This is a genomic window from Nocardia sp. NPDC004573 (assembly GCF_053602135.1).
The window spans coordinates 57482-103085 of record NZ_JBSGDA010000026.1; the positions used below are offsets into that span (position 1 = coordinate 57482).

42 protein-coding genes and 1 pseudogene (1 of these 43 only partly in view) are annotated in these 45604 nt (G+C 68.8%); 20 read left to right on the plus strand and 23 right to left on the minus strand.

Annotated elements, in window-relative coordinates:
- The 3 genes in view from ACWEKR_RS29720 to ACWEKR_RS29730 are tightly spaced (each overlapping or abutting the next) and all read left to right on the plus strand, a layout consistent with a single transcriptional unit that may run on beyond the window.
- Positions 1-250 carry the 3' end of an energy-coupling factor ABC transporter ATP-binding protein gene (locus ACWEKR_RS29720; RefSeq protein WP_452357262.1) on the plus strand. It extends 431 nt beyond the left edge of the window, so 250 of the gene's 681 nt are visible here — the last part of the coding sequence; its start codon lies off the left edge, out of view; it ends in the stop codon at positions 248-250.
- Positions 247-849, plus strand: a complete 603-nt coding sequence (locus ACWEKR_RS29725) for an energy-coupling factor transporter transmembrane component T family protein (RefSeq protein ID WP_195091093.1) — start codon at positions 247-249, stop codon at positions 847-849. The genes ACWEKR_RS29720 and ACWEKR_RS29725 overlap by 4 nt, the downstream gene beginning before the upstream one ends.
- The gene (locus ACWEKR_RS29730) at positions 842-2239 is read left to right on the plus strand and encodes an AMP-binding protein (RefSeq protein WP_452357263.1); all 1398 of its coding nucleotides are present in this window, start codon (positions 842-844) and stop codon (positions 2237-2239) included. Before ACWEKR_RS29725 ends, ACWEKR_RS29730 begins: the two co-directional genes overlap by 8 nt.
- Before the next feature lie 79 nt (positions 2240-2318).
- On the opposite strand, the gene ACWEKR_RS29735 is transcribed toward ACWEKR_RS29730, so the two are convergent.
- The 3 genes from ACWEKR_RS29735 to ACWEKR_RS29745 all read right to left on the minus strand — a co-directional run bounded on the left by ACWEKR_RS29735 (position 2319) and on the right by ACWEKR_RS29745 (position 6734).
- Positions 2319-3770 (minus strand): DUF5933 domain-containing protein, encoded by a 1452-nt coding sequence (locus ACWEKR_RS29735; RefSeq protein ID WP_452357264.1) that lies wholly within the window; start codon positions 3768-3770, stop codon positions 2319-2321.
- A gap of 180 nt (positions 3771-3950) precedes the next feature.
- Entirely contained in the window at positions 3951-5321 is a 1371-nt protein-coding gene (locus tag ACWEKR_RS29740; RefSeq protein ID WP_452357265.1) for an amidase, read from the minus strand.
- Positions 5322-5513: 192 nt separating this feature from the next.
- Positions 5514-6734, minus strand: a complete 1221-nt coding sequence (locus ACWEKR_RS29745) for a PucR family transcriptional regulator (protein WP_452357266.1) — start codon at positions 6732-6734, stop codon at positions 5514-5516.
- A gap of 383 nt (positions 6735-7117) precedes the next feature.
- On the opposite strand from ACWEKR_RS29745, the gene ACWEKR_RS29750 reads away from it, so the two are divergent.
- The gene (locus ACWEKR_RS29750; RefSeq protein WP_452357267.1) at positions 7118-7594 is read left to right on the plus strand and encodes an HAD-IIIC family phosphatase; all 477 of its coding nucleotides are present in this window, start codon (positions 7118-7120) and stop codon (positions 7592-7594) included.
- A gap of 174 nt (positions 7595-7768) precedes the next feature.
- Positions 7769-8713, plus strand: coding sequence for an AraC family transcriptional regulator (locus tag ACWEKR_RS29755; RefSeq protein WP_452357268.1), 945 nt, complete (start codon positions 7769-7771; stop codon positions 8711-8713).
- Positions 8714-9357: 644 nt separating this feature from the next.
- Here the strand turns inward: ACWEKR_RS29755 and ACWEKR_RS29760 are convergent.
- The 7 genes from ACWEKR_RS29760 to ACWEKR_RS29790 form a co-directional block, all read right to left on the minus strand.
- Positions 9358-10944: a GMC family oxidoreductase gene (locus tag ACWEKR_RS29760; protein ID WP_452357269.1), complete on the minus strand. Its 1587-nt coding sequence runs from the start codon at positions 10942-10944 to the stop codon at positions 9358-9360.
- Positions 10945-11049: 105 nt separating this feature from the next.
- Positions 11050-11628, minus strand: a complete 579-nt coding sequence (locus ACWEKR_RS29765; protein WP_159849259.1) for a TetR/AcrR family transcriptional regulator — start codon at positions 11626-11628, stop codon at positions 11050-11052.
- Positions 11629-11661: 33 nt separating this feature from the next.
- Positions 11662-13131, minus strand: coding sequence for an FAD-dependent oxidoreductase (locus ACWEKR_RS29770; protein WP_452357270.1), 1470 nt, complete (start codon positions 13129-13131; stop codon positions 11662-11664).
- A 13-nt stretch (positions 13132-13144) separates the two neighbouring features.
- Positions 13145-13549 (minus strand): carboxymuconolactone decarboxylase family protein, encoded by a 405-nt coding sequence (locus tag ACWEKR_RS29775; RefSeq protein WP_195091074.1) that lies wholly within the window; start codon positions 13547-13549, stop codon positions 13145-13147.
- Complete coding sequence (locus ACWEKR_RS29780) at positions 13546-14424, minus strand: NAD(P)-dependent oxidoreductase (protein WP_452357271.1); 879 nt, start codon at positions 14422-14424, stop codon at positions 13546-13548. The genes ACWEKR_RS29775 and ACWEKR_RS29780 overlap by 4 nt, the downstream gene beginning before the upstream one ends.
- Positions 14421-15173 carry an SDR family oxidoreductase gene (locus ACWEKR_RS29785; protein WP_452357272.1) on the minus strand — a complete coding sequence of 251 codons (753 nt, stop codon included), beginning with the start codon at positions 15171-15173 and terminating at the stop codon, positions 14421-14423. Before ACWEKR_RS29785 ends, ACWEKR_RS29780 begins: the two co-directional genes overlap by 4 nt.
- 33 nt (positions 15174-15206) lie before the next feature.
- On the minus strand, positions 15207-16673 hold the full coding sequence (locus ACWEKR_RS29790; protein WP_452357273.1) for an aldehyde dehydrogenase: 1467 nt from the start codon (positions 16671-16673) through the stop codon (positions 15207-15209).
- A gap of 324 nt (positions 16674-16997) precedes the next feature.
- Here ACWEKR_RS29790 and ACWEKR_RS29795 point away from each other — a divergent pair, with 324 nt between their 5' ends.
- The 4 genes from ACWEKR_RS29795 to ACWEKR_RS29810 all read left to right on the plus strand — a co-directional run bounded on the left by ACWEKR_RS29795 (position 16998) and on the right by ACWEKR_RS29810 (position 20322).
- Positions 16998-17804 (plus strand): SDR family oxidoreductase, encoded by an 807-nt coding sequence (locus ACWEKR_RS29795; RefSeq protein ID WP_452357274.1) that lies wholly within the window; start codon positions 16998-17000, stop codon positions 17802-17804.
- A gap of 9 nt (positions 17805-17813) precedes the next feature.
- Entirely contained in the window at positions 17814-18011 is a 198-nt protein-coding gene (locus tag ACWEKR_RS29800) for a ferredoxin (RefSeq protein ID WP_452357275.1), read from the plus strand.
- A gap of 135 nt (positions 18012-18146) precedes the next feature.
- Complete coding sequence (locus tag ACWEKR_RS29805; RefSeq protein ID WP_452357276.1) at positions 18147-19739, plus strand: succinic semialdehyde dehydrogenase; 1593 nt, start codon at positions 18147-18149, stop codon at positions 19737-19739.
- A gap of 97 nt (positions 19740-19836) precedes the next feature.
- Positions 19837-20322: a glutathione peroxidase gene (locus ACWEKR_RS29810; protein ID WP_452357277.1), complete on the plus strand. Its 486-nt coding sequence runs from the start codon at positions 19837-19839 to the stop codon at positions 20320-20322.
- A gap of 170 nt (positions 20323-20492) precedes the next feature.
- On the opposite strand, the gene ACWEKR_RS29815 is transcribed toward ACWEKR_RS29810, so the two are convergent.
- From ACWEKR_RS29815 to ACWEKR_RS29835, 5 genes are all read right to left on the minus strand, one after another.
- A complete protein-coding gene (locus ACWEKR_RS29815; protein WP_452357278.1) occupies positions 20493-21857 on the minus strand; it encodes an NtaA/DmoA family FMN-dependent monooxygenase in 1365 nt (454 codons plus the stop codon).
- Positions 21858-21876: 19 nt separating this feature from the next.
- Complete coding sequence (locus ACWEKR_RS29820) at positions 21877-22923, minus strand: LLM class flavin-dependent oxidoreductase (RefSeq protein WP_452357279.1); 1047 nt, start codon at positions 22921-22923, stop codon at positions 21877-21879.
- 169 nt (positions 22924-23092) lie between these two features.
- Positions 23093-24544, minus strand: a complete 1452-nt coding sequence (locus tag ACWEKR_RS29825; RefSeq protein ID WP_452357280.1) for an MFS transporter — start codon at positions 24542-24544, stop codon at positions 23093-23095.
- Positions 24545-24811: 267 nt separating this feature from the next.
- Entirely contained in the window at positions 24812-26476 is a 1665-nt protein-coding gene (locus tag ACWEKR_RS29830) for a sulfatase-like hydrolase/transferase (protein WP_452357281.1), read from the minus strand.
- Positions 26477-26642: 166 nt separating this feature from the next.
- Positions 26643-27329 (minus strand): TetR/AcrR family transcriptional regulator, encoded by a 687-nt coding sequence (locus ACWEKR_RS29835; protein ID WP_452357282.1) that lies wholly within the window; start codon positions 27327-27329, stop codon positions 26643-26645.
- Positions 27330-27481: 152 nt separating this feature from the next.
- On the opposite strand from ACWEKR_RS29835, the gene ACWEKR_RS29840 reads away from it, so the two are divergent.
- Entirely contained in the window at positions 27482-28426 is a 945-nt protein-coding gene (locus ACWEKR_RS29840) for an NAD-dependent epimerase/dehydratase family protein (RefSeq protein WP_452357283.1), read from the plus strand.
- 282 nt (positions 28427-28708) lie between these two features.
- Here the strand turns inward: ACWEKR_RS29840 and ACWEKR_RS29845 are convergent, their stop codons facing one another.
- From ACWEKR_RS29845 to ACWEKR_RS29855, 3 genes and pseudogenes are all read right to left on the minus strand, one after another.
- The gene (locus tag ACWEKR_RS29845; protein ID WP_452357284.1) at positions 28709-29014 is read right to left on the minus strand and encodes a hypothetical protein; all 306 of its coding nucleotides are present in this window, start codon (positions 29012-29014) and stop codon (positions 28709-28711) included.
- A 290-nt stretch (positions 29015-29304) separates the two neighbouring features.
- Positions 29305-30069, minus strand: coding sequence for a potassium channel family protein (locus tag ACWEKR_RS29850; RefSeq protein WP_452357285.1), 765 nt, complete (start codon positions 30067-30069; stop codon positions 29305-29307).
- Positions 30070-30530: 461 nt separating this feature from the next.
- Positions 30531-31965 (minus strand): annotated as a pseudogene (locus ACWEKR_RS29855) (cytochrome b).
- A gap of 279 nt (positions 31966-32244) precedes the next feature.
- On the opposite strand from ACWEKR_RS29855, the gene ACWEKR_RS29860 reads away from it, so the two are divergent.
- Positions 32245-33441 carry an Ig-like domain-containing protein gene (locus tag ACWEKR_RS29860; protein ID WP_452357286.1) on the plus strand — a complete coding sequence of 399 codons (1197 nt, stop codon included), beginning with the start codon at positions 32245-32247 and terminating at the stop codon, positions 33439-33441.
- Here ACWEKR_RS29860 and sigJ read toward each other — a convergent pair.
- Positions 33418-34314: an RNA polymerase sigma factor SigJ gene (gene sigJ, locus ACWEKR_RS29865; protein WP_452357287.1), complete on the minus strand. Its 897-nt coding sequence runs from the start codon at positions 34312-34314 to the stop codon at positions 33418-33420. The genes ACWEKR_RS29860 and sigJ overlap by 24 nt on opposite strands.
- Positions 34315-34448: 134 nt before the next feature.
- On the opposite strand from sigJ, the gene ACWEKR_RS29870 reads away from it, so the two are divergent.
- The 5 genes from ACWEKR_RS29870 (at position 34449) to ACWEKR_RS29890 (ending at position 37542) form a co-directional block, all read left to right on the plus strand.
- Positions 34449-35033, plus strand: a complete 585-nt coding sequence (locus ACWEKR_RS29870) for an NADPH-dependent FMN reductase (RefSeq protein ID WP_452357288.1) — start codon at positions 34449-34451, stop codon at positions 35031-35033.
- Between the two features lie 10 nt (positions 35034-35043).
- On the plus strand, positions 35044-35511 hold the full coding sequence (locus ACWEKR_RS29875; RefSeq protein WP_195091034.1) for a YybH family protein: 468 nt from the start codon (positions 35044-35046) through the stop codon (positions 35509-35511).
- Between the two features lie 61 nt (positions 35512-35572).
- Positions 35573-35740: a hypothetical protein gene (locus ACWEKR_RS29880; protein ID WP_452357289.1), complete on the plus strand. Its 168-nt coding sequence runs from the start codon at positions 35573-35575 to the stop codon at positions 35738-35740.
- A 196-nt stretch (positions 35741-35936) separates the two neighbouring features.
- The gene (locus ACWEKR_RS29885; protein WP_452357290.1) at positions 35937-36374 is read left to right on the plus strand and encodes a Zn-ribbon domain-containing OB-fold protein; all 438 of its coding nucleotides are present in this window, start codon (positions 35937-35939) and stop codon (positions 36372-36374) included.
- 259 nt (positions 36375-36633) lie between these two features.
- Positions 36634-37542, plus strand: a complete 909-nt coding sequence (locus tag ACWEKR_RS29890) for a phosphotransferase family protein (RefSeq protein WP_452357291.1) — start codon at positions 36634-36636, stop codon at positions 37540-37542.
- A gap of 244 nt (positions 37543-37786) precedes the next feature.
- On the opposite strand, the gene ACWEKR_RS29895 is transcribed toward ACWEKR_RS29890, so the two are convergent.
- Complete coding sequence (locus ACWEKR_RS29895) at positions 37787-38275, minus strand: hypothetical protein (protein WP_452357292.1); 489 nt, start codon at positions 38273-38275, stop codon at positions 37787-37789.
- 636 nt (positions 38276-38911) lie between these two features.
- Between ACWEKR_RS29895 and ACWEKR_RS29900 the strand changes: the two genes are divergently transcribed.
- The 3 genes from ACWEKR_RS29900 (at position 38912) to ACWEKR_RS29910 (ending at position 41523) form a co-directional block, all read left to right on the plus strand.
- Entirely contained in the window at positions 38912-39826 is a 915-nt protein-coding gene (locus tag ACWEKR_RS29900) for a D-alanyl-D-alanine carboxypeptidase family protein (RefSeq protein WP_452357293.1), read from the plus strand.
- A gap of 540 nt (positions 39827-40366) precedes the next feature.
- The gene (locus ACWEKR_RS29905) at positions 40367-40594 is read left to right on the plus strand and encodes a hypothetical protein (protein ID WP_452357294.1); all 228 of its coding nucleotides are present in this window, start codon (positions 40367-40369) and stop codon (positions 40592-40594) included.
- A 113-nt stretch (positions 40595-40707) separates the two neighbouring features.
- Positions 40708-41523, plus strand: a complete 816-nt coding sequence (locus ACWEKR_RS29910) for an NAD(P)H-binding protein (RefSeq protein WP_452357295.1) — start codon at positions 40708-40710, stop codon at positions 41521-41523.
- A gap of 109 nt (positions 41524-41632) precedes the next feature.
- On the opposite strand, the gene ACWEKR_RS29915 is transcribed toward ACWEKR_RS29910, so the two are convergent.
- Positions 41633-42439 (minus strand): hypothetical protein, encoded by an 807-nt coding sequence (locus ACWEKR_RS29915; RefSeq protein ID WP_452357296.1) that lies wholly within the window; start codon positions 42437-42439, stop codon positions 41633-41635.
- A gap of 33 nt (positions 42440-42472) precedes the next feature.
- Entirely contained in the window at positions 42473-43147 is a 675-nt protein-coding gene (locus ACWEKR_RS29920) for a PAS and ANTAR domain-containing protein (RefSeq protein WP_452357301.1), read from the minus strand.
- Positions 43148-43367: 220 nt separating this feature from the next.
- Between ACWEKR_RS29920 and ACWEKR_RS29925 the strand changes: the two genes are divergently transcribed.
- A complete protein-coding gene (locus ACWEKR_RS29925; RefSeq protein WP_452357297.1) occupies positions 43368-44063 on the plus strand; it encodes a type 1 glutamine amidotransferase domain-containing protein in 696 nt (231 codons plus the stop codon).
- Between the two features lie 94 nt (positions 44064-44157).
- Here the strand turns inward: ACWEKR_RS29925 and ACWEKR_RS29930 are convergent, their stop codons facing one another.
- Positions 44158-45228: a glycerophosphodiester phosphodiesterase family protein gene (locus ACWEKR_RS29930; RefSeq protein ID WP_452357298.1), complete on the minus strand. Its 1071-nt coding sequence runs from the start codon at positions 45226-45228 to the stop codon at positions 44158-44160.
- Positions 45229-45604: the final 376 nt, after the last annotated feature.

Here is a 45604-nt window from a genome sequence, read left to right on the forward strand (position 1 = left end):
CCTCGGCGCGGTCCTGATCCGGCGGCCGGAGGTGATCGTCGCCGACGAGCCGACCACACTGCTGGACCTGCGCAACGCCAGGATCGTCGCGGGCGCGCTGGACGCCGTCGGCCAGCAAGTGATCGTCGTGACGCACCAGCTGTCGCTGCTGGAGAGCTTCGAACGCGTCATCGTGATCGATGACGGTGCGGTGGCGTTCGACGGAACGCCCGGCGACGCCGTCGCGGCCTACCGGGCGGCGGTCGAATGATCGGGCTCTACCGTCCGGGCGATTCCCCGCTGCACCGGCTGCCCGCCGGGGTGAAGCTGGTGCTGCTGCTGGTGTCGATCGTGGCCGCCACGGTGTTCGTGCGGACTCCGCCGCAGGTGGCGGGCGCCGCCGGTGCGGTGGCGGGGCTGTTCGCGGTGGCCGGGATCCCGTGGCGAGTCGCGCTGGCGCAACTGCGCCCGCTGGTGTGGATGCTGTTGCTCATCGGCGTGTTCCAGGTGCTGTTGACGTCGCCGGCGCGGGCCGCGGTGGTGTGCGGCGTGCTGGTGATCTCGGTGGCGCTCGCGGCGCTGTTCACCCTCACCACGCGAGTGAGCGACATGCTGGACGCGGTGACCCGATGGCTGCGGCCGCTGCGCGGGGTGGGTGTCGACCCCGAGCGGATCGGATTGCTGCTGGCGCTGGCCATCCGATGTGTCCCGTTGCTGGCCGGGATCGTGCACGACGTCGCCGAGGCGCGGCGCGCTCGCGGCCTGCAGTGGTCGATGACGGCACTGGTCACGCCGGTGCTGGTGCGGGCGCTGCGGACCGCCGACGCGATGGGCGATGCCCTCGCCGCGCGGGGAGTGGACGATGCCTGAACTGCTCGCCGCGCGGATCGCCCGGCAGGCCGCGGCGAATCCGGCCGCGACCGCGGTGATTTCGGGACGCGAACGGGTCGGCTACGAGCGTTTCTGGTCGAAGGTCCTCCGCGTCGCCGCCGGGCTCGACGGCATGCGGCGGGTGGCCGTACTCCCCACCTCCGATGTCGAATCGCTGGTCGCGGTGACGGCGGCGATGCACGCCGGGGTGAGCGTCGTGCTGCTGCATCGTCATCTGCTGCCCGCCCAGCTGAGCCGGGTGCTCGCGCTGGCCCAGCCTGCGGTCGTCGTGGCCGCGCCGCACCAGCATCGGCGGTTGCGGCGCCTGGGATTCGACGCGACCGTACGGACCGCCGCGACACTGGAATCCGCGGGCTCGGTGCGGCCGGTGGACCCGGGCGCCGAGCTGCTGGTCGGGATCACCTCCGGCACTACCGGCGAGCCGAAGCTGTTCGTGCGCGACCACCGGTCGTGGGCCGCCACGCTCGATCGCTCCGACCGCACCTTCGACATCGGCGCCGGTGATCGGGTGTCGGTACCCGGCGTGCTGGACCACACGCATTTCCTGTACGGCGCGTTGCACGCCCTGACCCGGGGCGCGACCGTCGACCTGCGGCCGGTGGCCGATGCGCTCAACGACGGCGCGACGCAGCTGTATTCGGTGCCGACGATCGCGTGGGACGTGGTGCGTGCGGGGATCGGCCCGGTCGGCAGCGTCCGGGAAGTGCTGTCCTCGGCGGCCCGGTGGCCGCGCACGGGGCGGCGAGCGCTGCACGAGGTGCTGCCCAACGCCTCGCTCGTGCACTTCTACGGTGCGTCCGAGTTGAGCTTCGTGTCCTTCGACCGCGGGCTCGGTAGCGCCGACGAGAAGGCGGCGGGCGAACTCTTCGACGGTGTCGATGCCGACGTGCGCGACGGACTGGTGTACGTGCGCAGTGACATGCTGTTCGACGGTTACCTCACCGCCGAGGGTGTGGTCGGCGGGCCGGTCGACGGCTGGATGACCGTCGGCGATCGCGGCGAGGTGACCGGCAGGCGTCTCCGGTTGCTCGGCCGGGAGAGCGAGATGTTGATCCGGGCGGGTCTCAACGTGGAACCCGCCGCGGTCGAAGCGGCGCTCACGGCGATACCGGGTGTCGCCGAGGCCGCCTGCATCGGCGTGCCCGACGCGCGGATGGGGGAGGCGCCCGCGGCGGCGATCGTAGTAGACGCGAGCGCGCCGGGTGCCGAGGAGATCTGGCGGCGGCTGCGCGCGAGTCTGCCGAGCCCGAGTATGCCGGTGCAGGTTTCGATCGTGGACAGCCTGCCGCGCACGCCGCGGGGCAAGCTCGACCGTTCGGCGTTGGCCGCGACGCTGGCGGCGCAGCGCCGTGGCGGGGCCGGGCGCTGACCACAAGAGGCCGGTGATCGTCAGCCGATGCCGGCGGCGCACGCGGGATTCGTCGCGGCGTGCGCCGGCCGACTCGGTGCTATGGCATCGTGCGCAGGGAACTGTTCTGCCCGCTGTCGTCAGTGTGGTCCCCCGGCACGGAGCGGATCAGCGGCTCCGGCTGGACGTCGTCACCTTCTCGCTGGACCGCCGAGTCCGCGGTCGCCGCTGGGGGCTGCACCGGCGACGAGCCGAACCATGTGGCGTAGAACGTGATCGCCAGCGCACCGAGAGCGCCGAGGATCAGGATGCCGGACGGGAGGGGGTGCGCGGCCATCTCGAGGGCGAAGAACCGAATGCACAGCAGGACCCCGGTGCAGACGGCGACGCCCATGGCCACGAGGCGGACGCGCCCGCGATCCCAGCCGCGGTCCGGATCGCGCAGCGCGGATTCGACCGTCAGGCACAACGCCGCGCCCACGACCAGGTCGACGCCGTAATGGGCGCCGAGGCCGAGCGTCGCGACAAGGGTGCACACCAGCCAGAACGCGCCGCCCCAGCGCAGCCACAGCGGGCCGCGCCGCGAGTGGATGAACAGCGACAGCGCCCAGGCGGTGTGCAGGGAAGGCATGCAGTTGCGCGGGGTGATGCCGTCGAAGCGCAGCGCCTCGATGGAGGGGGGCACCGCAGGAACGACATTCGGCCAGACGTCGTCGATCTCGAAGCCAAGCCCCTGCGGTCCGTACGCGAGCACCGGCCCCACCACCGGGAAGACCACATACCAGATCGGCCCGACCACGCCGAGCGTGAGGAACGTCCGCACCAGGTAGTGCCGTGGCCACGCGCCGGTCGTCACGCCGCGCAACTGCCAGGCCGCGACGAGGACGGCCGCGAGCGGGAGTTCGAAGTAGACCCAGCGCACCACGCCCGACGCCAGCGGTCCCGCCGCGTCCAGTGCCTGCCCGGCCAGCCATGACGGATTGCCGAGGACGTGATCGGCGACTTGCACGTACGGATCGAGCACCATCGGGCGCGCCCACGCGGTGATGTCCAACCAGATCTCGCTGATCTTGGTCGCGCAGATCAGCAGCGCGCCGAAGGCGATGGTGCGTAACGCCGTTCGGCGGCGCTGCCCGTCCCACCGCACGAACGCCAGCACCGCCAGTGCGGTCAGCACGATGGTCGGACCGTTGCCCACGGTGAACGGCCGTCCTTCGGCCGCCCTGATCACCACGAACAGCAGGTCGATGGCGATCGCCGCGGCGACGGCGCCGACACGGGCGCGCACCGTGATCCCGACCAAGGCCAGCAGGAATCCGGCCCACGGTGTGGTCGCCGACTTCGGCGTACCGGCATAGTCCCGAAGCAGGCTGGTCAACGGACCCAGCGCCCCGATATGCGCGGCCATGAGCTCGCCGCCGACCAGCGCGAGCACGATGGCCGCGACGCCGCACCACACGGTCACCGGCCGGAACCGACGCTCCCGAAGTTCTTCGATACCCACTCGCTCGCCCTGTGGGGTCGAGGTTCCTCGCACGTCGTTCACAAGCACCGAGACATCGTAAACACGACATTAACGGCGCATGTACGGGGAGATGGGCGAGCGAGCGCCGCCGCGGCGGATGGCACGGAACATGCCACCGGATAAGCCGAACTCGCTCGAGGCCGATACCTTCTCGCGGGTCGGTGCGCGCGCCGCGCCCGGTCGCCGTCTGCCCGGTGGAGCGGTCTGTTACCGCAGTGCCGCGTCGTCGAGGGGAGCGCGCCGTCGCCAGGGACGGATCCGCTCCAGTTGCGCGGCGACCGCCAGCAGCGTGGTCTCGCCGCCGGGCGCCGCGGCGAGTTGTACGCCGATGGGCAGGCCGGTGTCGGACTGCCCGGCGGGAACGGAGATCGCCGGATAGCGGACGGTGTTGAACGGCGGGGTGAACGGGATGAAGCGCGGCACGTCGAGCAGGGTCCGCAGAAATCCTTGCCCGGCAAAGGCTCCGACCTGCACCGGCGGTGTGGCCAGCGTGGGTGTGAGCAGAAGATCGTGCTCGGTGAACCAGGCGGCGAATCGCTCGGCCTGCCGTGCCGGGGGAGCATCCGGCACTCGGCGCACCCTGGTGATCACCCGTCCGGCCCTGGCCACTTTGCGGGTCAGCGGTTCCAGCAGATCCGTGCTCAGATTCGTGGTGTCCTCGGCGACGCCGGCGAAGTAGCGCGCCAGGAAGCCGAGCGCGTCCTGCGGCCGCCACGGCGGCGGCGCCTCGGTGACGGTATGGCCCGCTTCGCGCAGCGCCTCGGCCGCGGCCTGCATCGCCGAACGCACCTGAGGGTCGACAGTCGCGCCGAGCACCGGTGGCCGGGTGGTCATGCCGATCCGCAGCGGCCGCTCGGGTGTGGCCGGGGCGCGGTAACGGTCGTCGGTCGCTAGCACAGCGAGGAGCAGGGCCGCGTCGGACACCGTGGTCGCCAGCGGGCCGAAGGTGGAGATGCCCAGCCAATTCGAGCCGAGTTCGGCCGGGCGTGGCAGTACGCCGTCACCCGGTTTCAGGCCGACGAGCCCGCAGCAGGACGACGGGATGCGGATCGACCCGCCGCCGTCGGAACCGACTGCCAGCGCGGCCATTCCGGCGGCCACCGCCGCGGCGCCGCCCCCGGTGGATCCGCCGGGGGTGTGCGCGAGGTGCCACGGATTCCGGGTGACGCCGTGCGCGGCGCTCTCGGTGACCGGCCATTGGCACAGCTCCGGCACATTCGTCTTGCCGATCAGCAGCGCGCCCGCGGCGCGCAACCGGCCGACCAGCTCGCTGTCGGAGTGGGCGGCGGTCTGCCGCGCCGCGCGCGATCCGTTGCCGGTCACGCAACCGGCGAGGTCGAGATTGTCCTTCACCGCCACCGGAACTCCGGCCAGCGGGAGGTCGCGAAGATCGCCGCGGGTGGCCAGCGCACGAGCTTCGTGCCGGACCTGCTCGTGCCGCACGATGCGAAAGGCGTTGATCCGGGGGTCGAGGGCCGCGATGCGGGCCAGATGCTCATCGGCCACCTCGAGCGGGGACACCGTCCGGCTCTGGACTCCCGCCGCGATCTCGGCCGCAGGCGCGCCCGCCCATGTCATCGCTGTCTCCTCGGTACTTCAGGTCGCGACGACCGACGCTGCACGCTGACCGGCCTTCGGGACTCGCCGCTCACGGTAATCGTCGGCGTGGGCGGCCACAATGACCAGCCGCCGTTCCCGGGCATGGGAACGAGCGGCACGCGGCACCGCCGCGCTGTCGGCCGAGGGGACGGGGACCTGCTCGACGAGCGGTCAGCTCGTGCGATACGTGCGGGCCACCAGTGCCGAGCGCAGATACCACAAGCCCGACGGCTGGGACGGGTCGAATCCGGTGAGCTGTCCGATCCGCTTGAGCCGGTAGTCCACGGTGTTGGTGTGCACGTGCAGCACGCGCGCCGTGCGCTGCCGGTTGAGGTTGTTGGCGATGTGCCGTTGCAGTGTCTCCAGCAGTTCGGGGTGCGCGTCCAGCGGGTCCAGCAGCGAGCCGAGATACTCGCGGCCCGGCCCCGGTCTGGTGAGCTGGTATTCCAGCGCCAGCTCGTCGAAGCGGTAGAGGCCGGCGACGGCCTGCAATCGCTGCACCATGTCGAGCAGTTCGTGGGCTTGGTCGGCGGCGGTGGGGATCTTCTCGGGCGTCGCCTCGACCAAGGTCGCGGTGACACCCACCTGCGCGGCGTGCGACAGCTGGGTGACCAGCACGTCCAGCTGCTCGTTGTCCAGGTGGCCGGACGGGATGAGGACCGTGCCGCCGTCCACGCTCAGCAGCGACAGCGCGGCCTCGCCGCAGCGCGTGGCGAGCTCGGCCTGGACCCGGCGCAGTTTCCTGCGGGCGACGACCTTGCCGTCCACCATCGGATTGCGTTCCTCGCGGTGCGGCGGAATCGCTACGGCCAGAACAACATACGAGGACGCGATGGCGATGCCGCATTCGCGGGCCATGGTGGAGGTGCTGTGGCCGCCCAGCAGCGCGGAGGTCAGCGTGTGCACGGCGGTGTGGTGCTCGCTGACCACCGCGCGCAATTCCCGGACGTAGGCCATCGAGACCGCCGAGTTGATCATGTCGAGCATCTCGACGACCATCTTGGCGCCGTCGACGAGGTCGTCGTAGTCCTTCATCGTCGCGTCGGACACCACCAGTTCGAGGCCCATCTTGAAGCCTTCGTGGATCGAGTGGTGGATGGTGTCGATCGGCACCCCCTCGCGCGCCCATCCCGCGGCGGCGTCGCCGAGCCGCTGGAGTTTCTCCGGGAGGTCCTTTCCGTCGAGCATGCTCACCGCCAGTTCCAGGCAGACCCGGGTGATGGTGGTGACGTCTCCGGCGATCGCGTCACCCGGTAGGGTGCCGCACGGGATGACGTTCTCGACGAAGTGCCCGACCATCTGACGCGATAGCCCGCGAACGTCCTTCAGCGGGGACGACATCGGCTTCCCCGACAGGCTCAGGCTCTGCCGGGCCGAACTGTCGACGGACATTGGCGACTCCCTTCCGCCCACGATTGCTGTGCAGCGCATTCACACTAATCGGTCGATCTCTTTCGCGGACCCGATCGACGGGTTCTGTGAGAGCAGGTGAGAGCGGTCGAGACGCGCTTGTGAGCGCTCACAGCAGCTGGACATGTGACCGGTTTCGGGGCGGTCGGCACACCGCGATGTCGAGGTCACCGGCCTGGCCTTCCGGGGCCGGTTGGTTGTTGCCGCGAGGCGCGGGCGACATGCCGGTAGGATCACCCGCGCCGGCCATGGCCATGTAACCAGGGTCTCGTCCGGCACGTGTCGTGTCCCGGATGGTGTGCAGTGCCCGTCCGCCGCGCACGCCACGGCGGAAGGCAGTGATGGCGCGACGATAGGGGCAGGCGATGGCACCGGCTCTGAGATGTCTTGTCTGGGAATTGGACAACACCTTGTGGGACGGCGCCGTGTGCGACGCGACCGTCGGCGCGTTGCGGCCGGCCGCGCTTCGGACTCTGCGCGTGCTCAGCGAGCGAGGGATCTGGCATGCCGTGGCGAGCCGCGGCGAGCGTGAGTGGACGCTGGACAAGTTGTACCGGCACGGCGTCTACGAGATGTTCTCGGCCGTCGAGATCGGTTGGGGCCCGAAGTCTTCGGCGATCGTGCGGATCGCGCGCACGCTCGGTCTCGGCCTCGACACGATCGGTTTCATCGACCACGAGCCGGTGGAGCGCGCCGAGGTGGCCCGCGCGCTGCCCACCGTGCGCTGCTACGCCGCCCGCAATGCCGACGTCCTTCCGGTGCTCCCCGATTTCCGTCCCGTGTTACGCACCGGGCCCGCCCCCACGCCGCCGCTCGGGTTCGCCCGGGTGCCCGCGCGCTGATCTTCCGTGTGCTAGGTAACTGTGTCGTACCAGCGGAATCCGGCGTCCGAGCCGGATCCGCGGCCCAGGCTTCCCAACGGCGCGAGTAGTCCGCCGCAGCCGTATCGTGTTGGTGGACAATACGGTGTCGGTGAAATCGGGCGGCGATAGGTTGTCACCATGCAGTGCTACGGCGTGACCGCCAACGATGCGGATTCGTGGACCGCGATCGCCAACAGCTTCGTTCCGATGGACTACCGCTACGGCGATCCCGAACGGTGGTATTCGGGCCTGACGGTGCAGGAATCGGCCTCCTATCGGTTGTTGCGCTGGGAACAGCGCGGTACGAGCACCTCCTACCGCACCCGGACGAACATCCGCCGTGGTCCGTGCGACGACTTCTATTGGGTGGTGGTCCCCGAGCGGGGCGTGTACTCGGTGCGCTATCGCGGCGAGGAGACGCGAGCGCAGCCCGCTCAGGCGGCGGTGACCGCCCTCGACGACCTGTGCCAGATCCATATCCCGCTGTTGTCGGCCTACGCGATCCAGCTGCCCCGGGCCGAACTCGACCATCGCGCCGGACCGCTCGCCGAGCGCGGCATGACGATCGATCTGAATTCCGGACTCGGCCGGATCACTCAGGCCATGATCCGCAGCACGCACGCCGAGCAATCGAATCTGTCGGATCGCGAGTTCAACGCCGTCTGCGACCGGATCGCCGAGTTGCTGAGCCTGATGTCGCTGGGCGACACGGAGCCGCAGCGTACCCACCACGCCCACATCGTCGCGCAGATCCGGCAGTTCGTGCGAGCCAACGTCGGCCGGGGCGACGTGCGGCTACCCGCGGTGGCGCACGCGCTGGGCTGGTCGCCTCGGCAGCTGCGCTCGGTCCTGCAACAAGCCGGAACGACCTTCCGCGACGTGCGCCGCGAGGAGGCGTTGCGCGCCGCGCGCGCTCTGCTCGAGGACCCGGCACGAGACGACGATCCCATCCGGGAGCTGGCGGTCCGCGCCGGATTCACCCCGGCCTGGTTCTCCGCGGCGTTCAAGGCGCGCTTCGGCGAGACGCCGCGGGAATTCCGGCGGCGCAGATCGGCGGAGCGCGCGGAGCCGGGCGAGACGGGGGTGCCGTCGCCCTGAGCGGGCGCCGCGAAACTACCCGGGCAGCAGTGTGATCCGAAGATCGAGCAGCCGGGAAGGGTCGGCGATCACGCGGTATTCCGCCACCCGGGCGTCGCGCACCGTGACGGTGAGCGCCAGGCGCACTCTGGCCGTGCGGCGCGACCACGATGCCCGGTCGACCGTCCACCAGCGCGAGTGCCGCCACCTGCGCCCGCCGCCGCAACAGCACGGTTTCCCCGGCCACCGAGGCCGCGCCGCGCACTGTCGTGGCCACTGGCGGCCGCGGCCGCTTTCCTCGCGGCGGGCATCGACGTGGTCCGCGCCGAGTGGGTGCGAATGCTGGCCGCCGCTTCACTCGGGCTGTTCGTCGCATCGCGAACGCGCATCGACGGGCGCGATGAACGTTGCCGTCGCGCATCGGCGCGGGACAGTCTCGCCATCGTGCCGGTGTACGCGAAGCTGCCTGCGGGTGCCGGTGTCAGAACGATTCGCCACAGCTGTATCGGCGCGTGATGTCGCGTCGCGGAGCGGATGAGCCGACGGCGTCACGCGCCGACCTGCCGAGCAGTACTCGAGGCTCCTGCCCGGACCCGGCGGTCCGCCGCCGCGGGGCCGGGCCGATGACGTCGAAGCGCGCCGCCCCGCCCCGGAACGGACCGCCCTTACCCGGCAAGGATGAACTTGGCCGCCTGCTCGCCGATGAACACCGCCGGTGCGTGCGTGTGCCCGCGGATGATGAGCGGCATCACCGAGGCGTCGGCCACTCGAAGTCCCTGCACGCCACGCACTTCCAGCCGCGGCGTGACGACGCTGGCGGCGTCGGTGCCCATGCGGCAGGTGCCGACCGGATGGTAGAGCGTGTGCGCATAGGAGTTGAGCGTCAGTTCGAGCACGGCCTCGGGTTCCGCGGGCGCCTGCGGCGGATAGATCAGCGGGCCGAGCACCGCCTTCATCGAGGGTTCCGCGGCGATGGCGGCGCACACGCGCAGCCCGGCCATGATGGCGGCGCGGTCGGCGCCCGCGCTGTCGGACAGGTAGCGCGGATCGATCACGGGTTTGGCGGACGGGTCGGCGCCGGACAGGGCGATCCGTCCCCGGCTCTGCGGGCGCAGCAGCACCGTCGCCAGGATCACGCCGTGTTCGGTCGGGTCCTGCAGTCCTTCGTAGTAGAACGGCGCGGGCGCGAAGACCAGTTCCAGATCGGGGAACTCCAGATCGGCCCGGCTGCGGATGAACCCGTACGCCTCGCCGACGTTCGAGGTGAGCATGCCGCGATGGCGGATCAGGTAGGCCAGCAGCTGGCGCGGCTTCTCGGCGCCGAACAACGAATCGCCCGTGACGCTGTAGCCGAGCCCGGCGACCAGGTGGTCCTGCAGATTCGCGCCCACCTCCGGCGCGTGGTGGCGGACCTCGATGCCGTGGCGGGTCAGGTCGTCCCGGTCGCCGATGCCGGAGAGCATCAGCAGTTGCGGGCTGTTGATCGCGCCGCCGCACAACACGACCTCGCGCCGCGCGGTGACCGTGTGGGTGGCGCCGCCGCGGCGGTATTCCACGCCGACGGCGCGCGTGCCGTCGAACAGCACCCGGGTGGCCAGCGCGTCGCTGCGCACGGTGAGGTTCGGCCGGCGCAGGGCGGGCCGCAGGTAGGCGTCCGCGGTGCTCCAGCGGCGGCCGCCACGCTGGGTGACCATGGTCTCGCTGAACCCGTCCGGCTGCGGACGGTTCGGCGGCTCGACCTGGTAGCCCGCCTCCTGGACCGCGGCCAGGTAGGCGGCGGTGAGGCCGCGCGGGCTGCGTTGGCGGGAGACGTGCAGCGGACCTTCGGTGCCCTCGTCGGGATACTGGGCGTTCTCCACACGTTCGATGCGCCGGAACTGCTCGACGGCCGCGGCGAAGCCCCACTCCGCGCCCGCCAGCAGCGCCCACTCGTCGTAATCCGCGCGGAACCCGCGCACCCACATCATGGCGTTCATCGAGGACGAACCGCCGAACATCTTGCCGCGCGGCCAGTAGATCTCGCGGTTCTTCAGTTCCGGCTGCGGCTGCGTGAGGTAATCCCAGTCCACCTCGGAGCGGAACAGTTTCGCGAAGCCGGCGGGAATGTGCGCGAACTTGTTCTTGTCCGGCGGGCCCGCTTCCAGCAACGCCACCGTGGTGCCCGGATCGGCGCTGAGCCGATTGGCCACCACCGCGCCCGCCGATCCCGAACCGACGACGACGTAGTCCGCGGAAAGCTCACCAGGTTGCACTTTTCCCACTCCGATCTGCACCGACTACGGCAAAGATACGAGCAAGCATGCGCCGCGCGGTCCGGTTTCGGGTAACCGGCCCGAAGTCGTCCGGCGTTGTCCGCGCTACCGCAGAATCAGCAACGCCGAGGCCTCGATGCGGTCGGCGATCTCGGAGTACGACCCGTAACCCATGCCCGCGCGCACCAGTGCGCCCGCGTAGAGCAATTCCAGCGACTCGACCACATCCGGGTCCGGATCCGGACCGAGCGCGCGGATGATGCGCTTGCGAATCTCGGCGCCGATGCGTCCGCGCAGATGCTCCACATCGGGGTCGCGGCCGAGCAACGCGCTGGTGACCGCGCCGGAGAGCTCCTGCTCGTCGGCCACCAGCATCGCGATGTTGCGCAGTTCGGCGACCACCCGGACGGTCGGATCCGGGTCCTCGCTGACCGGTGACGGCGATGCGACCAGCCGCCGCCAGAAGATCTCGGCGACCAGATGCTCCTTCGACGAGAAATAGGTGTACGCCGTGGCCGTCCCGACGCCCGCCGCCGCGGCGACCATCCGGATGGTCATGCCCGCGAACCCTTCCCGCGCGAGCACTTCCACCGCCGCGCGAGTCAGCTTGTCGACGGTGTCGGCCTGCTTGCCGGAGAGCCTGCGGCGGGTCGCCTCGAGAATGACGGAATCGGGTTCGGACATGTGTCTGGATCCTACTAGGCGGACTGGAACGGTTCAGTTCTTGGCCGCCGCGATGCCGGCCCGGCGCCCGTAGAAACTGCCGTCGCCCAGCGACGCGCCGCTGACGTACCCGCCCGCGCACAGGCCGGAGGTGCACCGCCCCGCCGCGAACAGTCCCGGAATCGGCTCCCCGGAGACGTGCAGCACCCGGGAGTCGAGATCGGTGCGCAGTCCGCCCAAAGTGAAACCGGCGGTGAAGCCGCGCATGTCGAACGCCGCCACCGGTCCGCGCAGCGGGCGCACCCATTCCGGTTTCTTGCCCAGCAACGGGTCCTCGCCGTTGGCGGCGTGCAGGTTGTAGCACTCCACGGTGGCTTGCAGCGCCTGGCCGGGCAGGCCCATCTCGGCTTCCAGCTCGGCGATGGTCTCCGCGACCCAGGTGGGAGGCTGGCGGAAGAACGGCGTCGAGGTCTCCGTCGTAAGCGCCTCCTCGTAGGAGGCCTCGTCGATCACCAGGTACGCCTGATTGTCCTGCTGGATCAGCGTCGCCTGCCCGATCCGGCCGGGGTAGGTGTCCTCGGTGACGTAGCGCTGCCCTCGCCCGTTGACGAGGATGCCGCGAGCCAGCAGTTGCGGGTCCCCGAAGAAGGCCACCTCGGTCGCGTCCATGTGCGCCAGTTCCGCGCCGAGCGCCTGCGCCAGCCGGATGCCGATGCCGTCGTGTTCCTCGATCGCCGCGGCGGGCCTGCCGATCAGCCGCGGTGCGTAGCCTTCGATCATCTCCTTGTGGTAGGCGAAGCTGCCGGTGGCCAGCACGACGCCGCGTTCGGCGCGGACGGCGACCGGCTTGCCGTAGCGGCGGGCGAGTACGCCGACCACCCGATCGTCGTCGTCGACGATCAGCCGCGCGATCCGCATGTCGTATTCCGCGCGCACTCCCAGCGCTTGCGCGGTGTCGGCCAGCGGCTTCATCAGCATGTAGCCGCCGCCCTTCTCGCCGGTGCGCTTATCGGCCATCTGCGGGACATGGCCCCGCGGAGCGGGTTTCGCGATCGCGTTGAACGGCGCGGCGTTCTCGCCGCCGGAGTACATCAGTCCTTCGTCGTGCGGCGGCTCCCATCCCGGCTCGCCCCAGAACGCCTCGCGGAACGGCACGCCGCAGGACACCAGCCAGGTGAAGTGCTCGACGCTGCCGCGGCAGTAGTCGGCGATCTTCGCCTTGTCCACGCCGGGGCCGAGGGCGGCGAGCAGGAAGGTCTCCATGTTCTCCGGCGTGTCCTCGAAGCCGAGGGCCTGCTGCAGCGGCGTGCCGCCGCCCAGGTAGATGAAGCCGCCCGCCAGGGCGGCGGCGCCACCCCAGCCGCCGGTGCGCTCCAGCACCAGCACGTCCGCACCGGCGCGGGCGGCCTCGATGGCGGCGCAGACCCCGGCGATGCCGTATCCGGCGACAACGACATCGGCGCGGTCATCCCAGGTCTCGACCCGGCTAGCGCGCAAGGGGCGAATGGTGGTGGCGTCGGACATGGTCAACGAATCCTCACTGCTCGGCGGACGTGGATTGCGCGCGGGCGGCCTTCTTCTGCTGTGCCACGATCGTGCCCACCAGGATGTCGAGTTTGGTGCCGTTCGGCCAACCCACGTAGTGACATAAGAACACCGCTATCTCGTGCAACTGGTCTTCGGTGAGTTCGCCGTTGCGCAGCGCGGCCCCGATCTGGATGCCGGCGGTGTCGATCGCGCCTTGCGCCGTCAGCGCGCCGAGCAGCAGCAGCCTGCGGTCGCGGACGGTGAGCCCGGGCCGCGACCAGATGTCGGCGAAGAGGTGGTCGGCGGTGACGGCGAAGTGGGCGCCCGGGTACTCCTGGAACTCCGTGCCGTACACCTCGGCCATCCTGGCCAGACCGCGCTGTCGCACGGTGTCGCCGGATCCGTTGTCGCTCATGAGGATTGCCTTTCCGATGCGAAGGTGCCCGTCCCGACGCCGAGTCCGGGACCGAGCCGTTGGAGGGCCGATTCGGCCAGTGGCAGCGCGGTGCCGAGCCGTTCACCCAGCTCCAGGGCGAGGCTCAGGTCCTTCTCGCCGAGGTCGCGCACGTGCCGCAGGATCGGCAGCCAGAAGTCGCCGTCCTGGATCGGGGCGGTGGTGTCGCGCAGCATGATGGCGCCCGGCCCACCGGTGACCGCGTCGGAGTGCCGCACGACCTTGCCGAGGGCGGTGAGGTCGAGACCGGCCGCCTCGGCCAGCCGTTGCGCCTCGCCGGCCGCGGTGAAAGAGACGAAGTGCAGCAGGTTGCGCGCCAATTTCATGCGTGTGCCCGCGCCGACCGGCCCGGCGTGCACGATCAGATCGGCGAAGCAGCCGAACGGTTCGCGCACCTGCTCGAACGCCGCCGCGCTGCCGCCGACCATGACCGCCAGCGCGCCGCGGGTCGCGCCGGGCGCGCCGCCGCTGATCGGCGCGTCCACCAGTTCGACGCCGCGCTCGCCGCAGACTGCCGCAAGTTCTTCGGCGGTGCGGTCGCTGATCGTGGAGTGCACGGCGACCACGATGCCCGGCGCGGCGGTCCGCAATATGCCTTCCGGGCCCGTGATCACGTCGCGGACCTGGGCGTCGTTCACGACGGTGATCGAGATGATCGCCGCCTGCCTGGCCAGTTCGGCGCCGGAGGCGACCGCGTCGGCGCCGGCCGCGAGGAACGGCTCGACCGCTTCCGGCCGCATGTCGCACACCGCGAGCCCGCCCGGCCAGTCCAGCAGGCGCTTGGCCATCGGCGCGCCCATGTTGCCGAGGCCGAGGAATCCGATGCGAGCGCTCATGACCGCACGATCTGTCCGCCGTCGACGTTGAAGATCTGCCCGGTGACCCAGCTCGCCTCGTCCGACAGCAGGTACAGGCAGGCGCCGACCAGGTCCTGCGGCGTGCCCATCCGCTTGAGCGGCAGACGCTTGACGATGTCGTCGACGATCACCTCCGGGGTGACGGCTTTGGTGGCGTCGGTGTCGATCGGCCCCGGCGCGATCGCGTTGACGCGGATGTTCGACCCGCCGAGCTCGAAGGCCAGTTGCTGGGTCAGCCCGTTGACGCCTGCTTTCGCCAGGCCGTAGAAGCTGGAATACAGCCATGCGGCAGTGGAGGATTGGTTGACGATCGATCCGCTGCCCCGCTTGGACATGTGCGGCCAGACGGCGCGGGTCATGATCAGCGCGCCATCCATGTTCACGCTCATGAACTTCTTGTAGTAGTCCCACGGCACGGTCAGCAGCAGGTTCAGCTTCATCTCACCGTAGATGGCGGCGTTGTTCACCAAGTGGTCGATACCGCCGAACTCGGCGACAGCGAGATCGGCCAGCGCGGTCGCGGACTCGGGGTCGGCCACGTCGACCTGTCCGAACACGGCCGTGCCGCCGTCGGCGACGATCTTCTCGACCACCGCCGCCCCGCCCTCGGCGTTCTTGTCGGCGACGACGACGTTCGCGCCTTCGGCGGCCAGCGCCTGAGCGTAGGCGGCGCCGATGCCCTGGGCGGCGCCGGTGACGATGGCGGATCTTCCCGTGAAACGGGCCATGGAGTTCTGCTCCTCTGTGTTGTCCCGCGGCGGTCAGGCCGCGGTGGCGATGACTTTGGTCTCGAGGTACTCCTCGAAACCGGCGATGCCCATCTCACGGCCGAGGCCGGATTGCTTGTATCCGCCGAACGGAACGTCGGCGGAGTACCAGATGCCGCCGTTCACGCTCAGCGTCCCGGTGCGCACGCCTTCGGTGACGCGCCGGATGCGTTCGGGGTCGGTACCCCACACCGAACCGGAGAGCCCGTAGGGGGAGTCGTTGGCGATGCGGACCGCGTCCTCGTCGCCGTCGTGCGGAATGATCACCAGCACCGGGCCGAAGATCTCCTCGCGGGCGACGGTCGCGCTGTTGGGGACGTCCGCGATCAACGTCGGTTCGATGAAGAATCCGCGCTCGCGCTCCGGTCGCCCGCCGCCGACGACGATGCGCCCGCCCTCGGTGCGCGCGATGTCGATGTAGCGTTCCACTCGGGCGCGCTGACGTTCGGAGATCAGCGGTCCGCAGACGGTGCGCGGGTCGGCCGGGTCGCCCGGCCGGATCCCGCCGAGCGTGGCCGCGGCCGCCTGGACCGCTAGGTCGTAGGCGGCGCGGGGAACCAGCAACCGGGTGGACAGCGCGCATCCCTGCCCGGCGTGCACGCACACCGAGAACGCCGCCACCGAGCAGGCCGCCGCGATGTCGGCGTCGTCGAGCACGATGAAGGCCGACTTGCCGCCCAGTTCGAGGAACGCCTTTTTCAGCGTGGCGGCGGCGCCGGTCATGACCGCGCGGCCGGTGGCCGTGGACCCGGTGAAACTGATCATGTCGACGCGCGGGTCCGCGGTGAGCCGGGCGCCGAGCGCGTGGTCCGCGGAGGTCACGATGTTCACCACGCCCGCCGGGATATCGGTCTCCTCGGCGATGACGGCGCCGACCGCCGCCGCGCACCAGGGTGTGTCGGGGGCGGGTTTGAGCACGACGGTGTTCCCCGCGGCCAGCGCGGGTCCCAGCTTCGCGAAGTTGATCTGATGCGGGAAGTTCCACGGGGTGATCGCCCCGACCACGCCGATCGGTTCCCGGCGCAGGGTTCGGCGGGTTTTGATGCCCATCGGCTCGGCGACGCCGAGATCCGTTTCCCAGTCGTAGGTTTCGGCGAGTCCGGCCGCGTAGGCGAGGTCGGCGACCGGGCCTTCCAGCTGCGGGCCGCCGGTGAGCATCCGCGGTGCGCCGACCTCGGCGATCGTGATCTCGCGCAGGTCCTCGACGTGGGATTGCAGCGCGGTGCGCAACTGCTCGAGGCAGCGGGCGCGGAAGGCGTGATCGCGCGACCAGTCCGTCTCGTCGAACGCGGTGCGCGCGGCCTCGATGGCGGCGTCGAGATCGGCCGCGTCCGCGTCCGCGGCGAGGCCCAGGACCTCCTCGGTCGCGGGATTCACCGTCGCGAAGACACCGTCGGCGCCCTCGACGAGCTTGCCGCCGATCAGCAGGCGGGACCCGTCGGCGGGCAGAAGGCTGCTCATGGATTACTCCGATACTGTCTGGACACGTGTACGGAATATAGTCCGGGGCGATGATCGGTGGCAATAACAGGTTCTAACTCTGCCATTCTCGCCGATGTCGGCGCTCGCGGTGGCGTGATCGCTCGGATGCTTGCGCGTGACGGCGTTGATGCGGGCAAGGGGTGCTGGGCGAGTGATTGTCGGGGCACGCGAAGCGGTGGTAGTGTCCAGACACATGTCCAGCTATCTGTCTTCACGTCGCTGCCCCCGCCGTGGCATCCGGTGGAACCCGTTCTCGGTTTCGCATCGCTTCGCCCGCCCGATCATCATCGTGGAGACCCGATAATGCCCAGATTCGCACCCCATCCGCAGCGCAGGCCCGCGCTCGTCTCCGGCGCCTCCTCCGGGATCGGCGCGGCCACCGCCGTGGCCTTGGCCGAACTCGGCCACCCGGTCGCGCTCGGCGCGCGGCGGGTCGAACAGTGCGCCGAGCTGGCGGACAAGATCCGCGCCGATGGCGGCGAGGCGTTCGCGCACCGTCTGGACGTCACCGAGCCGGATTCGGTCGAGGAATTCGTGCGCGCGGCCGAAGAGGCGCTCGGCCCCACCGAGATCCTCGTCTCCAGCGCGGGCGACATCGAGTTCGGGCAGGCGCACGCCATGGATCCGGAACGGTTCGTGCGCCAGGTGCAGGTGCATCTCGTGGGCGCGCAGCGCCTCGTGCACCGCGTGCTGCCCGGCATGCTGCGCAGGCAACGCGGCGACATCGTGCTGATCAGCTCGGATTGCGCGCCGGAACCGCGGCCGCGCACCGGCGCCTACAGCGCCGCCAAGGCGGGACTGGAAGCGATGGCCGCGCAGATGCGGATGGAACTCGAGGGCAGCGGCGTCCGCCTGTCGCTGGTCCGGCCCGGCCCCACCCTGACCGGTATGGGCATGAACTCCACGCCCGAGATCGTCGGCCCGGTCCTGGAGGACTGGAAGGCATGGGGATTCGCCAGGCACCCGTACATGCTGCGGGCGAGCGATCTGGCCGCGGCGGTGGTGGCGGTGGTGGCCACGCCGCGGGGTTCGCACCTGGTGCTGGTCGAAGTGCAACCCGAGGCGCCGATCCGTCCCCTCGCGGACGACGCGGGATCGAACGAACAGTAAGGAGCGACGATGCGAGTGCTGGCCGATCTGGATCTGTGTCAAGGCCATGCCGTGTGTCAGGACGAGGCGCCCCGAGCGTTCCTCGTCCCCAAGCGCGGCAAAGTGGAGATCCTCGACGCCGTAGCCGACCCCGCCGCGCAGGCCGAGGTCCAGCGCGCCGTGCGTTACTGCCCGACTCGGGCGTTGTCCGTCGTCGCCGACGAGTGACCGGAAATCCGCACCGGCGGCACGGTAGGCAGGGCGGACCGGGGCGAATACGATGAATCCGAAACCGGAACGTGTTCTAATTCAGTCGCGCGGCCCGGCACCTGCGGGGATACCCGACGTCATGGAGAAGATCCGATGAGCACAGCACACACCGAGAAGGCGGCAGGCACGCTGCCCGCAAGGATCACCGCAGAGCTGATCACCCGGCTGACCGATTCGGTCGCCGCCGACGGTAGCGCGGCGCCGTTCGAGATGATCGAGGTCTACACCGGCGCTCCGGTCGGTGCGCTTCCGCAGTCGACCCCGCAGGACGTTCTGGCCGCGTGCGCCGCCGCCCGGACGGCGCAGGCCGAGTGGGCCGCGCTGCCGTTGCGGCAACGGCTGCGGGTGTTCGAGCGGCTGCACGAGCTGATCCTCGGCGAAGTGGAGACCATCGCCGATCTCATCCAGATCGGGTGCGGCAAAACCCGCCGGATGGCCGTCGAGGAATCCTGCGACGTGCCCATGGTGATCAGCCACTACCTCAAGACCGCGCGCCGGGTGCTGCGGCCGAAACGGCGGGGCGGGCCGATGCCGCTGCTGACCACGTCGACCGAACAGCACCGCCCCAAAGGGCTCGTCGCCGTGATCGCCCCGTGGAACTTCCCCTTCGCCATCGCCCTGTCCGACGCCATGCCAGCGCTGATGGCGGGCAACGGCGTCGTGCTGAAGCCCGACAACAAGACCGCGCTGTGCGTGATCTTCGGCGTCGAGTTGCTGCACCGGGCTGGATTGCCCCGCGGGCTGGTCCAGGTGGTGTGCGGTGCGGGACCCGATATCGGCCCGACCCTGATCGACAACGTCGATTACGTCATGTTCACCGGCTCGACCGCCACCGGCCGGATCGTCGGCGAGCAGGCAGGCCGCAACCTCATCGGGTGCAGCCTCGAACTGGGCGGCAAGAATCCGATGATCGTGCTCGCCGACGCGAACCTGGACGAGGTGATTCCCGGCGCGGTGTTCGCGGCGTTCGCCAACTCGGGGCAGGCGTGCATGCACATCGAACGGATCTATGTGCACCGCTCCATCCACGACGAGTTCCTGCGCCGGTTGGTCGCCGCGGCGGCGGAGTTGAACGGAAAGATCGGCGGCACCTACGACTACGTGCCCGAATTCGGGTCGCTCGTCTCGCCGCAACAGCTGGAGCGGGTCGCCGCCCATGTCGAGGACGCGCGGTCCAAGGGAGCCACCGTGCACGTGGGCGGGCAGGCGCGCCCCGATGTCGGTCCGGCGTTCTACGAGGCCACCGTGCTCACCGGCGTGACCCCGGAGATGACCCACGCGACGTTGGAGACCTTCGGCCCGGTCGTCACCGTGTACGCGTTCGACGACGAGCAGGAGGCGGTGCGCCTGGCCAACGCCACCGATTACGGCTTGAACGCCAGCGTGTGGACCCGCGACCTGGCGCACGGCCAGCGCATCGCCGCACAGTTGCAGGCGGGCAACATCAACGTCAACGACGGTTTCGTCGCGACATACGCCGCCAAGGGCACGCCCTCCGGCGGCGTGAAGCAGTCCGGTGTCGGCACCCGGCACGGCGACCAGGGCCTGCTGAAGTACACCGACACGGTGAACGTCGGCGTGCTCAAGAAGCAGGTACTCGCCGCACGCGCGGGCCAGCCCTACGACAAGCAGCTGAAGATGACCTTGACGTCGCTGCGGCTGATGCGCCGCACCAGGTTGCGCTGAGCACGGGTTCCACCGTCGACCGACGACGGTCACCGCCCGGGACGATCCGGTAGCGTGGCCGCCGGGGTTGGATCTACGGAATCGGGAACGGATACCTATGAGCCTTCGAGAAGTTCCGCTGCGCACGCTGTCCGGCGAGCCGACGACATTGGCCGATCTGGTCGGCGACCGCGCCGTCCTGCTGGTCAACGTGGCCTCGAAATGCGGACTGACGCCGCAGTACACCGGGCTGGTCGAGCTGCACGAGTCCTTCGGCCCGCGCGGTTTCAGCGTGGTCGGCGTGCCGTGCAACCAGTTCATGGGACAGGAACCGGGCACGGCGGAGGAAATCCAGCAATTCTGCGCCACCACCTACGGCGTCGATTTCCCCTTGCTGGAGAAGACCGACGTCAACGGCGAGCAGCGCCACGCCCTCTACCATCACCTGGTGGAAACCCCCGACGCCGAAGGCAGCGCGGGCGACATCCAATGGAACTTCGAGAAATTCCTCATCGACCGCGACGGCAAGATCGCAGGCCGCTTCCGCCCGCGCACCACCCCGGACGCACCGGAATTGGTCGCCGCCATCGAATCCGTCCTCTGAGGTAGTCAAGAACGAACAGCCGGGGCCGCCGTCCGCTCGAGACGGCGGCTTTGTTCAGCCGGCGAGTGCCGGCAACGAACCTCGTCATCTTCGATCGCCAAGTGGTCGAGTGGCACATCGCTGCGGCGATTGCGAGTAAGCCTCTCGATGGTGTGCCACTCGCGGGATCGTCAAGGGCGGCGGGTGAGGGGCTCGCGGAGTTCGAGGTGCTCGCGCAGGGTGGCGCCGGTGTACTCGGTGCGGTAGACGCCGCGTTCCTGGAGTTCGGGGACGAGCCAGTCCACGATCTCGTCGAGGCCGGTGGGGACCAGGTACGGGGAGATGTTGAAACCGTCGCTCGCGCCGTGGCGGACCCAGTGGGCCAGTTCGTCGGCGACCCGTGCGGGGGTGCCGGCGAAGCCGGAGCGTTCGGTGGCAGCGATCACCACTTCCCGGAGGGAGAGATTCTCCGCCTCGGCCCTGGCGCGCCAGTCGCGGGCGATGGCTGCCGGGTCTTGGCCGGAGCGCGGTGCACCACGGGTTTCCGAGATCGGGCGGGGCTGCGGGTCGTCCGCGGGCAGGGGGCCGTCCGGGTCGAGCCCGGACAGGTCTCGGCCCCAGATCTGCCCGGCCAGCGACAGCGCGGTCTGGCCGGTGTACTGGCCGTTCTTCACCCAGCGCACCTTCTCCTCGACCTCGGATTCCTTCTCCGCGAGGATGATCTGCGTGCCGGGCAGGATCCGGATGTCGTCCTCCGGGCGGCCCGCGGCGCGCAGGCGTGCGCGGATGTCGGTCGCGAAGGCGAGCGCGTCGTCGAAATGCGTTCCGTGCCGGGAGAAGATGACATCGGCGTGCGCCGCGGCGAAGTCGCGACCTGCCGGTGAATCGCCCGCCTGGAAGATCACCGGATGCCCTTGCGCGCTGCGCGGCAGCGTGGGGGTGATGCGGACGTCGAAGTGCGGACCGGTGCGCACGACCGGGTGGATCGCCCCGGCGCTCGCCCACGCCGGGCTCCGCTGCGACGTCGCGATCGCACCGTCGTCCCAGGCGTCCCAGATCGCCCGCACCGTCGCGACGAACTCCGCGGCGCGCTCGTACCGCAACGCATGGTCGAGGAATCCGCCGCGGCGGAAATTCGCTCCGGTCCAGGCGTTGTCGGTGGTGACCGCGTTCCAGCCCGCGCGACCGCCGGACAGCACATCCAGGCTGCCCAGTTTGCGCGCCAGGTCCGCGGGCTCGTTGTAGGTGGTGTTCTGGGTCGCGACCAGGCCGATGTGCCGGGTGATACCCGCCAGCGCGGCGAGCTGGGTGATGGCGTCGGGGCGACCGGCGATGTCCAGTTCCAGGATCGCGCCGTCCTGCTCGCGCAGCCGCAGACCCTCGCCGAGGAAGAACGCGTCGAACAGCCCGCGCTCGGCGGTCAGCGCCACCCTGCGGAAGGTCTCGAAGTCGATCTGCGAGCCGCTGGCCGGGTCGGACCAGATCGTGGTGTGGTTCACGCCCTGGAAGAAGACGCCGAAGTGGACCTGGGCGTCGGGACGCGGGAAGTCGGTCACGGAAACGATCTCCTGACGATCAGCGCGTGGTCGCGTAGCGGTTGGCGGGACGGGACAAGCCGAGGTTGGCGCGCAGGGTCGAACCGGGAACCGGACGGTGCGCGACCCCGGTGCGCAACAAGGCGGGCACGACCTCGCGCGCGAGCACGGGCAGGTCCTCATCGATCACGGCCAAGTGCAGCCGCACCCCGTCGAAGTGGTTGCTGAGTTCGGTCAGCAGAGCGGTCAATTCCCGCGCCGAACCGGAGAACGCGAGTCGGCCGGCGGAGTCGGCGGCGGCGCCGAGTCGCCGCGCGGCAGGGACACCGGAGAGGTCCAAGGTGACCTCGACCTCGACGAAGACCAGCGCATCACCCGTCGCGCGCACCGCGGTCCCGGCCTCGACCGCCGCCGCGACGGAATCGGCGGCGACGAACCGGACGTCGACCGAGCCTTCGGCGCCGAACACGACGGGCAGGCCCTGGGGCGGGCGCGGCACGATGGCCGGTCCCTTCACCGAGAACGTCTCGCCCTCGAAGTCGACGTAGTGCAGTTTGGTGCGGTCCAGGAAGCGGCCGCTGGGGTAATCGCGGATGACCGCGTCGTCCTCCCAGGAATCCCAGAGGCGACGGGCCACCTCGATCGAGTCCCGCTGCTCGCGAGCCAGTTCGGCGTCTCCCGCGATCGGCGTGCGTCCCCACGCGGCCGCGGCACGCGCGTCGTCGAGGCGCTCGGCGATCCAGCCGGCTCGCCCGCGTGAGGCGTAGTCCAGCGACGCGACCTGCGATGCCGTGTGGAACGGTTCGGCGTAGGTGGTGGCAACGGTGGGGACGAGCCCGATCGTGCTGGTGGTGGCCGCCACGAACGACGCCCGGGTCACCGCGTCGATGCGGCCGGGTATCTCGCGCCCCGGCAGGATCGAATCGGCGAAGGTCGCCAGGGTGAATCCGGCGTTCTCGGCGGCGGCCACCCGCCTGCGCACGGTGTCGCCGGTGAGCAGGCGGTCCGGTGCGTGCGCCGCCCGCCGCCACGCCTCGGGGTGGAACCCCTCCCCGTCGAGCTCTACACCGAGCGTGAAAACGCCCATCCCGCACCTTCTTTCATCCCGCGAACCAGGCGCGGCGAACTGTGGCCCGAGCCGGGCACGATCCGGCTCGGGCCACCGCGGCGCACCCCTTGCGAGCATGCGCGGCGAGGGTGGCGATACGCGATGGTTTGCGTCGCGATGATCCGAAGGTTGTCGAATGGCAGGCGGACTATCGCGCGGCGCGAGCAGCGAAGGCCGCGGCCACCAGAACCGTGACACCCTCGGCGATCGCCGTGCTGCCGAGGGCGTGCGCCGCGCTGGTCACCGTGCTGCCCGCCAGTCCGAGGAACAGCGACCCGAAGGTGGCGATCCCGACCACGATGCCGAGTTGCACGTTGGTCACCAGGATGCCACTGGCGTCGGCCGCCAGGGTCATCGGGACCTTGGCCAGCGTGCGGGTCATGAGCGGACTGAAGGCGATGCCGTTGCCCGCGCCGCACAGACCGAGCAGTGTCAGGGCGAGCGGCCCGATCTCGGCGCCGTCGCGCAGCAGCGCGCCGAGGGCGACCATGCTCACCGCCCCGAGCACGAGCCCGAGCGGGATCATCGTCGGGTGGCACCGAGCCGGGACGCGCTCCCAGTTCAGGCTCGCGACGGCGAAGGCCACCCCGAGCGGGACGAACAGCAGACCAGCGTGCAAGGCGCTGTAGCCCAGCGTGCTCTGCAAATGGATTGCCATGACGAACATCCAGCCGCCGAAGGTCGCCATGATCACGAACAGCGCGACCGCGGCGGGGACCAGGCCGGGCGCGGTGAGCACCGGCCGCGCGAAGAGGGGTTCGCCGCCCCGGGAGGCGACGATCCGTTCGATCGCCACGAACGATGCGAAGCCGAGCACGCTGACGGCGAGCGCGATCCACGACCACAACGGCCACTCCAGCTCCCGTCCGAGCACCAGCGGCAGCACCAGCAGCAACACCGACGCGGTGAGGGTGGCCAGTCCGGGCAGGTCGAGCTTGCGTTCGAGGCGCTGAGCCGAGGAGGGCAGGATGCGCGGCGCCGCGACGAGCAGCGCGAGCCCGATGGGGACGTTCACCAGGAACACCCCACGCCAGCCGCTGCCGAACAGATCGGCGTTGACGAGCAGGCCGCCCAGCACCTGCCCGGCTACCATGCCGCCGGAGATGATCGCCGAGTAGACGCTCAGGGCCCGCGCGCGGGCGTCGCCGGTGAACGTGCGCTGGATCAGCGTCATGATCTGCGGCACCATCGCCGCCGCGCCGACGCCTTGGGCGAACCGGAAGACGATCAGCGCGGTCTCGTTCCAGGCCAGACCGCAGGCCAGCGAGGCCAGGGTGAACAGCGCCAGCCCGGCGACGAACGCACGCCGCTGGGTGAACCGATCACCGAGCCGTGCGCCGGTGACCAGCAGGACGGCATAGGCGATGACGTACCCGGCGACGATCAGCTGCAGGGCCGCACCGCTGGTGTGCAGCGAACCCCGGATGGAGGGGATCGCGACGTTGACGATGGAGGAGTCGAGCACCGCCATGAACTGGCCGGTGAGGATGACGATGAGGACGGCCAGCGAACGCCGCGCTCCCAGCGCGGCGGCCGGAGCGGCCGGGGCGGCGGCGGGCGTCGGTGCCGCCGCCGGGCCCGGCGATATGGTCTGTGTCATGCACTGACAATGCGGTGCGCCGGGCACCGGTAACAGGAGCCCGATGACACTGGTACCGGCAGCACCAGGCTGAGCTGGGCCGCAACGGAATTCTGCTGCACGCCTATCGGCGCCCGGCCCCGGCCGTGCGCGGCCCTGCCCGCGGAGAAGTTCCGCTCCGCCGTCCGATCCGCGAAAATCGGCGCCGAACACGATATTCCGCAGATTTCTCCGGAACTAATCGGGAAATACGCCACCGACCTGAAGCTGCGCGGCCTGGTGTAGGGGCTAGGACGGTCGCGGCACGGCATCCAGCAGGGCGTTGGCGATGCGTTCGGCTTGGACCAGAACGTTCGTCTGCGCGGAGATGTAGTCGCCGATGCCTTGTTCCTGGGCGGCCTGCAGATACGGCGGCAGCGGCTGTTGGATCTCGGTGCGGATGACGTTGTCCAGCAGCGCCTCCATCTCGCCTCGCAGCGGATTCCCGGTCGCGGCCTGGTTGTCGAGTTCGAGCTGGCCGCCGTCGGTGCTGTAGTCGTAGAGTTCGAATTCCTGTTGTTGCGCCGGATCGATCTGGATCCGGCCGTGCACCCAATGGGAATACGACGCGAACTTCGCGTCGGCGGTGCGCACCATGGCGACATGCCCGGGCGCGTCCTGGTTGAACAAGATCGCGGCTTCTTCGATCGAAGCCTCGTCGGTGGTGTGGGCGACCCACGGCCTGCCGGTGGCTCCCGGGTTGCGGCAGAGCGCGGCGATGTCCAGACGTCCGCTCAGATGTTCGTACCGTCCGTCGCTGCGCCATTCGTCGCCGCCGGTGCCGATGGTGAGCAGCAGGGGAGTGAAATCGACGCTGGAGGTGAGCTGATCCCTCGTGCTCGTCCCGTCCACCGGGCTCAGGTAGCCGCGCGGATCGTGGACGTAGAGCGGAACGCGTAGCGCCTCGTCGTAGGCCGCGCCGCCTTTACCGTGCAGGCCGTGCGAACCGGCGTAGTCGCCGTGGTCGGAGGTGAAGACGACGACGGTGTTGGCGGCGACGTCGGGACGCGACTGCAAGGTGTCGAGCACCCGGCCGATCTGGATGTCGACCTGCTGCTGCGCCCACAGATAGAGGTTGCGCATCTCGATCCAGGCCTGCAAGGCCTCGGGTGTCCCGTAGGGCGCCGCGCCGAACGCCACCGCCGACACCTCCACCAACGCCATCTGCAAGCGCGGTTTGCGCGAGAGTTGTTCGAGGGATTCGAAGTTGGGCGGCAGCTCGTTCATCCACCGCGGGATGTCGGCGTTGAACTGGTCGCGCCGGGTCCAGCGCGGCCACCACTGGATATCGTGCGGGTTGACCAGCGACACCGTCGTACACCAGGGCGCGTCGCCGGAATCGTTGTGGAACCAATCGGCGAATTGATCGACGATCTTCGGATCCGCTTGCAAGCCCTGACCCGGCGCCCCGTTCGGGGACGGATAGGTGCCACCGTGGAAACCGTAGGCTTCGAGCGCTCCGGGCGTGCGATCGGGATAACTGCCGAGATGCCACTTGCCCCAGTACGTGGTGTCGTAGCCGTGGTCGCGCAGTATGGAGCCCCATGTCGGGAACAAGGGTGACAATGTCGACTCCGACACGACCATGACCCCGGTTTGCTGCGCGTAGAGACCGGTCAGCAGGCAGCCGCGTGCGGGCGTGCAATCGTTGGCCGCCGTGTAGTGATTCTCGAACGACACACTGCCGCGTCGGATGCGGGCGATGTTCGGCAGAACGGCGTCCAGCGTCTGCTGATCCGGGAACCACACGGGTGTGCGCATCTCGTCCACGATGATCACGAGGATGTTCGGTTTGTCCGGATCGGTGTCCGCTCGCGCCCGGCCCGGAGCGGCCCCGGTGGACACGGCGGCCGCGGCTGTCGCCGAGGTGGCCGCACTGGTCAGAAATCCCCGGCGAGTGAACGAGCTCGGCAATGTTCCTCCACGAATTGGGTGATGTTCGTCGGACGAGTGGAACGCGAGAATCTCGGTGCTGTCACCGTAGCGCCGCCGGGCGTGTGGTAGCCGCAGTCCGGTGCGGACACGCCGCCGTGCCGTCGTCACGCGGGAACCGGCCGGGCGGTGACGGCCGGAAGTCCGCTCACGGCAGGCCGACCAGGTCGGCCATGACGTTCATATGGTGGTCGAAGTAGTCGCCGCGGGCATCGATGAGGCCGTGCAAGCGGCCGAAGACTTCGAAGTTGATCAGGCCGAACAATTGAGTCCAGCCCACGAAGACCCGGTCGAGCACGTCTTCGGGCAGATCGGAGGACTGCTGCTCGATGAGTCGGCGCAAGTCGGTGTGGACGGTCGCGGGAAGCGGCGTCGAAATGGGCACGGGGGTCAGTTGTCTCGCACCTGCCTGCGCGATGGCGGCCAGCCGGAGGACCACGGCCGCGGCCGGGGCGATCGTGTCCTCCGGCGCGGCGTAGCCGGGCACGGGACTGCCGTAGAGCAATCCGTATTCGGCCGGGTGGGACAGCGCCCATTCCCGCACGGACGAGCACACCGCCATCCATCGGCCGCGCAGATCGGCGGCGGGCGGTTTCGCGTCGGCGGCTTCGGCCCCGGCGGCGAGCGCCCGATACGCCTCCATGATCAGCGCGGTCAGCAGGTCGTCCCGGCTCGGGAAGTACCGGTAGAGCGCGGACGCGACGATGCCCATATCGCGGGCGACCCCGCGTAGGGACAGGTTCGCGCCGTCCGCCGCCAAACGTTTGCGCGCGACCGCCTTGATCTCCTCGATCATCTCGGAGCGGACGCGGGCGCGCAGTGACTGGGCGGACATGGCCCCCAGTTTAGGAAACAGTCGACAAAAAAAGAGAACGAAGTCACGGTTCGTGAACAGTGTTCTTGACTCGGATAGCTGTTCTGACCTACGCTCGGAGCTCTCGAAGAGAGCACTGTTCTCTGAACATCCCGCCAGACAGGTGAATTGCCATGTCCCTGCACGTCGTCATAGGAGCCGGTCCGGTCGGAACGGCTACCGCCCAACTGCTCGCTACCCGAGGTATCCGGGTGCGCTCGATCACCCGAAGCGGATCCGGCCCGGATCATCCGCTGATCGAGCGCGTCGCCGCTGACGCCGCTGACGCCGAGGCACTGATTTCGCATTGTGCGGGCGCGGAGGTGGTCTACCAGTGCGCCCAACCGGCCTATCACCGGTGGGCGACCGACTTTCCACCGCTGGCCACCGCCGTGTTGCGGGCGGCGGAAGCGGCCGGTGCCGTGCTGGTGAGTGTCGGAAACCTCTACGGCTACGGACAGGTCGACGGCCCGATCGGCGAGCGTCATCCCTTGCGTCCCATCAGCGTGAAGGGCCGGGTTCGGGCGCAGATATGGGCCGAGGCGCTGGCCGCGCACGAGGCGGGCCGCGTGCGTGTCGCCGAAGTGCGCGGATCGGACTACCTCGGTGCGGGGGCGCAATCGGCCTTCACCATGGTCGCGCTGCCCGCGGTGCTCGCGGGTCGCCGAGTGTGGTTCCCGGCGGATCCGGACGCCGCGCACAGCTGGACCGACGTCGGTGACACCGCCCGGACCCTGGTCGCGGTCGCCCACGACGAGAGCGCTTGGGGGCGAGCATGGCACACGCCGACCGCGGCTCCCATGTCCATCCGCGAACTGGCCGGGCTGGCCGCAACGGTGGCGGAGGCGCCGCCTGTGCGAGTGAGCCGGATGCCCACCGCGGTGCTCTGGGCCGCCGGGCTTCTCGAGCCCAACGCGCGCGAGATGCGGGAGTTGCGGTATCAGTTCGATCGCCCGTTCGTCATCGATGCGTCCGACGCGCACGCGACCTTCGGCATCGAGCCGACACCTACCGTGGAGTCCTTGCGCGCCACGATCACCGCCATTCGTGCCGATCAAGAACCCGCATTGATCCGGTGATCCCGGTCGCGGCGACGCGCGACAGCCCCGTGCCGTCCGGCGGGGTCGCCGGACGGCACGGGGCTGATGTTCGAGGAAGCCGCACACGCGGAGCGCGGCGTGCTATCTCTGTGCAGAGAAACGGAATCATCCGGGTTCACTGTCGTGGCTACCGTGCCACGGAGAATGAATAGTTGAATCCGGCAATTTCACTGCAATATCGGGCGCGCGCTGCGGTACAGCGGCGCGGAAGATATCCGGACCCGAGCGGATCGGGCGAAGCGGTGATCTCTCGCGACCGGATCAGGCGGCGGGCTGCGGCTGGTTCAGGTCCCGGACGCCGGTGATCGCATCGATGATGTTGACGATGGCGGAGGTGCCGCCGTCGAGGGCCGAGCTACCGGAGTCCAGCATGGCGGAACCGGAGGACGAGCCGGCCGAACCCGTGGACGAGCCGCCGTCGGCCGAGCCGGAGGCCAAGCCGGCGGAGCCGGTGGCCAAGCCGGCCGAGCCGGTGGCGGGGTCGGCGGAGGCCACCGCGACCGGTCCGAAGAACAGGGCGGCGGCGGAGATGGTGCCTGCGGCGGCAAGGGCCTTGCGAGAGAACATGTGCGGAGCTTCCTTTCACGGATGGATAACGACGTCATCACGACGTGCACCAGCAACGTTAGGAAAAAGAAATCAGCAAAGCCACTTCTCTCTTTGTGTGAATAATCACCGTTAATAATGAGCTAACAAGATATTGTAGGCAAGTAACGCAATTCGATCTTGCCCTGGGAGTTGATTTCCAGACTATCCTCGCGATCCGGACAGGGCGCCCGGTGTGACGACGCTGTGCCGAACACCGGCCGCAGGGTCGGGGCCGCGGCCCTGGTGAACGGCGCTCGGTGATCCGCTGATCATTCGGCCGGCACGGCATCCGCTCCGATCGCAGTGGAGCGGAGAGCGGCCACTTCGGCGCGTAACGCTTTGATCTCCGCGACGAGCTCGGTGAGCTCGCGGTCGGTGTTCTCCACATTCGTCTCGACGCTTTTCAACTGATCCAGCACCCAGCTGGTGGTGGTGCCGATCGCGAAACTGATCAGGCCGATACCCAAGGTCATCAGAATCAACGAGATCAAACGGCCTTCGGTCGTCACCGGATACACATCGCCGTAGCCGACGGTGGTCACCGAGACCATCGACCACCACAGTGCGTCACCGAAATTGTGAATCTTGCTGTCGGCCGCGCCGTATTCGGCGTCGAAGAATGCCAGACTGCACAGCAGCAGAAGCAGCAGGGAACTCGCCCCGACGAACACCGCGAGCCTCGCGCGGGTCGTCGTGTTCCGGTTCAAGGTGCCGATCACGAGCATGGCGGCCCGCAGCAGCCGCAGTGGGCGAAGCGGCGGCAACAGCACGATCAACAAGTCGACCGGGTGGGTGCGCAGAAATCGTGCACGGTTGCCGGACAGCGCCAACCGCACCGCGAAATCCAGCGCGAAGGCTGCCCAGATCACCACGTCGACCCGGGTGAGCCAAGCGTCGAGACGAGGTGAGGCCCCGGTGTCGAGAACCTGCCAGGCGTAGACGCCGAGGAACGCGACGGCCAGCACCATCAAGGGAATGCCGGTCGTCCGCTCCCACGACTCTCTGCGGGTGACATCGGAATGTGTCTCGTCCATCGAATCACCTGTGTCGCTCGGCTGCGGCGTCGGCGACACCGCAGGTCCGGCCGCGCAGCCTCCCGAAAGAGACCGGCCGTTCTCCGGCTGATTCTCACACGAAACCCAGGTCACCGTGCCGAACCGGTCGGCATTCCAGTGCCGCGCCGGGCGGTGGGCAACGTGGTAGCCACCGATGGCTGTGTTCGATGTGGCCGAGCGGGACGATGCCTACTGTCCGGCTCGGGGATCGGGTCGGCTCGTGTGAGCACAGATCACCTGGTAGGCCCGGACGGCGTCCTCGGGGAAGACCAGGACGAGCAGGCGATGGCCTCGACCGGGCCGGTGAGTCCTTCCCACGGTCGAACGGATCCCGTTCGACCGCAGCGTGTCTCTGACTACGTGGCCTGCGTAATCGCTGGCAACGGTGGCTGCGGGCACCAGCAGGCCGTAGTCCTCGGCGTGCCTGAGGCGGCGCTGTCTCATCGGTCGTGTCGTTCGCCGTCGCGGCGCTGCTGGTATTCCCGGAGAACGGCCAGCTGCCTGCGCTCTTCGAAATGCTCGGTCGCCACGAGGTGCTCCGCTTCGGTCGCCGGATCCGGGCGCAGGAACGAGCCGGGGCCGGGCTTGCCCGCCGCCCCCAGTTTGTTCATCCTTTTCGGCACCGGGGCGCCTTGATACTCGAGCGGAACCGGGCGGCCGTGGTCGTCGACGGGGCCCAAGGGCTGGTGCATCTCGATGTACTCCCCGTGCGGTAGGCGTTTGACGACACCGGTCTCGATACCGTGGGCGAGTACCGCCCGGTCGCTGCGCTGCAGGCCGAGGCACATCCGGTAGGTCAGGAAGTAGGCCGTCGGCGGGCCCAGCAGCACCGCGATGCGGAAGAACCAGGTCGTCGCGTTGAGCGAGATGTGGAAGTTCAGCGCGATGATGTCGTTGACACACGCCAGCGTCAGCACCACGTAGAAAGTGAGGGCCATGGCGCCGGTCGCGGTACGCACCGGCACGTCGCGCGGCCGCTGCAGCAGATTGTGGTGCGCGATGTCCCTGGACAGCCGCTTCTCGATCCACGGGTACACGATCAGCACCAAGAGCACCGACCCCATCGCCAGCGCGACCCAGAAGGCCGCAGGCCATGAAGAAGGCGCCCTGGTCGAGGGAGAACACCGGCACGATCCGCGTGCCGACGACGTTGTTCTCGGTACGGGCCGGTCCGGGGAACTGGGTGTGCTTCTGGTACCAGACGATTCCGATGTGCGCGACCACCAGCGCCGCCATGATCGCCGGGAACAGCAGCACGTGGGTGACGTACAGACGGGGAATGATGATGTCGCCGGGGAAATCGCCCCCGAAGACCAGCCAGTGCAGCCAGGTGCCCGCCACGGGAATGGACATCGTGATACCCGAGAAGGCCGCGCGCAGACCGGTACCCGACAGCAGATCGTCAGGCAGCGAATACCCGAAGAATCCTTCGAACAGCGCGAGGATCAATAGCAGCGAGCCGATCACCCAGGTGATCTCGCGCGGGCGGCGGAACGCGCCGGTGAAGAATATCCGGCACATATGCACGATCATCGACGCCACGAATAGCAACGCGGTCCAATGGTGTACCTGCCGTACGAACAACCCGCCGCGGACTTCGAAACTGAGATTCAGGGTCGACTCGTAGGCCCGGGACATGGTCACCCCGCGCAGGGGCTGGTATGTGCCGTCATAGACGACCTCGGTCATCGACGGGTCGAAGAACAACGTCAGATACACGCCCGACAGCAGCAGAATGATGAAGCTGTACAGCGCGATCTCCCCGAGCAGGAACGACCAATGGGTCGGGAAGACCTTGTTGATCGAGCGCTTGACGAAGGCGGAAGCGCGGTAATGCTGATCCACCGCCTCTGCTCCCCGTAGCACGGTGCTCATGACGCAAGACCTCCCGGTCGTCGACGACGGCTGCCCATATGACAGTTCTGGCCGCCGATTTCTGACAAAGAGTGATGGACATCACAATCATCCCGTCGCGCCATGAGACCGTGCGGGTCGTCGGACGACCGCTTCGCCGGAGTCCGGATCGATCGAGGAACGGTATCGGTTGTGCGGCGGATCGGTGGAGATGCCGGTCGTCGCTGTCCCGGGGGGCTTGTGGCTGCCGCATGCTGACGGACGGAGGTCGGCCCAGCACCCGGAGAAGGGAGATGGACGGTGGCATTGGGACGTCGTCGGCTGCTGATCGGCTTCGCCGGTGCGGGTGGTCTCGCCCTGGCCGGATGGGGATGGTCGCGAGAAGTCGCGCCCCCACCCGAACCCGCCACGCTCCGCTTCGATCCCCCGCCCGGCGCCTCCGATGTCGACGCGCGCAGCCCCGGCACGATCACCGTCACCGACGGGACGCTGCGGTCGGTCGAATGGACCGATGAGACGGGCAGATCGCTGCCGGGCGCATCGGCGCCCGATCAGCGAACCTGGAGCAGCACCGAACCGCTCGGTTACGGACACACCTACACCGTGAAGGCCGTGGCGCACGGCGACACCGGCGACGTCACCGCGACGACGACCTGCACCACGGTGCGACCGCGACAGCTCGTCGATGTCTCCCTGCGTTCCGCCAATCTGGTCGAGCTGGCCGAAAACGACACCTACGGAGTGGGTTTCGTGCTCGTCGCCCATTTCGACGAACCCGTCGATCGGGCAGCCGTGGAACGCCACCTGAAGACCACCACCCAGCCTGCCGTCACCGGTGCCTGGTACTGGCTCGATGATCAGAACGCGCACTGGCGGCCGGAGCACTATCACGCCCCCGGAACCAGGATCACGATCGAGGCCGAACTGTTCGGCCGCGCGCTCGGCGAGGGCCGCTACGGCGCACGTGACCGACGGGTTTCGGTGGACATCGGGCCCGCGCACGTCGCGATCGCCGACGACGATTCCAAACAGATCGAGGTCTTCGACAACGGAAACCTGGTGCGGACCATGCCGACCTCGATGGGCATGGGCGGCACCGCGGTCGTCGGCGGCAGAGTCATGTCTTTCTGGACTCGCCCTGGCATCTACACCGTGCTGGACCGGAAAAACCCGGTGATCATGGACTCCGCCAGCTACGGCCTGCCCACCAACTCCGCGCTCGGTTACCGCACGAGCATCAACCACGCGGTCCGCATCAGCCATGACGGGATCTTCGTGCACGCCTTGGCCGCGAGCATGTGGGCTCAAGGCAACACGAACGTCTCACACGGCTGCCTGAACCTCTCCCCGAACGACGCCGCATGGTTCTACGACTTCGTCGTCCCCGGCGACGTAGTCGAGGTCCGCAACACCGGTGGGGAGCCCCTCGATATCTGGCAGAACGGCGATTGGAGCATCCCGTGGGACGACTGGCTATCCGGTGGCGCCCACCCATAGCCGCAGTTTCTCCGGATTCCGGATCGCCCAGATACGAGTGATCCGGCCGTCGGCGATGTCGAAGGCGTAGACCGAGACGATGGTTCCGTCGAGTTGTGCTACCAGGCCGGGCTGGCCGTTCACCGTGCGCTCCAGCAGGGTGACCGCGGGGCCGCGCGCGGCGATTTCCATCCAGGCGCGGGCGATCCGCTCGCCGCCGTCGATCGGTTCGAGGAAGGCCGGTGCCAGGCCGCCGCTGTCGGCCGTCGCGGTCGCCCGTGGATCGAGCAGGCCGATCAGCGCCTCGATGTCTTTCGTCTCCCAGGCCCGCTTGAAGTCCCTGACCACCTCGGCGCGCTGACCTGCGGACGGACCCTGTGAGGTGTGGATGCGGCGGCGGGCGGAGGAGGCGAGCTGACGGCAGGCCGCGGGGGTACGCCCGACGACCTCGGCGACCTCGGCGAAGGAGTAGCCGAACACGTCGTGCAGGACGAACGCCACCCGCTCGGCGGGCGTCATGGAATCCAGCACGACGAGAAAGGCCATGCTGATCGACTCGTCGAGAGTGACCCGGTCGGCGGGATCGACCGGAGCGGGACCATCGAGCCATTCGGACCGGCCCGGTACCGGCTCGGGAATCCATTCGCCCACGTACTGTTCCCGTCTGGCGCGCGCCGAGCCGAGCAGATCGAGGCAGATCCGGCCGGCGACCGTCGTCAACCACGCGCCGGGCGCCGCCACCTCCCGCCGCTGCCGATCGGACAGCGCGTACCAGCGCGCATAGGTCTCCTGCACCACATCCTCGGCCTCGGCCAGGGAGCCCAGCAGCCGGTAGGCGAGGTTGATCAGCTGACGACGTTCGCTGATCACCGCGGGCAGGTGCGGGTCGGTCATGCTCGGCTCCTTCGGTCGGTGGGCGCTCACGTGAACCGACGAATCAGCGACCCGATTTGTGAGGCGGCCTGACATTCCGGACGGCTGTGTCGTCGGTAGGTCGTGACACTGTCAGCGAAGCAGGAGTGGGAAAAGTGATCAGAATCGGCATCATCCTCGGCAGCACCCGGCCCAACCGCAAAGGCCCGCAAGTCGCGCAGTGGGTTCTGGACGCGGCATCGCAGCGCGGCGACGCCGAGTTCGAACTGGTCGATCTGCGCGACCACCCGCTCCCACATCTGGACGAGCCCGTGCCGCCGATGTTCGGTCCGTCCGCCCATGACCACACCCGCGTCTGGGCCGAGCGGATCGCCCGATTCGACGGCTTCGTGATGGTGACCCCCGAATACAACGGCGGCGTTCCCGGGGTGCTGAAGAACGCCATCGACCACCTGTTCGCGGAATGGACCAACAAGGCGGTCGGCTTCGTTTCCTACGGCGTGAGCGGCGGCGCCCGCGCGGTAGTGCAGCTGCGGACGGTCTGCGGCACGCTGGGCATGGCCGACGTGGGCTATCAGGTCGCGATCTCGGTGCTCACCGATTTCGAGAACCACACGACCTTCACACCGCGCGACCACCATGTGGCCGCCTTGCACAAGACGCTCGATCAGCTCCTCGCCTGGAGCACTGCGCTCGCGCCGCTGCGGACCGGCGCCGAACCCACTCTCATCGATTCCTGAGGAGCCGACCATGATCGAACCAGACGACTTCCAGTCACCCACCGACCGCGTCGAGGCGGACGAAGCCGAGCTCCGCCGGCTGATCGGCAAGGTGATAGAAGCACTACGGGCGAAGGATCTCGAGACCCTGAAGCAGTGCTACACCGCCGACGTCGTGTCCTTCGATGTCGAGCCGCCGCTGCAGCATGTGGGGATAGCGGCGAAGCTGGAGAACTGGGCGAGAGTGTTCATGTTCTTCGAGAGCGTGACCTATGAGGTTCGCGACCTGACCTTCACCGTGGGCGGTGACGTGGCATTCGGGCACGCCTTCGCTCGCCTCAGCGGGACGTCGAAGGGCGGGGCTGCGACGAGCGGTATGTGGGTTCGGGTCACCTACGGCATGCGGAGAATCGACGGCGCCTGGCTGATCGCCCACGACCAGGTGTCCGTGCCCCTCGACATCCCGAGCGGCAAAGGCGTGGTCGATCTCGAGCCCTGACGGGTCTCGGTGGTGCTGCCGAGAGTCGCGGGGTGCACGTCGCCGCGCCCCGAGGCGCAGCATGTCCTCGGGGGTGTTCCGAGCGGACACCGCCGTCCAGCACACCCTGGTGGGCCTGCGGTCGGCCCTGCTCGACGCCGACGTGACCGGATCCCGCCGTTTTCGGCGGTTCGAATCGGACAGCCGAACAGCGGACACCCAGATGCCCGGCCTCTGCCGGTTCCCGTGATGTGCGTGGCCGCTGACGGACCGCCGAGATGGGTTCTTCCTGGTCAGTGGCCGAAAATCTACGCAGTCGCCGAATGGGGGCCGCGGCGGGCCCCGAAAAAAAATAGGTATGAAGTAGGTAATTCGACCGTCGTCGCGGGGCGCCGACCGGACCACCCTGGAGAAAACCCCACCGGCACTCTTCGCGGAGGATCGCAATGGACGCACACGAGACGAAGGACGCTGTGACTGTCGTCGGCGACGGCATCGCCGAGGGCGCGAACGACACGTTGATGATTCGCCGGTGCGCGAGATGCGACAAGCTGCTCGCGCCGATCACGGCAGGGTGCTCGTCGTGCGGATCCGACGATCTCATGCGCGTACCGTCGTCCGGCGCCGGTTCGATCGTGTCGTGGCGGGTGGTGGATCGGGCCCCGTCCGACCGGCGCGGCGAGCTGGTGCCGTTGACGATCGCCATCGTCGAACTCGACGAGGGCCCGTGGGTCTACACCTCCATCGAAGGGGACATCCCCTCGATCCACGGAGAAATGGTGCGCGTCCACTTCCAGCCGCATCCCCGGGAAGCCAGGTTCCCGGTGTTCACCGTCTGCGCCGATCCGCGCGAGACCGAACACCGGTGTTCGTCTTCCCGGTGAGGGACGGATGCCGGCGTGTCCCGTCGGCGCGGTCCCCGGCGGCCCCCTCCGGTCGTTCGCACCGAACCGAGGCGGTCGCTCGACGGGCGCTCGCCGGCCACGCTCGCGGCGACCACCTCCTCGGGAGTGACTGCCGTTTCCTCACCGTCGGATGCCCGCCGGGACAGCTGCGCGACGCGCATTCGGCGGGTGCGCTGGTTGGGGATTGCGGAACATCCGGGTCGGGGGAGGGCTGATTCGAGGGCCCTAGAGTCGTGCCATGAGAATTCGGGACGGCGATCGCGCCGTAGACGTCCGGGACGTAGTGGCCGCGCAACTGCCCGACTATCGGATCGACTCGGTAGCGCTGCTCGGGGAGGGGGAGGACAACATCGCCTATGAGATCAATGGCGAGTTGATCGTGCGCTTCAGCAAGGAACCCGATCTCGGAAGCCGAGCCGCGCGGGTCATCGAGGAAGCCGGGCTGCTGGCCGCGGTTGCGGAGATCTCACCGCTGCCGGTTCCCGAGCCGTGTTTCGAGGTTGCCGACCTGGGTTGCCTGGCGTATTTCAAACTCCCCGGCCGCCCGCTGATCGACCTGCCCGCCGCGCGGCGAGCGGTCCATGTGAGGTCGATCGCCGCTGTGCTCGGTCGCTTCCTCGCCGCTCTGCATGCCGTTCCCGTCGACCGGATGGCCGACTTGGTGGACACCGACGACCAACCGGAAGCACTGTGGCTGGACGAGGCCACGCAGATCTACGAGACGATCGCCGGCATGGTGCCGCAGGCGCATCGTCCGGCTGTAGAGGTGTTCCTCGACACGACGCCCATGACGGATCGCTGTGGCCTGGTCTTCTCCCACAACGATCTGGGGATCGAACATGTTCTGGTGGAATCGGTTTCCGGAACGATCACCGGCGTCATCGATTGGAGCGACGCCGCGATCGTCGACCCGGCCTATGATTTCGGCCTCCTCTACCGCGACCTCGGCCCAGACGCTCTGGACATAGCACTGGACAATTACCGGGCCAGTACACACGACTTGCGGGTGATCCGGGCGCGTGCTGCCTTCTATGCCAAATGCAGTGTGTTGGAGGACATGGCCTACGGGCTCGAGTACCGGCTGCAGGGATATCTCGACAAGAGCCTTGCGGCACTGACGTGGCTGTATCCGCTTCCAGCCCGCTGATCCCGATCTCCGGTCTGCGTCCGACGCGGGTTCGCGGTCCGTTCGGGAGATGAGGAGGGGACAACGGCGTGCCCCGCTCGACGCCGCGTCCGAATCACCTCGAAGCCGACCCGAAGGCGCTACGGTCCGAGGTGGGTGCACGGTGCCCACCCCCTGCGGGTGCCCACCCACCCGGGGGGTGGGCGCCCTCCACCCCCCGGGGCCCCAAAAGGGGCTCATGTGGGCTCGGCCTGCACCGATTCGGTCAGGCCGGCACCCCCGCGCAGTCCCACGCTTCCACCGGGTCGCGGGAATACCAATGCCCGGTCCATTCCCGCCCGGCCTCGAGGGCTGCGTAGAACTCCTCGTCATCGGGCAATTCCGGGCCATGCGCGTAGACGACACCGGGGCGGTCCCCGTGGAAGCGGCGCGCCCGCTCCACCGCGCGCGCGGAACGCTCGGCGAGGTAGGCGCGCTGAGTGATCAGCCATTCCTCGCTCGTGCGAACTCCTGGGCCGCCGTAGTCCAGCGGGTAGTGCGACTGGTATTCCAATCGCGCCAACTGCTCACCCGCGTGCTCATACAGCCACACGATCCACCCCGGAACCTCCGGCTGCGCAGCCAGCGCACGAACAGCGAATCCTGCGCGCGCAGTCGGGCTTACCGGATCACGCCGCGACGCGGCGGCGACACGAGCGACCGCCGCGAAGTCGATGCTGCTCCGCTCCCGATCTTTCCGATGCCTACCACCCATAGCCGATAACTCTAGAGCTCGGCGGCGGTCGGAGACCAGGATTTGCTCCAAGTTGGCCCGCGACCGGCCGTCGCAGTCTGTCTGCCTACCAGCGCCTACGTGAGAAACGAAGGCCAGGCCCGAAGTTCGTCGATCGGACGCGCCCGGCGTCCCGCTGTTGCGCTATGCATCGGAGGCGGAAATCAGCGGATCGGAGCGGCGCGGCCAGAACGGCCGACCCGTCTGTGGCGAGGCCGCCGGTCCAGCCGCCCCCCGCAGCGCGATCCGTTCGCGTTCCTCGGTGACGCTCGGTTGGTCGGCTTGTGGACGCTGTTCGGCCTGGTGCTCACGGTGATTCGGACATTCTTCCACTGACGAGGCGCCCGAGACGGTGTGAACTCCGGTAACCGGACTGCGCGAATTTCCGCCGGTGGAGGAGGATTTGCGGCGCAGTCCAGCACAGGTCGGTGAGCCGGGACCATCACCCCGGCACGGGTGCTGCGAACTTCTCGTGAAGCCGCGGGGAGTGGTCCCACGTGACAAGCCTCGGTCGCGGGAAGACTGGATTTGCCGCTTGCGTGCTGTTGCCGGAGCGGCACCCCAATCCGGGCGGGGGAAATCCCGCTGATCGGCGGCGCCGCACGGCAGAATGCCGCTATGCGTACATTTGCCCGGTTGTTGCAGTGTGTCGTATTCGGGGCGCTGATCGTGGTGGCCGGTCACGGCGTCGTGGCCGCTCCCGCCGCAGGAGAGGTCCATGTCCGGTTGCCTTGGCCGACTCCTGAACCGGACGGAGTGCAGGCGTCGGGAGCCATATTGGCGGACGGGATCACGGGCACGGTGCTGTGGTCCCGGCAGCCGCACACCTCGGTCCCGATAGCCAGTATCACGAAGGTGATGACGGCACTGGTCGTGATCAACACCGGCGACCTCGACCGAGTGATCACCGTGCCGCGTGAAGCCATCGCCTATTGCACCGAGCACGACGGGAGCAACGCAGGCCTGGTCCCCGGCGAGGTGCTCACCGCACGACAACTCCTGTACGCGCTGCTGCTGCCGTCCGGCTGCGACGCCGCCTACACCCTCGCCGAGGCCTACGGTCCCGGCCAGGACGGCTTCATCGCCGAGATGAACGACACGGCGATGCACATGGGCCTGGCAGGAACGTATTTCACCGATCCGAGCGGACTGCCCATCCCCACCGACCACTCCACCTACTCCACGCCGGCGGATCTGGTGGCTCTCGGCATGCGCGTGATGAGCCTGCCGGTGTTCCGCGAGATCGTCGGCGCGCAGAGCTATCACCTGCCCGCCGGCCCGGGCAACCGCGCTCACCTCTGGCGGACCACGAACTCGCTGCTGCACGACTATCCCGGCACGATCGGCATCAAAACCGGATGGACCGGCGCGGCGGGAACGTGTCTGCTGTTCGAGACGGTCAGGGCGGGAATACCGCTGATCGGTGTGGTTCTGCACAGCTCGGCCGACAGCGCCGTCGCCGCGAAGGACGACGCCGAGCGCATGTTGAACTGGGCCTACCACCCGATCTCGAGCGTGCTGCCGATCGGTTAGCGCCGGATGCGGGAGAACGGCTCCATCCCGGCACGGACCGAGACGACACGGTGACCGCGTCCGCCATCCGGACCTGATGCGCCGTAATGCCGCCCATCGAGCGATCGCTCGGACGCAACCTCACACCGGCACTATCGCGACGACGGTCGCTCATACACCGTCCCTGTCGTCGCGGCCGACGGATCGCCCGCGCCTTCGGCCGCGCCGTGCTCGAACATATGGCCGTGGACTGGGCAAGGGCGGGCATCGACGACGACCGCCTCGATAACTCGTCGAACACATGCTGCGCATCGTGCAGTCCGTCGTCGTCGACCCCGGCCGTCCACCCCGCTCCGGCGCCGGGCTACGTCGTTACCTCGCCACCTGGGTGACCCCGCGTTGCACCACCACACCGAGCAGAGGTAGGCCCAGAGCTCTCGGCGTGCCACCGCCTGAAGTGGGTATCACGTCTGCGCAGCGGACATCGCACAGGCGAGCGTTCGGATATGGCGGTACGCCACTGCGGCACGGCAGCGGCCTGGACGATGGGAGGAGAGCGTCATGACGGCGCGACACCGTACCTACCTCGTTCGTCTCGACCCGTACCTACCCGACGAAAGTGCGACACCGAAGGGTGTTCGAGGCGCGTTCTTCGACTGGCTGCAGACCGTCGACGCCGAGCCCGTCGAGCTCTGCGGCGCCGATCGCGTCGTCATCTTGTGCTCGCCGGAAGCCGCCGCCCGCATCCGAGACCTCGAGTACGTCCTGGATGTCGAACAACGCGACTAGACGCCGGTGCCGAAACCGTCGCCCGGGCAGACGTCGACGCCGGCGGCCCGGCTCCTAGGCACCCCAGGGTGGCAGGATGAGTGGTTCAGGGATCCACACCGGAGAGGGTGCAGATGACCATCCTGGTAACCGGGGCCACCGGGAACATCGGCCGCAGGGTTGTCGACCACCTGCTCGCATTGGGGGCCACCGATATTCGGGCGCTCACCAACAATCCGCGGAAGGCCGCGCTTCCGGCCGCGGTGCAGGTGGCCGAGGGCAACTTGCGGCGACCGGACACCTTGTCCGCCGCGCTTTCAGGGGTAGAGCGGATGTACCTGGCGCCCACACCCGACAGCGTCGCCGAGGTGCTCGCGCTGGCCCGCGCGGCGGGTGTCCGGCACGTCGTCGACCTGTCCGGCGAACCGGAGAGTTGGTGGGGCAGCGTCTGCACGGCTGTCGAGGACAGCGGCCTGGCGTGGACTCATTTATGGCCCGGCGATTTCATGGAGAACACCTTGATCTGGTCGCGCCAGATCCGCGAGACCGGTGCGGTGCTGGAGCCGCGGCCCGACGCGGCGAGCGCGCCGATCGCCATGGACGACATCGCCGCTGTCGCCGCCACCGCTCTGCTGAGCGACGCTCATCTCGGCCGGGCCTACCCGCTGGCGGGACCGGAGATCCTCTCTCGCACCGATCTCGTCCGGTACCTCGCCGACGCACTCGGCCGCGACATCACCTTCCGGCAATCCACGCGCGAGGACACCATCGCTGCTCTGACCCCCACCATGGGCGACACCGCAACGTGGTACGTCGACAATGCCCTCACCAGCTTCGACCTGCCTCCTACGGCCCTGCCTGTCACCAGCGTCCAAGACGTCACCGGCCGGCCCGCGACGACCTTCGCCCGGTGGGCCGCCGACAATGCCGCGCGTTTCGCTGCCGAGTGACACAACGCTCACCGGCAGGGTTCGCCGACCGCCGGCCCGACGCACCATGAGAATCCGCCCGAACCACACGCCTCCCGCAACCAAAGCGCCTGCCTGTGCCGCCGGGCGTTCAGCCTGTCGGAACCGATCGCGCGATGAGTATGCCGACGCCACCGGGAGCGAGCAGACCCAACAGGAGGCTTCCTGCGACGACCACGACATTGGGTCCTTCATTGGAGTCGACTCCCATCAAGGAGATGACGCCGGTGAATACGAGGCAGATGATTCCGTAGACAATCGTCGCGTAGGTGGCTATCGGCAGATTCTGCGGAAGGGCCAGCGGCGCACCTGCCGAGCCTGTCAAGCGAACGGTCCGACGGACGGCCACGCTCATGCTGGCCGCCATGATCGCCAAGCCGAACACAGGCGTGACGATTCCCCAGATGAGCGGGCGTTCACCGTAGGCGGATTCCAAGTAGTCGAGCGAAGTGGCGATAAGCAGCAGCATTGCCCCGCCGATCATCATGGAGACCACGAGCCCTCCCAATCGGTACAGCGCGCGATCGGGGCCGTGTCCCGCTTGGGCTTCGACATGACCTGCCAGCATCCACGCGACCGCGGCGGACAAAGCCATCGCCCCGACACCCAAAGAACCTGCGGCAGGCATCATCTGGCTCCAGATGAGAGAGCACTGAGCTGCCAGATTCTCGATCGCCGGCTTATTGCCCGCGATGATGCTGTATTCGTAGCTGTCCAGGGCGAGTACGAAAAATGTCGCTGTGACCAGAGCGATCGTCTGGTTGTTGTCCCGGTTCGTTCGCCCGAACAAGAAAACGATTCCGGTGAAGAGGAATCCGGCCAACACACCGGCGAGCTGTGAGTGGGTCGCGGCGGATTCGATGATGCTCCAGCCGTGTGTTGACACGGCGGCCGGCATGATTCGTTCGGCCGGACCGGTCGCACCCCTTGGTTAATCCATGACGGGTTCCGAGGGTCTCACCCGCTCGTGGAGGGTCAGCAGGAGATGATCGAAACGGGTGCGTTGCTGCACCAGCGCGCCGCCCATCGCGACGACGTCGGCGATGAGCTGCTCGGCCAGGGTCCGGATCTTGATATTGGTCTCCTGCGAGCGCCAGCGCAGCACCCGGAACGCCTGATCGGCATTGACGCCGTAGACGAACATCACCACCCCCTTGGCCTGTTCGATCACCGCGCGGGCGTCGATCACGTCGGGTAGCAGGTCGTCGAGGGCTTCCTGCCGGTTGTCCTCCAGTGTCGCGGTGACATCGATGAGATAGCCGGCGGAGCCGACCACCGCGCCGTCCTCGTCGAACAGTTGCTCGCCGATGACGATCACGTCGTGCGTCTCGCCCTCGGTATCGATGATCCGGTGGCGGGTGCAGAACGGCGTAGCGGTCTCGACGGCGTGGGCGAGCGCCTCGGCGACGCGCCCACGGTCGTCGGGGTGCAGGTGACTTTGCATGAGTTCGGCGGACGGCTCCACCTGGCCCGGTGCGTACCCATAGATCGCGGCGGCGTCGTCGGACCATTCCCAACGCTGGTCGGCGAATCGGAAGCGAAAGCTGCCGATATCGGGGCAACCTCCCAGCATCTCGCGTGCAGTCTCCTGCTCGCGTTGTCCCATTTCAGTCACCGGTCCAGTATGGCGCGCGTACAAGCGCAGGTCAGGAGGAGGATGGCGTTATGTGGCCAGCACCTCGCCGACCGGTGTGGCGCCGGGGCGGCCGCAGCGAGGCAGAAGTGAAACAGGAATATTCGCGAACCCGAGGTCAGCGGGTGCGGCGCGCCGGAGACTCGATGACCGAACCCGGCCGGCGGGTTCCGGACGACGGAGGCAACAGACGATGTCGAAGATCCTTTTCGTGATGACCGGAGCGGACCATTGGACTCTGGCCGACGGGACCGAACACCCCACCGGCTTCTGGGCGGAGGAGTTCGTGGTGCCTTTCGAGAAACTGAAGGGCGCCGGCCACGAGATCGTGGTGGCCACGCCGGGTGGCGTCGTGCCGAACGTGGACAAGAGCAGCCTCGCGCCCGAGGTCAACGACGGCCAGGATACCGCCGACCACCGGGCTCGGGTGATCGGCACGAGTGCCGAGTTGAACAATCCGGTCGATCTGGCGAAGGTCGACGTCGCCGACTACGCGGCGGTGTTCTACCCCGGCGGCCATGGGCCGATGGAGGACCTGGCGGTAGACGCCGATTCCGGTCGGCTGCTCGCCACCGTCCTGGCCTCGGGCAAGCCGTTGGCCGTGGTGTGCCACGGGCCCGCGGCTCTGCTCGCCGCGCGAGGGGCCGACGGGGCGAGCGTCTTCGCGGGCTATGCCCTCACCGGGTTCACCAACGCCGAAGAGGCCCAGGCGGGCTTCGCGGACAAGGCGAAATGGCTGCTCCAGGATCGGCTGGTCGAGCTCGGGGCCGACTTCCGCGAGGCCGCACCGTGGTCCTCGAACGTAGTGGTGGATCGCACCCTGATCACCGGCCAGAACCCCGCGTCCTCCGCGCGGGTGGCCGATGAATTGCTGAACAGCCTCGCTTGACCTCGAGCCTGGGGCGCCATGCGGCCACAGGCACGCTTGGGGAAGGCGCGCGGCCCGTGTGCCGCGGTCGCGCGCACTTCTCCGGCTGCCCGCTCTAAGGGCGGTGATATGCCGGTGGCAGGCGGTAACCGCGGTCGGACAGCAGGGCACGCAACACGTCAGGTCGATTGGTGATCAGGCCGTCCACCCCGATGTCGAGCAGCGCGGTCATGGTCGGACGGTCATCGACGGTCCACGGCACCACCCGCATGCCGTGGCGGTGCGCGGCGCGGACGAGTTCTTTCGTGGTGAAGGGCTGATAGTCCGGGTCGGTGACCGCGGCGTTCTGCGGCGTGCCGTGTACCGGCGAAACCGCCGCGGCGCCGATGGCCGCCGCGGCCGCGACGTACTTCTCCTGCAGCGATCCCGGAAAGTCGTCGATGTCCATCCCGCCCAGCCACGGGGAAGCGCCGGTTTCTCCGGCTCGCAACTTCGGCGGGCCGTCGGTCAACGCGACGACCGGCAGGTCGGGCGCCGCTTCCCGCAACAGTCGCAGGGTGGCGAAGTCGAAACTCTGGATGGTGACCTGTGGCGCGATGCCCGCCCGGCGGATCTCCGCCACCACGACGTCGACGAACTGTTCGCGCGGCGCGGTCTGCTCCGGGGCCGGGGCCTCGACCTTGGTCTCGATGTTCAGCATCACTTGATCGGCGTGATACGCGCGCACCAGGTCGAAGACCTCCGACAGCAGCGGCATTCGCGCTCCCGGCGCGCTGCGCTGCCCGGGTTGGTCGGTGGACGGCACCGAACCGCAATCGATCGTCCGCACCTGAGCCAGAGTCAGATCGCGAATGAACGTCTTTCCCGGCACGTAGGGGAATTTCGGGTCGCCGGGCACGGCAGGCGCGGTGTCCACGCACTTCGCCGGACTCGGATCGCGGTCGTGGGTGACGACCGCGTACCCGTCCGCAGTGATCTGCACGTCCAGCTCCAAGGTGCTCACCCCGAGTTCCAGCGCGTTCGCGAAGGCGGGCAGCGTGTTCTCCGCCACCAGCCCCAGCCCGCCGCGATGGGCTTCGAGATCGAACGTGGCGGGACCATCGGCCGCCGCCGGCGGCGCGCCGGCCGCCAGACCACCGGCTGCCACCATCCCCGCCACCGCGCCCGCCACGCACATCCACCGCATCGTGTCATCTTGCCGCCGGGCGGTCACGCTCGGGTGAAGAAGCGGTGAACGGCGCATCGGGATGCGACCGAGCGTGCCGCGCTTCAGTGGTCGACCGCGACGCGACGGCGAGAACGAGACCGGTCGCGGCCTCGGCCGGCCGGTAGCCGGAGACGTCGAGCCGTCCGTCGACCCAATCGAGATATAGCGCGATGAGCGCGCCGCTGAGCGCCGTGCCGACGAGGGTGATCGATGCGTCGTCGGTCGGTAGCAGGGCGGTGGGGGGGGGGGGGGGGGGGGGGGGGGGGGGGGGGGGGGGGGGGGGGCCCGCCCCCGCGCCGCTGCGCGTCGCCTGGTCGCGGCGGCACCGGCCCCGCCACAAAAACCCACCCCCCCC

What these genes read in the sequence shown, in the direction of transcription:
- ACWEKR_RS29725 (WP_195091093.1), top strand. Translation starts at nt 247, where the DNA reads ATGATCGGGCTCTACCGTCCGGGCGATTCCCCGCTGCACCGGCTGCCC.
- ACWEKR_RS29730 (WP_452357263.1), top strand. Translation starts at nt 842, where the DNA reads ATGCCTGAACTGCTCGCCGCGCGGATCGCCCGGCAGGCCGCGGCGAAT.
- ACWEKR_RS29740 (WP_452357265.1), bottom strand. Translation starts at nt 5,321, where the DNA reads ATGACATGGGCGGGCGCGCCTGCGGCCGAGATCGCGGCGGGAGTCCAG.
- ACWEKR_RS29745 (WP_452357266.1), bottom strand. Translation starts at nt 6,734, where the DNA reads ATGTCCGTCGACAGTTCGGCCCGGCAGAGCCTGAGCCTGTCGGGGAAG.
- ACWEKR_RS29750 (WP_452357267.1), top strand. Translation starts at nt 7,118, where the DNA reads ATGGCACCGGCTCTGAGATGTCTTGTCTGGGAATTGGACAACACCTTG.
- ACWEKR_RS29765 (WP_159849259.1), bottom strand. Translation starts at nt 11,628, where the DNA reads ATGTCCGAACCCGATTCCGTCATTCTCGAGGCGACCCGCCGCAGGCTC.
- ACWEKR_RS29770 (WP_452357270.1), bottom strand. Translation starts at nt 13,131, where the DNA reads ATGTCCGACGCCACCACCATTCGCCCCTTGCGCGCTAGCCGGGTCGAG.
- ACWEKR_RS29775 (WP_195091074.1), bottom strand. Translation starts at nt 13,549, where the DNA reads ATGAGCGACAACGGATCCGGCGACACCGTGCGACAGCGCGGTCTGGCC.
- ACWEKR_RS29780 (WP_452357271.1), bottom strand. Translation starts at nt 14,424, where the DNA reads ATGAGCGCTCGCATCGGATTCCTCGGCCTCGGCAACATGGGCGCGCCG.
- ACWEKR_RS29785 (WP_452357272.1), bottom strand. Translation starts at nt 15,173, where the DNA reads ATGGCCCGTTTCACGGGAAGATCCGCCATCGTCACCGGCGCCGCCCAG.
- ACWEKR_RS29790 (WP_452357273.1), bottom strand. Translation starts at nt 16,673, where the DNA reads ATGAGCAGCCTTCTGCCCGCCGACGGGTCCCGCCTGCTGATCGGCGGC.
- ACWEKR_RS29795 (WP_452357274.1), top strand. Translation starts at nt 16,998, where the DNA reads ATGCCCAGATTCGCACCCCATCCGCAGCGCAGGCCCGCGCTCGTCTCC.
- ACWEKR_RS29800 (WP_452357275.1), top strand. Translation starts at nt 17,814, where the DNA reads ATGCGAGTGCTGGCCGATCTGGATCTGTGTCAAGGCCATGCCGTGTGT.
- ACWEKR_RS29805 (WP_452357276.1), top strand. Translation starts at nt 18,147, where the DNA reads ATGAGCACAGCACACACCGAGAAGGCGGCAGGCACGCTGCCCGCAAGG.
- ACWEKR_RS29810 (WP_452357277.1), top strand. Translation starts at nt 19,837, where the DNA reads ATGAGCCTTCGAGAAGTTCCGCTGCGCACGCTGTCCGGCGAGCCGACG.
- ACWEKR_RS29820 (WP_452357279.1), bottom strand. Translation starts at nt 22,923, where the DNA reads ATGGGCGTTTTCACGCTCGGTGTAGAGCTCGACGGGGAGGGGTTCCAC.
- ACWEKR_RS29825 (WP_452357280.1), bottom strand. Translation starts at nt 24,544, where the DNA reads ATGACACAGACCATATCGCCGGGCCCGGCGGCGGCACCGACGCCCGCC.
- ACWEKR_RS29835 (WP_452357282.1), bottom strand. Translation starts at nt 27,329, where the DNA reads ATGTCCGCCCAGTCACTGCGCGCCCGCGTCCGCTCCGAGATGATCGAG.
- ACWEKR_RS29840 (WP_452357283.1), top strand. Translation starts at nt 27,482, where the DNA reads ATGTCCCTGCACGTCGTCATAGGAGCCGGTCCGGTCGGAACGGCTACC.
- ACWEKR_RS29845 (WP_452357284.1), bottom strand. Translation starts at nt 29,014, where the DNA reads ATGTTCTCTCGCAAGGCCCTTGCCGCCGCAGGCACCATCTCCGCCGCC.
- ACWEKR_RS29850 (WP_452357285.1), bottom strand. Translation starts at nt 30,069, where the DNA reads ATGGACGAGACACATTCCGATGTCACCCGCAGAGAGTCGTGGGAGCGG.
- sigJ (WP_452357287.1), bottom strand. Translation starts at nt 34,314, where the DNA reads ATGACCGACCCGCACCTGCCCGCGGTGATCAGCGAACGTCGTCAGCTG.
- ACWEKR_RS29875 (WP_195091034.1), top strand. Translation starts at nt 35,044, where the DNA reads ATGATCGAACCAGACGACTTCCAGTCACCCACCGACCGCGTCGAGGCG.
- ACWEKR_RS29880 (WP_452357289.1), top strand. Translation starts at nt 35,573, where the DNA reads ATGTCCTCGGGGGTGTTCCGAGCGGACACCGCCGTCCAGCACACCCTG.
- ACWEKR_RS29885 (WP_452357290.1), top strand. Translation starts at nt 35,937, where the DNA reads ATGGACGCACACGAGACGAAGGACGCTGTGACTGTCGTCGGCGACGGC.
- ACWEKR_RS29890 (WP_452357291.1), top strand. Translation starts at nt 36,634, where the DNA reads ATGAGAATTCGGGACGGCGATCGCGCCGTAGACGTCCGGGACGTAGTG.
- ACWEKR_RS29895 (WP_452357292.1), bottom strand. Translation starts at nt 38,275, where the DNA reads ATGGGTGGTAGGCATCGGAAAGATCGGGAGCGGAGCAGCATCGACTTC.
- ACWEKR_RS29900 (WP_452357293.1), top strand. Translation starts at nt 38,912, where the DNA reads ATGCGTACATTTGCCCGGTTGTTGCAGTGTGTCGTATTCGGGGCGCTG.
- ACWEKR_RS29905 (WP_452357294.1), top strand. Translation starts at nt 40,367, where the DNA reads ATGACGGCGCGACACCGTACCTACCTCGTTCGTCTCGACCCGTACCTA.
- ACWEKR_RS29910 (WP_452357295.1), top strand. Translation starts at nt 40,708, where the DNA reads ATGACCATCCTGGTAACCGGGGCCACCGGGAACATCGGCCGCAGGGTT.
- ACWEKR_RS29915 (WP_452357296.1), bottom strand. Translation starts at nt 42,439, where the DNA reads ATGCCGGCCGCCGTGTCAACACACGGCTGGAGCATCATCGAATCCGCC.
- ACWEKR_RS29920 (WP_452357301.1), bottom strand. Translation starts at nt 43,147, where the DNA reads ATGGGACAACGCGAGCAGGAGACTGCACGCGAGATGCTGGGAGGTTGC.
- ACWEKR_RS29925 (WP_452357297.1), top strand. Translation starts at nt 43,368, where the DNA reads ATGTCGAAGATCCTTTTCGTGATGACCGGAGCGGACCATTGGACTCTG.
- ACWEKR_RS29930 (WP_452357298.1), bottom strand. Translation starts at nt 45,228, where the DNA reads ATGCGGTGGATGTGCGTGGCGGGCGCGGTGGCGGGGATGGTGGCAGCC.